This is a genomic window from Metabacillus sp. RB-C-LZQ-3-1 (assembly GCF_058315175.1).
Genome location: NZ_JBZFLI010000002.1, coordinates 288,357 through 345,384 on the forward strand (window position 1 = coordinate 288,357; position 57,028 = coordinate 345,384).

Consider the following 57,028-nt stretch of genomic DNA (forward strand, 5'->3'; position numbering starts at 1 on the left):
TTGTTGGTAGACTCATCGAAACAAATGTTGGAGGTTGCGAAAGCTAAAATTTCTCACACAGGAAATACCAACTCAAAAGTACTCTATTCAGATTTTACTCAAGAAACTCCTGAACTTAAGACGGACATAATTTTAATGTCACTAGTCCTTCTTCATATTCCGGATACTAAAAAAATTTTACAAGAACTGTTCAACATTTTAAATAATGATGGCAAGCTAATTATTATTGATTTTGACAAAAACGATAAAATAAATCATCCGAAAGTTCATAACGGTTTTTCACATGAAGAACTGAAAAAAATATTATCCGAAGTTGGATTTAAATCAATTGAAATTAAGACATTCTTTCATGGTAATCGTATTTTTATGAATCAGGATGCCTCAATGTTTATATCCAGTAGTATAAAGTGATTTCTTGTTTTTTATTTCTTAGTTCACATAATCTCTAATATAAGAACCATTCATATCAAAGGTTTTGATCTTTGACATTTTCAAATATCATTAATTGATTTTAAGAGTGGAAATCACATTTTAGTTATTCCAGAAAAGGGCGCTTTACTTGAACAAGCAGCAATGGGAATCTTCGATTGAAGTATAACTACTTTCCATGTTAAAACTGCAAAGGAACTTTCCAATAAAGCACCAAGTTTGGGAATAAAGTGAAGGAGATTATAGATGAAAATATCCAAAATAGAATGGCATTCAGAAGAAATTTTAGAGGCAGAAGTTGAAGTTTCTGATGGTGAACATAGGGTAAAGTGTTTTGCACATCCATTGCAATATGATGTAGGAAGTTCACTTAAGGAACCAATCTATTGTTATGATGTTACTCAAATAAGAAAAGTAGTAGAAAATAAATATAAAGTTGTCAAATTAGGTAATAATTTTAATTATCTATTAACAGGACAACTAATTGATAAAAATAATGAAATTGTAAAATTAGGAGAACTATTATTCGTATTAGACAGTAGTCTGATTCCAGGAGATATAAATGAAGGTGACTATGTGTCATTTACTTGCGAAAGGTTAGATATCATATAAATAAGTAAACTTATAATTATATTAAATGAATTACACTACTAAACCACGGCGAATGAATTTATCTTCGTGGTTTTTATATTTTATAGCAAAATAAATGTAATATATCGTCAACCAAAATTCATAATTATAAAAGATTTAATCCATTTTTTTTATTCCACCATCGTACCAGATTATGGAATAAGGGAAGGAATATTACAGAGTAAATCGAAGCTTTAAGTTATTCAATTAACAATGGGTTTTCCATATTTATAGATAGACGAAGTACAAAAGGCTAACTTGGGGAGGAGCTTATATGTTAAGGAGCAAACTTATTTCTGATTTAGCAAATAGAATATTGAGTTTAAGAATAAACCATCCCGTACGAGTGGGAGTTAGTGGAATAACAGCATCGGGAAAAACAACACTCGCTAATGAGCTTGCTGAGGAACTTGCATGCAGAAAAAAGAAGGTTATTAGAACAAGTATAGATAATTTTCATAACCCAAGAGACATTCGTTACAGGAAGGGGAAGGAATCAGCTATTGGCTATTACGAGGATGCCCATGATTACGAGTTCTTTAAGAAAAAGCTTTTAATTCCTCTAGGACCGAACGGAAACCTTCATTACCAAACCACCTCTTTAGATTTAGCAAAGGATGAGTATGTTGATACAGAAGTAAAAGTAGCAACCAAGGAAATGATTTTAATTGTAGATGGGACATTTTTATTCAAGCAGGATTTGTGTGACCTTTATGATTTTAAAATATTCGTTAATACTGACTTTGATTTAGCGAGAAAAAGAGGTGCAAAACGGGAAGAACAAGCTTTTGGAAGCTATGAAGAAGCCGAAGAAATGTTCATTAAAAGGTATCATGCAGCTTCGAAAATCTATTTAGAGCAACATTCACCTCAATTAAATGCGGATGTAGTCATTAAAAATAATGATTTAAGTAATCCAGATTTTGTTTAGAATTAAGTAACTTTTCTTCTTTGCTAAAAAAGGCGCAAATGGAAGAAAAATAAGCTAATTTGCATCCGTTTTTCAATTTTTCGTTATTCCATTAAAGGGCGCAATCCTGGAAAAGGATAAGCGCTCATTTTTCATTTTTTAATCGTTTAATAAATACAATACCTATTAATGCTGCAATAATTAAAGTGAATATTAGTATTCCAGCAGGATTCAACATTGACATACTAACTCCAACTCTCATTAACACCTTTCATTTAAGATAATTCTATAATATACAATTACTATGTTTCTCATAAAATTTATATGTAATTTATAAATTGGCTCAAATTTTTTGAACAGTGATCTTCAACCATAAAGCGCCTTTCTGGAATAAGGAGAGGTGCTTATTTCAATTTAAGCCAATAATTTTAGAAAAACAAGGATGACGGTTATGTTGAAATTAGGAAGATATTGTAAAGTATGTACTATAACGAACAGGCAGGTTCGTTGAAGTTGATTTAATATTAAATAATTGATTCTTATTGGGTGAGGAGTTCATTTTAATGAATAATATTCGAAAATAGAAGCTATATTTTTAGACCGTGATGGAACAATTGGTGGTGATGACACTGTACACTATCCAGGAACATTTGAATTATTTTTTCATTCTCAAGAATTAATAAGCAAATTAAAGAAAGATGGGATTAAAGTATTCTCATTTACCAATCAACCAGGAATATCTGAAGGAAAAGCAACTCCACAAGATTTTATTAACAAACATACCATATTTGGTTTCGATGATACTTTTATTTGTCCACATAGTCACAATGAAGACTGTATTTGTAGAAAGCCTAAAATAGGAATGCTTATCGAAGGTGCAGAAAAATATAAATTAAACCTAGCAGTAACGGCTGCATTTAGTTACATTACACTTTTTCTTTTAAAAGGAATAAAAATGCCTTAATGAATTAAAAATAACAAGAAAATAATTATAATATTCCTTTACAGGTATATTCCTAATGTGGTATATTCTTTTTGAGGAATACGAAAACACATGTTAGAACTCCAAAGTATAAGTTCATTTCTCGAGGAGTGTATGCAAGTTGGGAGGGTTATTGAGACTGAATACATGTTTCAGATTATTACCAAGAGTATAGTTATAATAAAATTCAGCTGTTTTATGGATAGGGGTAGGTTCTATATATGGATACGACAACATTGAGCGCTCTTGCCGAACCCAATCGTTTACAGATTGTTGAACTATTACGAGAAGGTCCCCTTACTGTTGGGGAAATTGCAGAACGTTTACAAATTCGTCAGCCACAAGCATCTAAACACCTCCGTGTTCTTAGTGAGGCCGGAATAGTTAAAGCACAAGCAGATGCGAATCGTCGTATTTACAAATTACGTTCTGAGCCATTTATCCAATTGGACTCATGGCTGGCATCTTATCGTCAAATTTGGGAAGAAAGATTTGACAACTTGGACGATTATTTAAAGGTAATGCAAAAAAAGATGGAAAATAAAAATAGTGAATGATGGAGGATTCATATGGTAGAAATAAATGCGAATAAACAGACCACCGTGGAAGTTAAGGGACCAGAACTAATTGTCAATCGAATTTTTAATGCACCGAGAGAAACTGTCTGGGAAGCGTGGACGGAACCAGAACACGTAGTAAACTGGTGGGGGCCAAAAGGTTTTTCAATAAGGACATCTGAAATTGATATAAGGCCAGGTGGTATCTGGAGATTCATTATGAAAGGACCGGATGGCGTTGATTATCCAAACAAGATCTCCTTTCGTGAAATTGTAAAGCCAGAGCGTCTTGTTTACACATCCAGTGATGATATCGAAGATGATCCAGGGCAATTCCAAACAATAGTTAGTTTTGTCGAGCAGGACAATAAAACAATCCTTACAATGCGATTGATCTTCCCTACTGAAGAAATTCGAGAAAAAGTGGTTAAAGAGTATGGAGCCATTGAAGGAGCAAACCAGACACTTGATCGCCTTGAAGAACAGTTGAGAATAATGGATAAATAATTTACAAGTTTGGCAGGTAAATGTAAATGTCAGGGTAAAAAGGATATTATCATACTTTCAAATTGCTTAAATCCAGACACTTCACAAGTAAAGGATATGGGATATACCGCAGATGGTATTATTAAAAATAATCTTTGGAGGAATTTATATGTCAACTAAAATGATCAAAAAAGTAGTGGATAACGTACTTGTTCTTGAACGTGAGTTTGATTCACCTAAGGAATTATTATTCAAAGCATTTTCGGAGTCAGAACATCTAAAGAAGTGGTGGGGACCGCGTGGTTGGGTTCTTACCGTATGTAACGTTGATTTTAGAGTAGGTGGAATCTGGCATTATTGTATGAAGTGTATTGATGAGAATCAAAGAGATTTTTTTGGATCTGAAGCTTGGGGTAAAGGGGTTTATCAAGAAATCATTCAGGATGAAAAGATCGTTTATATTGACTATTTTTCAGATGCTGAGGGTAATGAAAACGATGACATGCCTTCAACTCACATCACCTTATCATTTGAAGATTATGAAGGAAAGACAAGGCTTATTAATCGTGCAGTATATACTTCTGCAGAAGCACTAAAAACCGTCCTAGATATGGGAATGGAACAAGGAATTACTGAAACTTGGGATCGTCTAGAGGAGCATATTACCTCCATTAAATAATGGTTCATTCAACTAAACCTATACGGAAAAAGGCGATCCACCAATAATGGATTGCTTTTTTTCTGTTTAATTCCTCTAAAATATTTAAAAGTTAGCTTTAGAGATAATTTTCTTGTTCAAGTTTGTAAAGAATTGCACTTAAACTAAAGGCTGCGATTGTTCAAGAAGAATAATCGCTTTTTCTTATTGAGCTAACGGAGCAGTTTTCTTCAACAAGGATAGTGTTTTCATAGTAAAATATTGGTGATTCTTTAAGTGAGAAGAATGCTATTGGAGGGGAAAAAATTCCTAAGTTTGCAATGAAACGATGTTTTGCATTAAGACTATTAGTTTTTATGATTCTCATGGCATTTGTTATTTTTAATGGTTAAAAACAGAGAGTTTTATCACATTGTTGATAACACCTTTATTCTTCATAGGATAGCCTTGGTACAGTTATTTTAGAAAAGAACAAAAGTAAATTTGTTTAGGTCATCGTTTTTGTTTTATAGTTAATGAATAGCTTGCCTTTAATAAGGGTTGCTGCGGCAGCTTGAATGCTCTTTTCGTATCCAAATAAAAGGAAGTAAATTAAAGATCGTTGCTCTTCTATAATAGGTGGAGAAAGCTTTAATATGATATATGCTACAATATTAAAAAAGGTAAACTTTGGAGGGACACCACTGCAATACGACTTATAACGAAATTGAGTTCTTGATATATACCGTCAAGTACATATTAAAACAGTGCTTTAATAAAGGAGTTGTATAAAATGAATGAAAATAAAGGTACAGAAATAAAACGCTCTTTAAAAGCAGAAAACATTCTATCTCAGATCAATAGTAAAACTAAGCTAGGCGACTTACGAAAAATCGCGAAGGACATTAAAAAAGATCACGAACTAGCTATGGAACTATGGTCAACCGAAGAGTTTTTCCCTAGACTATTAGCAATCTTAATTATGGACAAAAAACTTCTTTTACAAGATGTGCTAAATAAGCTTGATAAGGATATACAGACTCATACTTTTGATGAGCGAAATAACTTAATGGATTGGTTAATGGCTAATCAGCTCACCAAAGACAAGAAGACAATTGCATTGATGGAGTCATGGGAAAATAGTCCTTCTGCTCTTCAAAGGCGAGAATTCTGGTATTATCAAGGGCGATTGAGATGGACTGGACAAACACCGTCTGATAACACCGAAGATTTGCTATCTGCATTAGAAGCTAATATTATGCAGGAAGAACCGGAAGTTCAATGGGCTATGAATTTCACCGCAGGCTGGATAGGCGTTTATGATGAAAAGAATCGTGCACGTTGTATTAAACTTGGAGAGAAAACGGGTCTTTACAAAGATGAAATAGTAGCAAAAGGATGTACTCCCAGCTATTTGCCGGAGTTCATTAAGATTGAAGTTAACAAACGACATAATAATTAGTTACCTCTGAAAGATTCATGAGGGTTTGATACAAAGAATAAAGGAATTCAAAGCCTCATATAAAAATTGTAATAGGCTTGGACCGCAAAATAAAAAAACAACACGTTATGGTAGCTAGTTAGTGAAATATGCAAGGAAGATGTAAAGGATTAACCCACTATCTCTTTTTGATCTGTAGGGTGCTTTTCTTTAAGAAGAACAGCTTTCCAGCTGTGCAGTACAACAATACTGTTCAGCAGGAAATTAAAAAAAAGACGATTTCCACAAAAATGGTGATCGTCCTTCTTCAACTAAAGGGTGCGATAGTGAAAAGGCAGAGGAGTATATCCGTTGCCTTTTACTATCCATTTTAAAAATATTTTCTGTAAAAGTCTCTTCTAACGCTTCCACTTAGCTGAGCATAAATTCTTGTTGTATCGCTTTTTTCGTGCCCCAGTAAACTTTGAATAACATCAATGCGAGCTCAGTTGTTCAATAGGTGTGTGGCATAGCTGTGGCGCAGTTGGTGTGGATGAATTTCTTTGTTGGTTCCTGACCGACTGGATATTCGCTTTATGACATACCTCATTTGTCCAATACTCATTCTGTGTGGCTTCCGTTCAGTAACGAATATAGCAGGGTCTTTATCTCTTTATCTTGCCGAAGGTCTAAGTATCGCTTAAGCCATATTTCACACCGTATATTAAAGTAGACCTCCCTTTCCTTATCACCCTTCCCAAGCACAATGGCGGAACGATTTGACCAATTAATACAATTTTTATCAAGAGATACAAAGGTGTTCACTGGATTTTGCCAAGTATTCTTTCACTCGCTCAGTCGTCAATGATTCAATATTCACATCGTTAAAGTATTGGATAAGTAGCTTAGACTGAAGTTTATATGCTTTTAATGTCTGAGGGGAGATCCTTCAATCCTTTTATCGGATTCATATAAATCCCAGGTCTTTGATAATAACAAAATAATCTTCTTCTTCGGTTATATTGGAGGAATTATTGCCTTAATTGTAGAAATGGAAACGTAAGTTATCGAACTATCGGAAGAATAGTTGAATAAGAAATAACAAGGAGTGAGTCGTAATGAGTTTGGCTTCCTACATTGGCTGTAATATAGAAATATCGAGTAATGATGAAGAATTTACAGAGGATTTTTTTTATATTGGCAGATGTTTTGTTGGTGAAGATGAACTGCAAAATGTAAAGAAATATCAATTTACTACACTGTATGTTTATGAAGTGTCTAGTCATTGGGGAATTAACATTTCGAAATATACGACTCCAGAAATCTGTGCCGAATCGGAAAAGAAGCTAATAGAACTATGTGAAATTATGGACAGTTACCTTGAAAAAGGAGATTTTTTTGAATTATATAGTTGTTGGGTAGGAGAAGAAACTGAAAGTCGAGAGGGTGAGATAACCCTCCAAATCAATAACTTTGATATTGACCAGATAGAAATAACTGAAAAAACGTTAGTTAGATTTGAAAAATGAAATTTTCTTATTTAACTACTAACGGGTAGCTTTACTTCAAAAAGAAGTTGGCCCTTTATGTAATTCCTCTAACGGGAGGTTAGTAAACAATAATTGTAAATGGTAATATAAAAAAGGGGGATAAACTTGACTTTTTTAAAACCATTAGATGTAATGATTCTTTTATCTTTTACATTACTATTTATTTATGACTATTTTCCTTATACTCTTCTTGCGTACAAGATTCCAAAAGAAGTTGTGATTCTGGTGTTTGTTGGATTATTTCTGTTTAGTTTCTTTTTTAAAAGATACAGAGACACAGATGGTGAAATGGTATTAAAATGGCAAATAGTCTCGACTGTCTATATCCTTTTCCTAATGGTGTTGTTAACTGCTTTAGGAGGGAAATCCGTTTCTGGAATATCATTTGATAATGGTTTCTTATGGATTGTATTCCTTTTTTCATTATTTGAAATGTATTTCAAATGGAAAAAAATAAAACGGTCAAAAACTGTGATTAGTGAAGAAACACACTTAACCTAACGGGGACGTTTCTATAATAGTAAACTCGTTTTTTTTATTACACTCACGAAGCAGGATTCTTGAAAAAGGAATTTCAAATCTCTTTGTAGAATAGGATTAAATGTGACAGAGTTTAGTTTAGTTGAGAAGAGAAAGGTGAGATGAGAATGGGACAAATAAAAATTTATGGAATTAAGGATAGATTAAATCCGATTAAAGAAACACTATCAAACGTTATTCATTCGTGTATGGTGGAAGCACTTGAATTTCCTTCGGATAAGAAATTTCATCGTTTTTTCCAAATGGACAAAGAAGATTTTTATTTTGCAAATGGAAGAACTGAAGCTTACACTGTTATTGAGATTAGTATGTTCGAAGGTCGAACGGTAGAAGTTAAAAAACAATTATTAAAGTTACTTTTTGAACGTATAAATAGTGAATTGAATATATCTCCTCAAGATGTTGAAATTACAATTTTTGAAACACCAAAACATAACTGGGGAATAAGAGGATTATCTGGAGATGAGTTAGCACTGAATTATAAAGTAAATATATGAGTAAAAGGGTGGTCAATTAGTGATTGCCTTTTTATTCAAGTAACGGGTGCAAGAGTTTAAGACCGATAGCTGCTACGGCAGCTTTTTTTGTCCACTAACGGAGCAGTTTTCTTCGATAACTGATCGTTTTTTCTATAGAAACAAGTTAATAAAAGAAGAACAAGAAGTAAAGATTTTTCTCCTTAGCCCATTTTTTAAACTTCTCCATTACTACAATATTGGCAGGACCATATCAGCCAACTCGTCGCATATAAGCAATACGATAGTTTGGAAATGTTTGGACTTTAAATTTCATTATTTTTTCTTCCTTTCTTATCTTATTTTGTTTGATACATTTCGAATGTAGCACGCTTTAAAAATTTATACATTTTAATTTTTAAAATTTATTAAAATTAAATGAATTATGGATGGTTCTTATTAAACTAACGGGTGCGATTGTTCAAGAAGAATAATCGCTTTTTTCTTATTCGACTAATTTGGCAGATAAGTTTAACAAGGACTGTTTGAGTTTCACATGGAGAGCGGTAATATTTGGTATAATCGAATTGGTGGTGAGGAAAAATGGAACCTAAATGGCTAGATTGGGCAAAACAGCTGCAAGCAATTTCACAGGCGGGATTAACTTATTCTAAAGATGTTTATGACTTGGAAAGATTTGAATTAATAAGAAATATAAGCGTTGAAATATTGTCGCAACATACAGATATGGATAAGACAGTTATAAGGGATTTGTTTGCAAATGAAACTGGTTATGGAACACCTAAAGTAGATATTAGGGCTGCTGTATTTAAGGATAATAAAATATTAATGGTCAGAGAAAAAACAGATGGTGATTGGTCGTTACCAGGCGGTTGGGCTGACATAGGACTAACTCCGAGTGAAGTTGCGGTCAAAGAAGTAAAAGAAGAATCAGGGTTTGATGTGAAAGCAATCAAATTATTAGGTGTACTTGATAAGAAGTGCCACCCACATCCTCCTTCTCCTTATCACGTTTATAAAATGTTTATCCAATGCGAAATAATTGGTGGACAACCAAAAAAAGGAATAGAAACGAGTGCAGTCGAGTTCTTTAATGAAAATGAACTACCACTGTTATCAATAGCAAGAAATACAGAATCGCAAATTCAATTGGCTTTTAAACATTTACATAACCCACAAGAACCTGTATATTTTGATTGATTTCTTAAATAGAGTCCATTTATTTCTTCAATTAACTAATTTGTGCTTTGTTTCAATAAGGAGCAAGGCATTTTTCTTCTTCGACTAGGTAAGCAGGTTTGTTTATGAAGAATAAATCAAAATATAGAAATATTATAGTTTAAAATGGATAATTTAATTTATTTGGTGGGATTTTATGAAACGTGATAATAAGGATAAAGAGAAAAGCAAAATAAAAACCGATGATGGTTGGAATAGAGCCTTTTATGGAAGTCCAACAATTGGTGGTTTTATTGTTATCGGAATAATAATCGCTTTTATTGTTTATGACGTCTCATTCAACTAAAGGGTGCTTTTCTTTAAGTAGGAGTGGCACTTCTTTTTTATTGAATTATAGAAGCAGGTTAATGGAACAATAAGGTGATTTCACATTATTAATAGAAAAGTAATTACAACACTATTTATTAAAGGGAAGTCTTATGAATATTATTGATTGGTTTAATAGTTAGTCTTAACTGCGAAATTTTTAAAATACTTATTCCTTGTGTCTCTAGATATTATGTCTAAAAGGAGAATTGTTAATTGCATTTTTTTGTGGAATATATGGAATCGACGTAAACTACAATTTCGGGGAGATTCAATAGTGGTTTATTATCGTAATGTTAAGAGGGTGAATGCGTTACTATAACACATGCGAGGTAGACTAGGATCTCCCCCTTTATTGAATCCTTTGTTGCCAGATTTAACGGAAAATGGATTATTGTGCTACCTAGTGTTTTCTATTGTTGATTTCCTCAACTATTAAATACAAAAGGTCTTCTAAGCTTTTTGATTCTTTACAAAAAAGATAACAATGCAACCTTTCTTGCATAACAGTCAACTCAAAGTCTGAGAAGCTTTTTAATATGTCTTTTACATCCATGTTCTCACCCCCTCTCATGGGGGAGACTATAAAATATTACTATATAAGTTTAAATTTGGTAATTAAGAGACATGGAAAAATGAGTAATTTCAAAACTTTACGATTAATCACATTAAATGGGGGACTAGGGGCTAGTTAAGGTTAGTTAATTATTACATTAGATCGTAGTTCGCATATTATCTGTAGGCAAATCTTATATTGTTGGATTTGAAAATAACAATAGATAAGCGTTTATTAAATTGCAAAATAGAAAAAGAGTTTGATATGTTACCTGTAATCACAGCGAAATTAACAGGTTCAGGTTAGTGGAAGAAGGATTAAGGTTCCCAATGATAAATTATAAATAAAAGGATATAGGAGGATTTAATAATGAATAAGGAAAAACAATTAATTATTCTTTAGGCGGTTTAATAAAATATATAGATAACTTAACGAGATTATTTAAATATAATTTTGTAATTTGCCCAATAGCTTTAATTAGTTTTTTTATGTCCTTATAAATCTACACTCTTTTGTTATTGAACAGTTTAGCGAAAGAAGGAATAAGTATTTTGCATAACGAATTATGAATAAGTAGTGATAGAAGATTCGAAAGGTGAAATTAATTAACGGAGGACAGAAATAATTGGAACCGATGAACCGATCTTCAATTGGAAGTGAGAGAATGAAAATGAGCATTCTGTTGGTCGAGGATGACAGAGAAATAAGTTATTTGGTAACAAGTCAATTGGAAAGGGAGAATTTTAGAGTATTCAATGCTTTTGATGGGGAAGAGGCTCTAGCTGTTTTTGAGAAAGAAGAAATCAATCTTGTCTTGCTTGATTTAATGCTTCCTAAGCTAAATGGGATGGATTTTTTAAAGCGGATAAGAGAAACGAGCTTAATTCCTATATTGATCATTTCGGCTAAAGTGAGCGATATTGATAAAGCATTAGGGCTTGGTTTTGGAGCAGACGATTATATTAGCAAACCATTTTCCATGATCGAACTTACAGCCAGAGTAAATGCGGCTATTCGGAGGGCAACACAATATCAACCTTCGGAGAGTCCATCTGTCCCAGATACACTCCAATATAAAGATCTAACTCTTCATTTACATACATTTTCTGCACAAATTAAGGGTAACTTCATCAAGCTGACATCCAAGGAATTTCATGTGTTAAAACTATTTATGACCAATCCAAACAGAGTTTTTACAAAAGAGCAAATCTACCAGTTAATTTGGGAAGATGACTATTACGGAAATGAAAATGTGATTAACGTACATATAAGAAGACTTCGTGAAAAAGTTGAAGAGGACCCGTCAAATCCAAAATATATTCAAACCATTTGGGGTATCGGATATAAATTGGGGGAGTAGGCTATGAGTCAAGTATTAATTGTTATTGTTATTGTTTTACTTATTTTAAATGGACTGCAATTTTTGTCTCGAAGGAAAGTAAATAGAGAATTAAATGAAATTCACAATAAATTGGCCAATATTATCGAGCATGGGACTTCCGAAAAATTGTTATTCCAAACAGCTCACCTTACAATTCAGCGGTTTCTTATTCAAATTAACAGACTATTAGATTATAATCAAAGAGTTATGGCAGATTATGCAAGAACAAAACTTAGCTTAAAGAAAATGCTATCTAATATGTCACATGATTTGAAAACTCCTCTAACCGTTATTTTAGGATATGTTGAAAAAGTGCAGTTAGATGAGAATATGACGGAGAAAGAGCGTAATGAGACCATTCTTCGACTACATCAGAAGATGTTAAGCGTAATCGCTTTATTAAATCAATTTTTCGATCTTGCTAAAATAGATTCGGTTGATTATTCAATTCCATTAAGTAGGATAGAAATAAATGAAATTTGCCGGAAAAATGTTTTGGAATTTTATGACTTACTTCAATTAAAAGGTATTGAGGTTGTAATCTCTATTCCCCAACAGCCTTATTACATCCTTGGAAACGAAGAAGCGCTAAATCGAATATTGAATAATTTAATCTCTAACTCCATTCGGTACGGAAGTAATGGAGGGATATTGGGTTTAACACTTCGAGAAGAAGGAGAAAATATCGCAATCGATATATGGGATAAAGGAAAGGGAATTGCCGAGTCGGATCAAGACCGTGTGTTTGAAAGGTTATATACGTTAGACGATGCGAGAAATCCTGAATTTCAAGGGAGCGGTTTAGGACTGAGCATTACGAAGAGACTCACAGAGGCTTTGAAGGGTTCTATTCATTTGAAGAGTAAGCCTTTCGAAAAAACAGTCTTTACCTGTGTTTTTAAACGAATTACATACTAATACTTTTTGCAAGAGGGGAATCCCATAGGGAACAGCCTCTCTTTTTTTAAAAACGTAAGAAACATGTAAGAAATAAGAAAGAAAAAAGATAAATTCGTTGTCTATGATAGAAGAAACAGTAAAAGGAGGACCAAATCATGGATTACGTAGTTCAAACGATTGGTTTGACGAAAAAAGTAAAGAAGAAGGAAATAATATCCGATATAGATCTTCATATTAAAAAAGGGGAAATTTACGGATTCCTTGGGCAGAACGGGGCTGGTAAAACCACGATCATGAAAATGTTAACTGGCTTGACGAATCCTACTAGGGGAGAAATCGTGTTATTTGGCCAAAGTCTTTCCGAGAGATCAAAGCACGTTTTAAAAAGAGTCGGAAGTATTATTGAATATCCAATTTTTTTCGAGCATTTAACAGCTATGGAGAACCTTAAATTGCATTGTGAATACCTTGGATTTTATGATAATAAAGGAATTCAATATGCTTTGGATATGGTTCATTTAAAAGGGATAGAGGACAAAATTGTGAAGGATTTTTCACTCGGAATGAAGCAACGACTTGGGCTAGCTCGAGCCATTATTACAAAACCAGAACTTATTATTTTAGATGAACCTACAAATGGACTCGACCCAATTGGGATAAAGGATATACGAGATTTAATTCAGATGCTTAACAAAGAGTACCGTATTACCTTTCTCCTTTCCAGTCATATTTTAGGTGAAATGGAACAGGTTGTAAACAGGATTGGAGTTATTCATCAAGGAAGGCTCTTAAATGAAGTTACTTTGGCAGATATTCGAAAGCAAAAAACAGATTATATTGAACTCGTATCAGCCGATGTAGAAAGGGCCATTTATTTACTTGAACATGAGTTGCAAATTACCAATATGAAAATAATTCAAGGAAACAGAATTCGAATTTATGATTTGAGGCATTCCCAGAGCACAATTTCCAAAATGCTTATCCTTCATGATATTGAAATTGAAGAAATTCAAAAACATACAAGTTCTTTAGAGGATTATTTCTATGCTCTAGTTAATGGAGGTGGAAAAGTTGGCTAAGTTGATGAAGCTGGAGTGGAGGAAATTAAGACAAAAGTCTGTTATGAGTGAATTAATCGTTTATTGGCTGATTCTTATGTTTTTGCCTGTGTTTTTTATAAAAATGATAAGTGCTGATTTTGGTCAGAGCATTGATGCATTATTTGCTCTAATCCTTTCGGTTCAAGTGGGATTTGTTCTATTCGGAGCTTCTCTCATCAATCAGGTTTTTATCGAAGAATTTAAGAATAAGACCATTTCTCTTTCCTACAGCTATCCAATCAATCGAAGAAAGCTGTTTTGGGTAAAGGTCCTATTCATCGCATTTTTAGTCTTTATAGCAACACTTGTCTCTTTTGGTTTGACGGTAGCGACAACCCTGTTGATTGATCAAATGTTTCCTTTTATAAATGTAACGGTGGAAGTTTCGGATACCGTGGGATTTGTTGGTGATATGATTGTTCGCTCAATTCTTGTTACTCTCATTAGTTTTATTCCGCTTTTTTACTTCGCTATTTGGAAAAGGGCAGTCGTACAAACCGTTATATGTGCTATTTTAGCCATGCAGCTTCCGAATTTTTCAACAGTCTTCAATCTTAGTCAGGATCTTGTGATAGCAGTACTTTCTGTATTGGGTGCAATTAGTATTTACTTTTCTATTAAATATGCTGAAAAATTGGGAGAAATTTAATCTGAGTAAACAGGTATTTATTCTTGATATAACCCTAATTCAAAAAAGGAACTTCAGGAAGTTTTAATTAGATTTTGTGAAGGATTGCACTTAAAATAACGGTTGCGTTAGTTGAATAATATTGTGGTTTGATCTTCAACAAACAAGCGCGATTGTTGAAAATCTAGTTTCACATTCTTACTATAAAAAACAAGTTGAACGATAGGCCAGTTGGATATATTATTAAACAGATTTAAAAACAGAGAGGGAGAAAACTCCCTATTATTATTAAAGGTTCAACTCCGTGTAAAATATCTATTAACACAACTAAATCTGATAAGATAAAACGTCTTAAATCCTTGGTCCGTGGACTAATATTTGAAGAGTTGCATAAGAAATTTCGCTTTAACATCTCGTTAATTTTGCAACCGTTAATCTTCGTCTGTGTGCCGATTACGGTGATGGCATTGGCGTCAATATTCTTTAGTGAGCCAGTTGCAATAACGATAGATTATTTTATATTACTCTTCACTTTTGGAATTGCAGCTATATAGAAAGTATACAGGAACAATATGGATGAGTATTATCTTCCATATTGTTTATCTTAAAGTGGCTAGATATATTTCCATGGGTGGCATGTATGACCCAGATTTCGCACTCTTAGAGTTTGATGAGACATTTGGAGGATTCATGACGCTATACTTGTCATTTCTGTTTATTATGGTATTTAGTGTGGTGGTGTTGTCAGTTTTATTATTAATTGATAAAAAATAAGGTATAAAAACTAAACATCTATTTCCAGTCATTTATTCACATTAAAAGTTTCAAAATACTAAATTTGACAAGGATGATAAGAAATATTGAATAATATCGATAAAAGAAATCGTTTAGGTGACGAACCTTTTAAATATCGAGTGACAAAAGATAATACAGTCTTTTTGGATTATCATGGTAGACAGGTAAAAATCTTAAAAGGAACAGAAGCAGAGAAATTTCTAAAGAGAATTAGAGTTGCGGATAATACAACGGAAGCACAATTAATAATGGCGAAGATAACTGGAAATTTCAAGAGGGGTAATGAACGAAAAACCGGAGGAAACCGATAATTAATTGGATTAGATTCAAGATACTATAACTTTCCGAATACAAGAAAGTAATATTAATGCGTTTTGATGCTCCAAAAGTAGAATTGACCAAGTTAAAATTAAGTAAGATACTTTTTTCATAAAAAACGTTGCGATGCTCTAAGGAGCATCGCATTTTGTTTTTGTGTTCAGACGTTTGTGAAGAAATGCACTTAAACTAAAGGGGTCGATCGTTCAAGAAAAATGATCGTGTTTTTCTTGTTTATTGTGCTAAAGTGCACCTATAGTTGAAGAAGAAACTGGTTATTTATGGTATGAAAGAGGTGCTATCAAGGGAGGAGAAATCACTTAAATGATAAGAAAGCCATCTATTATTGGATTAATTGCAGCAATATTATCAATTGCTTTATGGTTAATATTAAATTTTATTAATCCATACTTAAATGAAGCTAACATCGATATCAATTTAATCACTTTATTTATGCTAGTTTTTCCTACTTTTACAGCAATAATTTCCTTTTTTACATCAAGACAATTATTAATGTTAATTGCTTTCATATGGTCTTTACCATTAAGTATAAGAGAAATTATTAAGGAAGTTCTTAGCGAAAATAAAAATCTAAAAATTGTACTGGATATTCATAGAGGAAGTAGAGAACGTGACAAAACAACTATTGATATTAATGGTGAAAGTGTTTCTCGGGTATTTTTCGCGGTTTCACCTATTAGCAGAAAATATGAAGAAAATAGATTTATAGCACAACTATTTCATAATAAATTAGAAGAAAAGTACCCAGGGATTTCAAGTCGCATTTATACAACAGGTGAAGAAACAAAAAACACCTATAATCAAGATTTATTCGGAAATTCGCTTTTATTAGAAATAGGTGGCCCAGAAAATACCTTAGAAGAGGAATATAGAAGTGTTGAGATATTATCTGAGGTTATCGAGGATGTTTTAGATGAAATTGAGTAAGAGAAATGAAATAAAATAGGACAATATAATGCAATTTTAGTTCATCAATTAACGGATTTAATTGAACAAGCAGCACAAAGGGATCTTCGATTGAAGATACTTTTTTCATGCCGATAAAATAGCTGGATCTTGTTCAGCGATTAGATCATTGTTGAATAACATTGTGTGTGAATTTTTAAAAATTAGGAAAAGGTTGTGAAGAAATATTTAAGGATTAGTCATAGATTGATCTCCTTTCACTCTGAACATCGATTTACCCTGAAAAATGTTTGAACGCTTTCGGGAAAACTATAGTATAGTTGTTGGTTCAAAATCTGTTGACTTAATTAATTAATGCATGGTCGTATTATCCTGACCAAGCACCCAGTCGTGATAATACGACAATTTGTATCTCTCATTCAGATGAGTTAAACCAAGGTTATATAGAATTAGTGGATTTATGTGTTAATGCCCGACATCAGGTATCAATTGCTTCTCACGATGAAACTATATATAAACAGATTATAGAGCCTGGTTATTTACTTAATCCGATGTGAAGCAGAAATGTTATACGGAATTCGTCCTGAACTTTGTAAACAACTCAAAGAGAAGGGGATACCTGTTCGGATTTATTTACTCTATGGTATTGAACAGAAACTTTTTAGGAACTTTTTTCCACCTTGGTCGTAAATATAGTTATATATTCTTCTAGGATGTCATTTTAATACAATAAAATTAATAGAAAATTTATGCTCAAAAAGGAAGTAGTCCATATTTCTTTTAAACTAACTGGGGAAGATTATTTCTAATAAGTAGCCTCAAAGGTGTTTGATATTTGGTGTAAAACAAAGTTAAGGGGGCGGTTAAATTGAAAAAAATGCTCACAGTATTATTCGCAATGATAGTTTTAACAGCTTGTTCAGATGAAGAAGAACAATATGACTATACATTTAGTGGAGAAGGTGAATATTGGGAAGCTGAATATACTTTTAGTGGAACAGAAATCTGGAAAGAAAAAGATGGAAGAACAGCATACTCTAACGAAAATACTGATGAATTAGTATTAACATATAAAGGTTCTTTAAAAGAGCTTTCTTCGGTGAAATATCTTGAATTTTCTTTTGAAACATCTGTTGGAAGTGGTAGTAGTACAAGGGAATTCGATGAACCGCCCACAAAAGTTACATATAAGAATATGGGAAGAACGGTAAACGGAGCAAAAGTAAGGGACGATGAAGTAGTTAAAGTTAATGTTAAGTGGAATGACTATGAAGAGTCATTTGAATTGCATAATCTAAGTAAGTAATCTTATTGTACTTTCTTTATTCAAGTATCGCAGGGATTGATTAATAAAAGAGACAAGAAAGATTTAATGAGAAATGAGGTGCTACTATATGATAAGTGCTTCTACATGGTTTGACCCATTTGTTTTGGAAGTGCTCGAAATACCAATTGCTATCATTTTGGGAACCATTTAAGCGTAGATTACCAAAAGTATGGATAGGACCTTTAATCCATATAATAGTATCTCTTTTCTTTTATTTGTGGATTTGGCAATTTTTTATTCATCTGATTCATCACATTTTTTTGCTATACATATGAATCACTTAGAATCTTACATAATAGAAATATTTTTTATTGGAATTACTTGGGTATTATCATGGAGCTTGATAAAAGTCAGAAAGAAGATATAGAACTAACGAGCAGGTAGTTTGAAGAGAGTTCCTTATTATTTTAAACGGTGCTTTGCTAATTTCAACTGGTAAGTTGTTTATTTAATATAGTAAGTAAAAACGCTCAGAATAAATCTGAGCGTTGACGTAATAATATATTAACATAATTTACGTAAACCACCTTTTAGTTCAAAATGAGTGAATTTATTTAACTTCCACAATAATATTTCCAAACAGTTCTTTATCAACATAAGCATCTAATTCCCAGATGCCAGCAGTAGGAAATTCCATTGAACTTGGAGTATGAGCATCAATACCATTTAACTCTGAACCTAAAACTTTATCATCAAAAATAACTATTTCTTGTTTTGTATCTGTATTCGTACCAATTACTTTAAATGGTTTACCACTTAAATTTTCTCCCCATAAATACCACATATATTTATTAGGTTGATTTGCTACAATTGGCATTATTTCAATAGTTTCATCATCTGACCTCGAAGCGATTTGAAAAGCTAATTTCTCTTTTTCTCCCACTAAAATATATTCACCCTTTTTTCCTTCCTCCTCAAACGTAACAGGAATTGAAAAAGTAGAACTCACTTCTGTTTTTGAATTTTCTTCTTTAATGGTTTTATTAGATGAGCAAGCTGATAAAACCACTAACATTAAAACAGCTAACATCAAATATTTACTTTTTCTAAACATAGTAACCTCCCGTAAGTATAAGATTCCAACTCCCTTTTCTAAAAAATAAGTTCGCTTCGCATTAAATCAACACCTTAAATTGTTCAATTAAAGTGTAAGCAAATTCAAGATCCAGCTGCCAGTTTTGGAGGCTTTTTTCTGATGGTGCAGGTATAGTTCGCAAAAGGACATTAAAGAATGTCTTGGGGATTCATTCTAAAATTTGTCTCTACCTGTGAGAAAATAAAATGCGTGATAGTATGTGCATATGGATTAACATCCTCGATAAATTTCTCTGCATTAGCAAAAGTATCGAATTGCATTTTAAGCATATAACAGGCATTTCCTGCAATCCGATAACAAAATTCCACATTTGGAAATCCCTCAATAAACTTCTTAAAAGAGTTATAGTCCCCGTTTTTAATTGTGGCTTCTATTATACATTGGATTGGGAACCCTAATTTCTCATAATCGACTTCCAATGTGTACCTTTTGATTATTCCAAATGATTCCATTCTCCTTACGCGTTCTGTTACAGATGGAGAAGATAAATTAATTCTTCTTCCTAACTCACTCATCGATAATCTACTATTTTTTCTTAATTCATCTATTATTTTCTTATCGATTGAATCAACTTTCATTTTTTTAAGATATTCTCCTTTTTTCGTTTAATTATTAAAAAGTCAAGGTTAATTTAGTTTGGATTTTAATGTGATTTAACTAAATGATTCGATATCATACATATTACAAGGAGGTATTATTTATGGCAAGAATTATTGAATCTAAGAATGGGGAGACCCCTTTTCAAAAACTGTTAGGTCATAGCAGAGAGATATTGACTTGTTGGAATCAACTGGGTAGCGAGTTAGAAAAGGATGGGAGCCTTTCTGCTTATTTAAAAGAACAAGTAAGAAGAACATTAGCACAAAAAAACGGTTGTGAGTATTGTAAAGCAAAAGGAAAACCTGATCCAAAGTTATTTGATGAAAAAATATCTATTGCTGTAGGTTTTGCAGAGGTTTTTTTAAAGCAAAAAGGGGAAATATCAGATGCTCAATTTAAAGTGTTGAAAAAGTATTTCTCTGATGTTGAGATTAGTGAGCTTTGTGCTTTTATTACATTTACAACGGCTTCACAGTATTTTGGTGCCATAATGAAATTGGAACCTGTTGGTTCATAACTACATGATGTTGTATTGAAGGAGTACTTATTAAACAATAAGCATTTAGGAAAACTGTTTTATATGTTAAGTAAAAACCTTTATCTTTTTGATGCTCTGTAGCCTGCTGCTTCAGCTTCTTCTTCTGAACAAAACATTATTCCAGCTTTGCTCAGAAGAGAAAGCCCCACCTGGGACATGATATATACCAATTCGGTTTTCTTTGATATTACATGATGAATTTGAAGTTGTTTCATTTGTTGGTTCTTCCGATTGTTGAACAGGTTCAGCTGTCAGCATTAAACATCTTTTGAACCAATTTCTGATCCATTCATATCGTTTGACGGTTTTGTTTCCGTATTCTTCATGTTTAGTTGTTGACTCAGGAGTATTTATACCAATCAACCGGTGAGGATAATAGGACTATCCAGGGCATCATCTTCATTCACTGAAGACCATTTAATTAATTTTTATTCTGTTCCCGGTCCAGGTCCGTTAGAGTTCATTCGATTTTGTGTTGTAATTTCCCCTAACTTTTCTGCTTGATTATTTTCATCAGGTGGAATCATTCCAGATTTTTTTTCAAAATAAACAGCAATTCCACCTATTATAACCACAGGTATCAACATGTATATCCAAATCATACTAGAACCTCCATGAATAAAATATAATTAAATTATCATATGATTTATTTAACTTTTTTTACAATTGTTACTTAGATTAAATTTCCACGTTGTACTATAAAAATAGCGGTTTCCTAAATATTAACATAAGAGGAAGTTTATTTGGTCTGTTTTCAGATTCATTTTTTCCGGGGTTGCAAAATGTCTCGTTCGGTGCTGCTAATTGCAGCTTAAGGGTGAACAATACTTAATACTTTGTATCTTTAACAATGATTGCTGGGACAGAATTTTCAACTACTAATGAGCAGGATTGTTTAAGATGTTTAATACTTCCTTCATGTATAAAGATGAGTTAAAATGAATAATTATTACAAGAGGAGAGGGGAAACATGGAAATAAATTCTGCAATATCTTCTGATGCATCAGTAATTCACGATTTAATGATAAAGGCTTTTATGGAATATAAAGATGAAATACCTCCATCAAGTGCCTTAGAAGAAACGGTCCAGTCGGTTTCAAATGCTTTAAAAAAAGGGGAAAAAGCATTAATTGCTTTTGAAGAAAATAATCCAGTTGGTATGGTGCGATTTCAATTAAAAGACAAGAGTTTATATTTTTATCGTTTGTCAGTTATTCCTGAAAAACAAGGAAAAGGTATTGCAAAAAAGATATTAAAATCTTTAGAGGACTATGCAAATAAAGTTGATATCAATACTTTAATATGTAAAGTCCGTATGACTGTACCTAAGAATATACAGCTATATAGTTCCATTGGTTATGATGTTTATGATGAAGAAGTTATTCATAAACCAAACGGTATGAATATTAAAGTTGTTTCTATGAAAAAACTACTTTAACTAATTAAAGGTTGTGATTGTTTAAGAAGAATAATTTCTTTTTCTTATTGATCGGTCAGTTTAGTTAAAGAGGGAAACTTACCTTTTTCTAACGAAAATTATATAAGTACTCAAAATAAGGGAGATGATGTATAAAAATGTGTGGGAAGATGAGATTTAATTGAACAATTAATTCCTTATGTCATCTTATTTGGAGCTACGTGTTCCGGCTTGGTTGCTGGAGTGTTCTTCACATTTTCTTCATTTGATATGAAAGCACTTGCTCTGCTTCCGAATGAGGAGGGAGATGCTGCGATGCAGTCAATTAATGTAGTGGTACTAATCCGATCTTTTTTACCTCTATTTTTGGGAACAGCCTTAGTTACTATACTACTTATCACCCATTCTATTATTAATTGGTAAAGTGCAAATACCATTCTTTTATTTACTGGAAGTTTGCTTTATTTTGTTGGCAGCTTTCTAGTCAAGGTTTTATGCAATGTTCCTCTAAATGATGCCTTAGCTCGTGTAGATAGTAAAGAAGGAGAAAGTTTAACTTTATGGAAAGATTATCTGTCAAAATGGATGTTATGGAACCACATTCGAACATTAGCAAGTTTTGCAGCAATGGTATTATTTATTCTAGCGCTGTAATAAACTAACATATAGCATTAATCTAAAAAGGATTAGTGCTCTTTTTTGTTTGAACTAAAGGTCAGGATTGTTTAATAAGCAATATAGTCGGATATTGAAACATTTATTTGATAAATCCGTATAATTATTTAGGTCTTATAAAGTGGGGGTGTCATTTTGAAAACCAACGTTCAAACGTCTCAAAACGTTGAAATTGTAACTAAAAAAGACGTAAGTATGAGAAAATTACTAAATATAATAGGTATGTTCATTTTTGGTGGATTAGCTTTATCTAATGTCACAACTCCAAATTCTTCGAGTGAAGACACCATAGAATTTTTGCTATTTATTGTTGGAAGTGCAATTATCTATTACTTTTTAGTGAACATCTATTTCATAGGACAGATAGGTAGAAAGATTGTTTTTACGATTCTTATTCTTCTAGGTTGTTTTAGCATTTATATGGCTTGGTATCTTGCAACTAATTCAACACCACACTAATAACGAAATTGAATTATATATATTGTTCAAGAAAACGGGTAGCTTTGCTTCAAGGAAGGAGAAGTACCTTTTTTGTAGAATAAGGTTAATTCAATAACAATAGAATTATCAATGTAACAATTCTTTCTAGGAGGTCATAATGGAGTTTTATCAATTTAACAAAGACTGCGGTTATAAGATTTCAAAATTCAATTCGAATTTTATAATGTCCCGTATTATTCAAACAAATAAGAAAACTAACATTGGATGTATGCACTTATACAGAAATGGTATCGTAGGATATCATCAAGCAGTAGTGCCTCAACTTCTTTTAATTATGAACGGAGAGGGTTATGTCCGTAATGAAAAAGACCAATATATTAAAATTGAGTCTGGTGATGCTGTCTTTTGGGAAAAAGATGAGTGGCACGAAACAAAGACCGATGCAGGACTAACTGCTATTGTCATCGAAAGTGAAGAATTGACTCCTGCAACATTTATGCCGTTAAAGAAATAGGTTGTTATGAAACTGACGAGTAGCTTGAGTTAAAGATCAATGCCTGTCATTTGGGCAGGTTAGCTGAAGAAGAGCGCCAATTAATTTAGATAGTCGGGGGAGATTCGAATGAAACAAAATATTTATGATAATGATATTTTCTTCAAAAGTTATAGCTCTTTGCGAAAGACAGGAGTAACCTTTAACGATTTTGTTGAACAGCCAGCAATTAAATCAGCTATCTCAAGCTTTAACGGGAAGACAGTATTGGACTTGGGATGTGGTAATGGTCAGTTTTCTAAGTACTGTGCAGATAATGGTGCGTTAAAGGTTACAGCAGTAGACATTTCAATGAATATGATTGAACTAGCAAAAAATGAAAACAAACACGATAATATAGAATACATTTGTACACCGATAGAAGACTTGGAAATTAAAAATCAGAAATTTGATCTAATAATAAGCTCTCTTATGACTCATTATATAGAAGATTACACTAAATTAATTGAAAAAGTTGTGAGCTTATTAAATACAAACGGGGAGTTTATTTTCTCAACAGAACATCCTATTGTTACAGCTCGAAAAGAAATGAATAATTGGATTAAAGATAAGGACGGGAATAACTTACATTGGGGATTAGATAATTATCAAGAAGAAGGAAAGAGAGAGGAACATTGGTATATTGATGGTGTGGTTAAATACCATAGGACTATTTCGACTTTCATTAATACGCTTATCAATAGCGGACTTGTGTTAGAAAAGATTATTGAACCACAAGCTATTCCTATTGGATTGGAAAAAATGCCGCAATTAGTTAATGAGGAAAGGAGACCATCCATTATAGTTATTAAGGCAAGAAAATGATTGTTTTATTTGTGATTTCTTTCTATCAATATCACAAGTCAATTTAGTAGATTGTGAATTAATGTACTTGAAAACGAAAAGGTGCTTTACTTCAATATGAAGTAGAGCATTTTTTTATTGTACTACGGGGCTGGTTAGTTTAATAAGAAACAATGATTAATAAAGGTTTTTGCTTTTTAATAACGAAATATACAGTTACTAGAAATTCGTTGTAAGAGGTGGTATAAATGGAAGAATTAATGAGGTTAAATCCATTCGATGCAGCATATCAGTTTATTTTAAAGCATTTTCCTTACTGTCAAGGCGCTTTATTGGCTGGAAGTGTTGTTAGAGGTGAGGAAACAGATACCTCGGACCTTGATATTGTCGTATTTGATGAAAGGATAAACTCATCTTACAGAGAATCATTAATAGACTTTGGGTGGGCAATAGAGATTTTCGTTCATAATTTAACTTCCTACAAACAATTTTTCGAAATGGACTATAAAAATGCTAAGCCTTCTATGCAAAGAATGGTATTAGAAGGGATTATATTAAAAGATGAAGGAATTATAGATTCTATAAAAGAAGAAGCAAAAGAGATATTGGATAAGGGTCCTGAAAAATGGACAGAAGAAATAATTACGACAAAACGATATTTTATAACTGATGTACTGGATGATTTTATAGGTTGTAATAATCGAGCTGAAGCGATATTTATAGCTAATACATTAGCTGAACTAATTCAGGAATTTGAATTAAGGACCAATGGGCGTTGGATAGGTTCTTCAAAATGGATTATTCGGTCTTTGAAGCAATATGATGAAAACTTCACCGAACAATTCGTTGAAGCCTTTGATGATTTTTATAAAACGGGTAATAAAACCAAAGTAGTTCATTTAAGTGAGATGGTTTTAGAACCATATGGTGGGCGACTATTTGAAGGTTTTTCGTTAGGAAAGGAAACACCTTAACCCAAAAACATCTTATTAAGCTAAAGAGTGCGATACTTCAATAACGGAGTATCATTTACCAGATAATAGGAATCCTCATTATACTTTAACTATTAAACTTGGACATAGTTCGTTAGTAAAAACTATTGAATTTTGTTTAAGTAAGTTTACACCAGTAGTTGTAAAAAACAAAATTGCTGTTGTGAAAATGGAATTTTAAATGGCGAATGTGTGAGTAGTAGAACAATTTATGGGAAGGAAATATATTAAATTGCATCCTTTCTTATTTAACTAACTGATGGCGGTTGTTCAAGAAGAAGATTTCTAACTTTTAATATATTTAGGTAAGTGGTGTTTAATGTGTATGTTATTTTGGAATGGCATGCACACATTTTGTTGTTTTATCTGAATTTGCCCTTACCAAACTTGGCCATTTTGCATTTCCTATTAATATATTAACTAATAAAGGGGGGAAATAAAAATGCCATGTGTTCGTTCGGATTTATTTCAACCAGTTTGTTTAACAATTATCTACAACGTTTCCACTGGTGCACTTATCTCGTCAACTGTTGAGTGTGGAGAGTGTGATTTTGAAGCGGATTTCGATTTTGAAACTAAAAACCTAGAACTTAGAGTACCATTCATTGTTCAAGGTATTCTTACAATTAATGATAATTTTCAAGCAAGTTGTGTTACAAAGAATATAGCTCTTGCTTAATAACAGATATTTTTAAGGGGGAGGAAGAAATTCTACTTCTCCTTTCTAAACTTTTTTTCTTTAGTTTTTATTGTAACAGGAAGATTGCGAAGAAATATATTTAAAGTAACGGTGCAGGTTATTTGAAGAAGGATTTATATTATTTCCTCTGATAAATGAGAGGAACAAAATGAAGTTTATTAGACGGCTTTTGCCTTTAATTTTGGTAATTTTAGGGGCACTAAATTGTATGTTTTTCCCGAAAGACAGCGTTTTAACAATTGTTCTTTTATTCGTGAAATAATTTCTGCAATTATAAGTTTTTTTATAGTGCAGTTATCCAATGTAAGAGTTTATTTACACAGGCAAATATGTAAGTTAGTAATATATCGTACAAATAGATCCACTTGTAATTCATATATAAATTTATGAATTACAGGTGGTTTTCTGTTAATTAGAAATGGAAATCCCAATTTTATCTTTTTTATGAATATCTTCCGTTCCGGCATCTAATGCAGTCTTGTAATATGAACATTTATGATCGATAATTTCCATTGTTTTTTTTAGTTCTTCCATCTGTGCTTCTACACTAGCTTTTCTTTCCATAAACATGTCATATCTTTGTTGCAACGTGGAATCCCCAACAGTACACCAATCAATGAAATTTTTAATTTCCTTAATAGGCATTCCTGTGGATTTCAGACATTCAATTACCTTTAAAGCGCTGATATCGGACTCTTTAAACAAACGTGTTCCGTTGGCTGTCCGTTCTACAAAAGGCATAAGTCCCTCCTTGTCGTAGTAACGCAAGGTATATACGGTATGATTTAATTCTTTTGCAACTTCGCTGATAGTATACGTCTTCATTATTTATCCCCCTTTTTTTAAGGTATAGACCTCGAGTTAACTCTATTGTTGTGAATGGATTTTATCATGGTATATGTTGAATGTCAAAATCACTTTATTTAAAGAAAGTTGTTAGCTATAGGCAAGATCGATTAATAAAATGAAACCGGGATGATCAAAAAGAAAATAAATTTATCACTTGACCTAGAGTTTACTATAGGGATTAACATAGTTTTGAAAGAGAAGGCAGGGACAAAAATGAATGAAAGGGAGTTTAACCTAAGTATTTCATTTACCTATTACCAGCATATTCTCTTGAAATGTATAAATAAATAGGAGGTTTTATGAATGATAACCGCTAAAGCACGAGCTGTCGACGGTCCAGACAAACCTTTCCGGGCAGCTGAAATTAAACGACGTGATCTTGATTCGCATGATGTACTAATTGAAATTAAATATGCAGGTATATGCCATTCTGACATCCATACTGCTCACGGTGAATGGGGTCCCGTGAACTATCCACTCGTACCTGGACACGAGATTGCGGGAATTGTTACAGGTGTAGGAGCAGATGTCACAAAGTATAAGGTAGGCGACCGGGTAGGGGTTGGATGTATGGTTGATTCTTGTGGTGATTGTGAAAATTGTCGTAGAGGAGAAGAACAATACTGTCTAAAAGGAAATATCCCTACATACGCCGGTGTTGACAAATACGGTGAACCAACTCAAGGTGGTTATTCTACCCACATTGTTGTAACGGAGGATTTTGTAGTTAGAATTCCTGATAACATTGAGCTTGATGTCGCAGCACCATTACTTTGCGCAGGTATTACGACATATTCGCCACTAAACCATTGGAAGGCAGGTCCAGGTAAAAAGGTAGCGGTAGTTGGTTTGGGCGGTCTTGGTCATATGGCTGTCAAAATTGCACATGCCATGGGTGCAGAGGTTACTGTTTTGTCTCAATCATTGAAGAAAAAAGAAGATGGCTTACGATTCGGTGCCAGTAACTACTATGCAACAAGTGATTCTGAGACATTTACAAAACTTGCCGGTTCTTTTGACTTAATCATTAATACAGTAAGTGCAAGTATCGATATTAGTGCGTACCTCTCACTATTAACACTAGATGGTACATTAGTAAATGTTGGTGCTCCTGCAGAGCCATTGGCAGTAAATGTGTTCTCTCTTATTGGTCATCGTCGCTCATTTGCAGGTTCAATGATAGGAGGCATTCGTGAAACACAGGAAATGTTGGATTTCTGTGGAAAACATAATATTGTTCCTCAGATTGAAGTCATTTCAGCTGATGAAATTGAAGAAGCCTACAAACGCGTGTTAGCTTCAGACGTGAAATATCGATTTGTAATTGACATCAGCACTATGTGAGTTAGGTAAATGATAAGTTCTGATTTGTATTTTAGAGGATGTTCAAAGCCTGGCTTTTGGGACATCCTTTTTTAATTAGGATCAGAGGAAAATAGTCTTGGCAAAACTTAGGAATAAACTTTGCCTGATTTGCAGACAAGGAACTTTCGTGAAGATAGAAAATGGAGAAGTAGAAAGACCCGAAAATTATGAAAAATATCACCAGAATCTCTGCTTGAAATATACTGGAATCTACTAATACCTAAGAAGAGAGGTATTCATTTTTATGAGTTATTCTATTATCCGAATGCAAAAATTAAAATTCCCTGCCATACGAGAAATCCAAATTCACAACCAAAGAGAAAGGAGGAGTGAAACAGATCCCGTTATCGAGATAGAAAAATCTAATTTAAACGATGATCTATTAAATACGGAAAAAATTGATTATGTGGAAGCAGTGGAGAAGATTAAGCTAGGTGTCAAGTCAACGAAGAGAATACGAAATGATGCAGTCCGACTTTGTGAGTTTGTGATAACTTCTGATAATGATTTCTTTGAAAATCTAACAGAAAAAGAAGAAAAAAGATTTTTTGAAAATGGATTAAAGTATCTTCAAGTTAAGAACGGATCTGAAAATATCATCTATGCAACTATTCATAAAGATGAAAAATCCCCCCATATGCATGTTGGATTTATACCAATCACTGGAGATAATCGACTTGCTGCAAATAGTATATTTACTAGGCTTGAATTGGTTATGCTTCAGGATGACTTTATTTATTACATGAGTGAAGCAGGATTTAATTTGAAACGTGGTACTTTTAGCAAAGGAAAACGATTAGCAAAACCTGATTTTTAAATATGAAAATTAAATTTTTTTAAACTACCTTTTAAAATGAAATGTCCTAATTCCTTTTTGTTAGAGGGTTTAGGACGTTTTTTGTTTTCCGTAAACTTACGGATAGGGGAAAATATCCAAACTATAATAAAAATGCTTGGAATTAGCACACCTTTCTCAGCAATCGGAAAAGATCAGCTAGTTTTTTATCTGATTGACCTATTATTAGGAAAATTCTTAAGCGAATCTTTCTGGTTTTAATAAATATAGGCTAATAATTCATGATGATTGAACTTCTAGTTTAGTTATTAACTATTCCCAGTGGTGTGAAATGAAATTGCCCGACTTCTATAGTAGGCTGTTATTTCTTTAAAAAAGGTATAATACTCAAAGTAAGAAGTTTTGTCTAATAAAGAATAAAAGGATAACATTACAAAGTTATCCTTTTATTCTTTATTGTAATATTTTATTGTTCGATTAGATCGGTTACAGAAACAGTTTCCTTCTTATTAGGGTCATCAAGGGGATGAATAGTGGCGATCCCTTTTTGTTGATCCACATGTTCTATGTAAATTTGATTTCCATTATAAGTTACAGTGCCCATTACCGATGAAGATGATATTTCCTGTGCCCTTTGTGAGTCCATAATTTAGCTTCCTCCTTCTTTGATTAACATCATATATAATATTTACCCAAGTGGTACAATTTATGTGAAGGATTATTTACAGCTTACGTTCGTTAAGTAAGGTTAAATACCAGTATGGACTATCAATAAAATTAGTGTTTAATTACAACTCAATCACAAAGGTATAGTCATATTGCAAGTGATGAATTCATGAAAAAGCCGAAAGGAATTTAATAAAAACCAATCAGAGAAGAAGCAACTCAGTTCTGTTTTAGGTCCTGGTCTTTCAGCCTTAAGTCTTATCATTTTTGGTGGAACCAATTTTATTATACCGGCTTTGATTGCAATACTTGGGATACTCACCCTACTTAGAAAGCCATTGGAAGAAGTTGAGGTGAGTGCAGCATGACAATGAGTTTAACGAAGCAGATTTTGACCATTGTTATGATGATTTTAGGCACAATGCTTACAAGGTTTCTTCCATTCATTGTTTTCCCTTCAGGTAAACCCCCACCGAAATATATCCAGTATCTCGGGAAAGTATTACCGTCAGCGGTATTTGGACTATTGGTTATTTATTGTTTTAAGGATGTGGATGTAAGATTATTATCTGGAAATCATGGCATCCCTGAATTTCTAGGAGCATCTGTAGCTATTTTTCTTCATTTTTGGAAGAGAAATATGTTTCTTTCGATATCTGGGGGAACGATCGTATACATGGTATTGATTCAATTGTTTTTTTAAATACTTTAGTAATGACCTTGGGTGTTTACTGTATTCATGGAGAAGAAATTCCAAAAATTATAGAAAATATTTTATAATGAAGCAGGATTCTATTAAGTAGACTCCTACTTCTTTTTTAAACGTATCGTAAGAAATGCTTGTGACTATTATAATATATCTTTCAATTCAGTATCTGCATAAATGGATATAAAGACTACGGCTTTGCAATCCCCAATGTTTTTCACGAAGTGTGGAACACTGGCATTCCAACTAAAAGAATCCCCTTTCTCTACAATGAATGAATCCTCGCCTTGTTCAGCTAGAATTTTTCCTTCTAATACTAAATGGCATTCTTCACCTTCGTGTGCATGTGGATCTCCAATGGAAGCTCCTGGAGGGAATTCGACAATCATGGTTCTAAGTCCACCCTTAGAGGCTAAGTGTTCAATCTTTAAATTGTTAAAAGAGGAGGTTGCTCTTTTCTCTTTTCGAACAACACGCATATGTTGCTTCTTTTCTAACAATAAATAAGGCAAAGGAACTCCTAGAAACTCTGCGATTGTGCTTAGTGTATGAATAGAAGGAGAAGTATTGTTATTTTCAACATTGCTAATGAATCCTTTTGAAAGGCCTGTACCTTCACACATTTGGGCAATGGTTATTTTTTTTCTATTTCTAATAGCCCGAATTTTAGTACCAATATCCAGTTTAATCACCTCTAAAGTTTACTTTTAAGAAACATATTTATATATTAGCAAAAAAAAGATTGACATTCTATAGCTTTGGTTGTTATCTTTTATGTAAAGATTATTCATATAGAGATACTCTTTTCTGTGCTTATCTCTTATTTTTTTTGTCTGTTAGTTTCCTAATAGGAATTTTTTATTTTTATGAATAAACAAATGATATATCAACATTTGAAGAAAGAGGAGGATAACAATGCTGCCAACGTTATTTGTTGCACACGGCGCACCATTATTAGCTATTGAAAATAATGAGTATACTCAGTTTTTACACGTTTTAGGCAAAAATTTGCCAAAACCAAAAGCAATTGTATTATTTTCAGCCCACTGGGAATCCCCGACCCAAAAAGTGAGTGATGTAGATCAGTTTGAAACGATCTATGATTTTGGTGGATTCCCGGAAGCTTTATACCAGATGAAATATCCAGCAAAAGGAAATAGTGATATGACGAAGTAAATTGTCAATTTGTTTACTAAGGAAGAAGTTCCTTTTCAAATTGATACAACACGCGGATTAGATCACGGTGCTTGGATCGTTCTTAAAATGCTTTATCCAAATGCAGATATTCCTGTCATCTCAATGTCTGTAAACCCTCGTCTTACACCTGACGAACAATATACAATTGGAAAATCCTTATCAATATTAAGAGAACAGGATGTTTTAATCATTGCGAGTGGAGGCACGGTTCATAATCTGGGAGTTTTAAACGTGGCGAAGGATAATGGAACTGTTGATCAATGGGCCATTCAATTTGATAAGTGGATTGAAAAGCACTTAAGTACGTGGGATTTAAATTCCTTATTTCATTATGATTCACTAGCTCCTGCCGCTGAATTTGCCGTACCGCCGTATGGAAAAGAACACTTTATTCCTCTTTTTTATGCAATGGGTGCAGCAGATCAAGAAAAAAGCGCAACACTATTGCATCGCAGTTACCGTTATGGAAACCTTAGTCACAGTGTTTGGCAATTTGGAGAACTAAAGTAGAATATCGATCATTTACCATATAATTATTAACTTGGAGGTAAGTAAAATGGAAAATAAATTTGAAATTAGTGCATTTATTTTACGAGTAGTATTGGGGATTACATTTTTTGTTCATGGTTTCGTCAAATTCCAGGGCGGAATTGAGAACACGGTTGGATGGTTCAGCAGTATCGAATTACCAGGGTTTTTAGCTTATGTTGTTGCTTTAATAGAAGTTGTAGGAGGACTTGCGTTAGTACTAGGCTTATTTACAAGAATTGTCTCGATCTTAATCGCTTTAGTAATGGTAGGAGCTATCATTAAGGTAAAATTAGCTGCAGGATTTTTAGGAAATGGACAAATGGCTGGATACGAATTAGATGTTGCCTTTTTAGTAATGGCAGTATCCATTGCTATTACAGGTTCTAAAGCTTTTGCATTAGAGCAATTTATTTTTAAAGGGAGCAAGGCTGAAAATACAACAACGATAAAATGAGTCTTATAATAAAATCGTGATTAAATTGAGCATTACTTCAAATTTAGGGGGTAATGCTCTCTTTTTCATGAAGGAAATAAAAGAGGATTGTATGCAAACATAAAACAAAAGTTACGGCAGTTAGAAGGATATTTTTTTGAATTGATACTGAAACTATTTAAAAAGGAGTTTGACTTATGACACAAACAAAGTTCGATTCAAAGGTTCTTTCGATATTAGAAGATAAAATTCAATTAATTAAAACAGATAAAGGAGCAATTTATTTAGTTGGTCCAATTCGACTTCCGATTAACTTATATGGAGAGACGGTTGTATTTCAATGGTATTGTTGGTTAAATTGTGAAGAAGTAACAGAAAATTATGAGCGTATTATTGACAAATTATCCTCTGTTAACTTAGCTGAATTGCAGCAATCAAGTGTTTTAGTATATGGTGATTTTGAATACGAAGAAGATGCTATTATTAGATTTCACTCTATCTGTCATACTGGTGATATATTTGGAAGTAAGAGATGTGATTGTGGTTATCAATTAAAACAGTCTCTGAAAATCATTTCAGATCACGGTACAGGTGCACTTTTTTATCTGGCAAATCATGAAGGAAGAGGAATTGGCTTATTTAGTAAAGCAATGGCATATATTCTGCAAGAAAATGGTCTTGACACAGTTGAGGCGAATGAAGCACTTGGATTTGTAGATGATTCTAGAAATTATGGAGACGCAATTCTTGTACTAAAAGCAATAAGAAAAAAACCTGTAAAACTAATTACAAACAACCCAAATAAACTACAAGCATTAATAAATGCTGGTCTTGAAGTTTCAGGGAGAGAACCTATTTGGGGAGACGTCTCTGAATATAATGAGAAGTATTTGAAAACAAAAATAAGCAAGTCTGGACATATGGAAGGTGAGGAGACTTGCTGTAATGACTAATTCCGCCTTTCTGAAGATGATGAAGTTCAATATAATAAACTAGACTGTTTAAGTGAAGCGCCACAATTCCTTATTAATTAAGGGGTTGCGGCGTTTTTTATTCATCTTTTAAATATAATAAGGAATAGTTCGAACGTCATTTTAACTTGTCAAAAAGCTCAACAGCCCAGCTATTATTTTTCTGTACATAGGAAAAGATAAACCCATGTTTAAAAATCAGTAATATATGGAAAATAAAGAATGGAGGGATGAATATGAAGGTACTTATTATTGGTGGAGATGCAGCAGGAATGAGTGCGGCAATGCAAATTGTTCGAAACAGCACTGGACATGACATTACTGTTTTAGAAAAGGGTGGGGTGTATTCGTACGGACAATGTGGTCTGCCTTATGTGATTAGCGGGAAGATTGAGTCAACAGATAAGTTAATAGCCCGTACACAGTCCACTTTTAAAGAGAAATATGGTATTGATGCACGAGTATTTCATGAAGTCCAAAAGGTAGACACGGAAAATAAAATGGTAAGTGGAATGAATCTTAATAATCATGAAACGTTTAGCTTTCCGTATGACCGCCTTCTTATTGCAACCGGGGTAGGGTCGGTCATTCCAAAGTGGGAGGGTGTTAAACTTCCGGGTGTGTTTACATTAAAGACAATGCCTGATGCAAAGGCAATCATGGAATATCTTGAGAAAGACATAAAGAATGTGACGGTAATTGGCGGCGGGTACATAGGTCTTGAAATGGCGGAAAGTTTTGCTGAGCTTGGTAAGAAGGTCATGATCATTGAAAGAAATGAGCAATTAGCAAAAATATTTGATAAAGAAATGGCTGAACTTATCCATGAAGAAGCTGTGAAGCAAAACATTGTATTGAAAATGGGTGAATCTGTTGAAGCATTCGGTGGAAGTGAGTATGTTGAATATGTAAAAACCGATAAAGGGAAATATGATACAGACTTAGTATTAGTGGCTGTAGGTGTGAAGCCAAATACTGCATTTTTAGAAGGAACTGGAATCAAAACAAGTGTTAATGGTGCGATTCAAGTAAATGCCTATATGCAAACAAGCATTGAAGATATATATGCTGCAGGTGATTGTGCAACACAATATCACCGTGTTAAAGAAAAGGATGATCATATTCCATTAGGAACACATGCCAATAAGCAAGGCCAGATCGCCGGATTAAACATTGTTAATAATCATAAAACATTCAAAGGCGTTGTTGGGACCTCAATCATTAAATTTTTCGATTTAACCCTAGGAAGAACTGGAATATCAGAAACAGAGGCGAAAATGCTGAATATCCCATGCGGTTCAGTAACCATTACGTCAACAGATATCGCTGGTTATTATCCTAATGATAAAAAATTGACATTGAAACTTTTATATCATAAGGAGACATTTAAAGTTTTAGGCGGGCAAATTATAGGAGAAAATGGCGTAGATAAACGAATTGACGTACTAGCAACTGCATTATTTCACTCTATGACAACTAATGAACTGCTTGATTTAGATCTTGCTTACGCTCCCCCATATAATGGTGTATGGGATCCTATTCAGCAAGCAGCTAGAAGAGTAAAGTAATTATGTACTAATTTATGGGTTAACTTTACTAACGTAAGGCGAATTTCATTATCAATTTTATTTTATTTTTCGTATTGTGATTTAAATTAAAGCTTGATCAAAAGTCTTGTATTGATATACAGGATTTTTTTGTACCGCAATCGGGGCCATTTTCTGGAATAAAGCAATTCCTTTGCTGGACTTGATTACTCCTTTAAAGGATTAAATTAAGCATAAACGATAAAAAACAAAAACGCCAAACCTTTTATAAGGGGTTGGCGTTTTTACGTGCTTCCTAAAGTTGTCAACAATATCATAAAATACACTATATATTCAAAGCTGGTTTAATATATTGGATAATTTATAAAGATAGAATATCCCTTTAAGCTGTTTTTGGTTACGTTTATTTAGATGTTTTTGAATATGATTGATTACTTTTTTTACTTCTTCAAGATCATATTGGTTTAATTCTTTAATCTCCTTTTTTATTTGAATAACCTCATAGGAATAAACTGCATTCTGAGTTATTTTCATTAATAAAGCTTTTATGAGTTGGAATGTGTCGAATAGGCGATAGTTATTTAGTTCTCCTCTTTTGGACGTAATAAATCCCTCTTTTTCCCAATATCGAAGAGTTGATGGAGGTATATTTGTCTGAAGGGACAATTCTCCAGTCGTCATAGAGTGTTCATGATTCAAGTTATCCAGGTGTTTATTCACTCGCTCAATCATAATTTTGTCTTCATAATTTGCTACTTGCGCATGATTTATTATCCAAAGAGCAGCATCTAGTTCTTTTTGTTGCAACTTTTTTAGAGCAGCTGAGGTTATGTCCATTCCAAACCCAGGAGACATAGCTGCAATACACTCAAAATAGGCTACATGTTCCTCTGTATATATTCTATAACCAGCGGTTGACCGTTTAGGTTTCGGTACAATTCCTCTTTCTTCATAGCTTCTTAACGTGCTAGTACTTATACTTAATTTTTTTGCAATATCGATAGGTCTTATTTTTTTCAATGAGCACACTCCTATCTTTGATAACTGTACTATAATGTAAAGTTTATCATATTAAGTATTGTGAATTCAGACGTTTTTTTAAAAAACTTTAGAATTGGCTTTAATGTTGTATGCTTGATTTGTACGATGAAAAATATGGAGGGATTCATATGACAACAGTAAATATTCAACCCCAGATGACCATCTATGAGTTAGGAGAAGTACTTTTCACTTATATAAAAGATCACTGGAAGGACGTACTGAACGAGAATATCAAAGAGCTTAAACAGTTATTTCCGGAATATGAAGATGCAACATACGGCATGTATTTAGATAAACTTCTTCCGCCAATCTGGAAACTAATAAAAGAAAATGGGTTTCGATCTACAGAAAAAACGAAAGAAGATGACTTTGTTATTGGAGGGTGTCTACATTTTAGAAATTCAATGGAAAAGGCTAAATGGGGCACACCTCATCATGAAAAACGAGTTTTTTGGATTGTGATTGAAAATCAACATAAAGATAAGATAGGTACTCTACTGTTTGAGCTATCCCATTCACATATTGAGTTTAACTTGCCGGCGCCGCCAAGGTTCCTTCCTTTAGAAGAAATGAAACGAGAAGAAATCATTAAAAAAATTATTCAATTAGAAGAGAACGTGTCATGATCAAATAGACCACTTAGCTATTTAGTTAAGTGGCCTATATAAAAAGCTTCCAATTATTCTCTATCGAAATACTAAAACATTTTCGAAAAAGAAAAGGAGGAACTACATGATTGTAAAGATCGAAGAATACGAACTTCTTGACATAGGTTCAGGCCCTTATGGAATAACCACAGGAAAAGATGGTGCGCTATGGTTTACACAACATAAAGCCAATCAGATTGGTCGAATGACTGTTACCGGCGAAGTCACTCATTTCGATGTTCCTACACCCAATGCAGGTGTAATGTCTTTAATCTCCACAATCCAGGGTGATGTATGGTTCACGGAAAATAAAGCTAATCAAATTGGAAAACTGACAGTAACAGGTGAAATCATCGAATATGTTCTACCATGCCCAGATTCAGCACCTTTTGGAATAACTCAAGGACACAATGGAGACATTTGGTTTACGGAAATGAACGGAAATAGAATAGGACGAATTTTACCGTCAGGAGAAATGATTGAGTATGATTTACCGAATCCTGGTTCCTATCCTTCTTTTATTGTTGCCGGGCCTGATGGTGCCATTTGGTTTACTGAGAATCAGAGTAATCAAATTGGTCGGATTACAATGCTTGGAGAAGTAACGAATTACCTTTTGCCTACAAAACATGCTGGCCCTGTAGGTATTACATGTGGTCCTGACAACGCCCTCTGGTTCGTAGAAATGAACGGAAATAAAATCGGCAGAATTACTCCCTCTGGAACAATAAGTGAATATACCATCCCTACTGCAAATGCTCGCCCACACGCAATAGTAACAGGCCCTGATCGTGCTTTATGGTTCACTGAATGGGGAAGTAATCAAATTGGTCGAATTACAATGAAAGGTGAAATTACAGAATATTCAATCCCCACGCAAAATGCAGAGCCACATGGAATTGTATTAGGATCAGACGGTGCCATTTGGTTCGCTGAGGAATGCAATAAGATCGGTCGGCTAAGTTTATTATAAAACTCTGAAAGGAAGTGGATCTCTATGGAATCAAATAAGCAACATGGGCCAAATCCTAAAGCTAAATATCCGATTGAAGGAAATCATGTTGTGCAATTTATTAAAAATACAATTACTAGACCAAACATTATAGTGGGTGAATACTCATATTACGATGCAAGAAATGGTGAATCCTTTGAAGATCAAGTGTTGTATCACTACGAGTTCTTCGGGGACAGACTTATTATAGGGAAATTTTGTGCAATAGCACCCGGTGTAACGTTTATTATGAATGGCGCTAATCATAGAATGGATGGATTTTCAACCTACCCGTTTAATATATTCGGACTCGGTTGGGAGAAATATACGCCAACGTTAGATCAGTTGCCTTTTAAAGGTGATACCATAATTGGCAATGATGTTTGGATTGGATACTGTCATTATGCCTGGAATAAAAATAGGGAGCGGTGCAATTATAGCAGCTAAATCGGTTATTACACAAGATGTGGAACCTTACACTATCGTAGGAGGAAATCCTGCAAAGAAACTAAAAGATCGTTTCTCAAAAGAAATTATTAACGAATTGCTAGAATTTAAATGGTGGGATTTAGATATTGAAATTATTTCTGCTCATATTGATGTGATAGTTAATGGAGATATAGAGAATCTAAGAAATTTAAAAAATAATATATAACAGAGTAACAACTTCCGAGAATCCTGCTCAAAAAACTGAAATATATAAAATGCTGTAATTAATTATCAAATTAAAGGCGCGCTCACTTTCACGTACTTTTTATTAATAAATTGCGGTAAAGATATAAGGATCGTACCTATTAGTGAAGCAAATAGGTACGATCCTTTATTTTCTATTCACTCAAAATAGTTTAAAAAAGAATTTAAAATAAATATAAAAGTTACTGGATTAATCTTATTATTTTAGTAATTCCGGTATCGTAACAAATTCATATCCTTGTGCTCGCAAGTTGTCAATCATGATAGGAAGCGCCTCTATCATTCCATCTAATTTCCGTTGATCTTTAAAGTTGTGAAGCAAAACAATTCCCCCAGGTACAGCTCTCACATTTACCCTTGATAAAATGACATTTGCGTTAGCCCCACTCCAATCATAGGAATCAATAGTCCATGAAATGGAACGGTACCCCAAACCATTTAAGGTATTTATCTGATTATCATTTATAGCGCCGTAAGGAGGTCTGAATAGGTTTGTTTTAACTCCTGTAACTTTTTCAATTTCGTCAGAAGTGGATTGCACAGTTTGAATTAGTTGTGAATCTGTTAAAGTTCTAATATCAGGGTGATTCCATGTATGATTTCCAATAGCATGTCCTTCTGAGTGGATCTGCTTCAGCAAATCTGGATATGCTCTTACTTGCTGTCCCATAACAAAGAAGGTTGCTTTGACATTTTTGTCTCTTAGGATGTTTAAAATTTGTGGTGTATAAACGTCCTCTGGACCATCATCAAAGGTTAGAGCGATTACTTTTTTGTTGCTTGGCCCCATATAAATTATTCCGTTATAAGTTTTTTCTGGAATGTTTAAAACCTGACCTGGATAAATCATATTTAGATCCTTTATTTGCGGGTTTGCCGCTTTTAATTGGACAGTAGAAATACCTAGTTTAACGGAGATTTTATAAAAGGTATCACCCCAAACGACGGTGTACTTACTTGCTTGGGGGATATCTAGTTTTTGTCCAACGCTTAACAACGTAGAAGTCAATCTGTTATGGTTAACTAGATTTTCGACAGTCATATTATTTTTTGTTGCAATTTTCCAAAGAGTATCTCCTGATTGCACGGTATAGGCTGCAGCATGTGCAAAGTTTCCAAATGAAAGAATGGAAAATAATAATATAGTAAGAAAGCTGAAAACTTTTTTCATCTTGGGATCTCACATCCTTATAATATAATAACTCTGTCATTATAAGGCTTACCGTCTCCGTGTGATATCCTCAAAATTTTGGAAAATTAATAATTTGATAGGAAGTCAAAATTGGAGCTGTTTTACCTTTAAGGGGGGATTAGGGGAAAAGGGTGTATATTCAAATTTGGGCATGAAAAAGGCTGCTCATTATGTATGTAAATACAAAATCAGCAGCGAAATTGTTTAAGACTTTATAAATATTTCCTAATAATAGTTTATGAATGCTACAATATTTTTCTGATACTAAAGTTGTCTTCAAGCAAGAGCCAATTTTGAGGATAAGGGTATCCTAGAACCCAATAACTAATTCCGCGTAGACCGTATTCTTTTATAGTATCAAACTTCGCTTGGGCGCTGCGTGCATCTTCAAACCAAACTTCATGGCTGCGACCTTGACTATCAGTGTAGCGGAAAAATGGGGACTGAGAAACCTGGTCATACTGGATAGCAACTCCATATTGAACGGCCCTGCGGATTGCTTCTTGCTGACTGAACGTTTCCGCCTCTTGTCCTTGGACATGTGGAAGTAGCCAGTCACGTGCATAAATCTGGAAGCCAAAAAAGATTTTGTTTCTAGGGATAACGGATACGGCATAATCAAGAACCCTTCTAATTTGATTAAGAGGCGAAATTGCCTGGGGCGGTCCAAGCCTGTAGCCCCATTCATAGGTCATTAATACAACAAAGTCAACGATTCTTCCGTGTGCAGGGTAATCGTGGGCTTCATATAATAATCCCATTTGTTCACCACTTGTTTTTGGGGCAAGTGCTGATGAGACAAAATAACCTTCGGGATGTAATCGGTCAACTGTACGCTGCAAAAATTGATTATATAACTCGCGGTCAGCTGGATACACATTTTCAAAATCAACATTTAATCCTCGGTATCCTTTTTCTCTCATAATGTTCAAAATATTTGTTAAGAGTCTGTCTTGAATATCAGTATTTGAAAGTATAGTTCGTGCAAGCTGTGATCCGGGATCCCTATACGTAAAGTTTGTAATACACATCATCGGCGCAACCCTCTCAGTTAAGGAAGCTTGAATAATCGGTGTATCATTAATCGACTCTAAACTGCCGTCTGCTTTCATAATATAAGCAAATGGAGATGAATAAGTTAAATATCTTCCTACATCCCGAACTTCTCTTGCTCCAACATCCCCTGTATTGATTGTATAAGCGTTAACGTCGATTACAGGTTTTCTAAACGGGATGGTAAGAACGGTGCCAGCATAGATGACGTTAGGATTTTGAATTTGATTTGTTGTCACAATTTCTTGAACGGAAGTACTGTAACGTTGGGCAATTTGCCATAGGCTTTCACCAGGTTGAACAATATGTGTTCTAGCCGGTATAACTAAAATCATTCCGGGATAAATTTGGGATGGATCACTAATCTGATTTGCCTGCACAATCGCCTGTATAGTTATTCCATATCGTTGGGAGATCTGCCACAACGTCTCTCCAGACCTTACCGTATGCGTACGATAAGCTGTAGGAATGACAAGGGCGAGTCCGACTACTAATTTATTTGGATCCTCCAACTGATTTGCGGCTACTATTTGGTTAATCGTGACGCCGTATTGCTGTGAAATCCTCCATAACGAATCTCCCCGTTGTACCACATGGATTTGCATCAAGATCCCTCCTAAGAGTATTCATCTCTTCACTATATTCTTAGGAAAAAGGGTTTAATCATATATTCAATGATTAGTAGTCAAAACGTTTTGAAAACCCGATGAAATGGGTATGCTAATTCCCTAAAGGAGTGTATATTCATTTTATAAAAATGAGTCTGTTAGGATAATATAAGTAATGTTCCTGTATTGAGAATGTTATTGGGGGATAAATTGAGTTGAAATTAATACAGATGAAAATGATGATATAGTGGTGAGTATATTTTTAGGTCAAGAGGAACTAATGTAATTAATTATTAGAATAGATATTAATTGTGTGTCAGCCCATGTTATAATGAAAAACTTAGGATAATTACGACTTTAGCTCATAATTGAACGGATGCCAAGAATAGCCTCCGCCTAAAGATAAAATATGGAGGTGCTATTGAATGAATAAACGATGGACAATTAGTAAAATTAAAGAATTTGTTGAGAAAAATTCGGAAAGTAAGTTGCTGACAACGGAATATCATGGTTTTTCTCAAAAGTTATTATTTAAATGTGCATGTGGTAGCAATTTTGAAAAAACATTTACGAAATTTAAAAATAATAACCAACGTAAATGTGATGTGTGTCAACCGCCAAAAGCATCACGGTAATCATATAAAAAATTAGGGAAATTCCGATTATAAAATAATATTTACTATTTAACAACAGGGCAAAATTCTATAACCACAAGTGCTTTTTAATTGAAGACATTTCTTGTTTAAGTAACAGAAAATAAAAAGAAGATGCTAGCCAATTCACCAGCGTCTTCTTTAATAATTTGATATGTATCTAAGATCCTTCTATACCGAAAAGCAAATATCAAACAAATCCTCGCTAACTGGGGAACATATCCCTTTTATGCTTTTACCTTTTGAGTGCTAAGAATATAACTTATTGCTGCTGAACCTGCACAAACAAATGGAAGCATGTAATATCCCCAATTATTGATGACATATCCTCCAATCAAAGAACCGAGTGTAATCCCAATATAAAGGGCGGTATTATTCCAAGCCATCACCATACCCCGTACTTTCGGATATTCAGCAGAAAGTCGAGCTTGGTAGGATGTAAAACCACAATATCCAACAAATGCCCACATAAAAAGTAATAAATAAAGCCAGCTGTCTGACGAAAAGAAAGTACCAATAGCAATTAGATTTAATGTAAGTAAAATGAGAGTTACCTTTGAAACAATGTTTTCCCCTAATTTATTGGTCAATTGCCCACTTGTTAGACTCCCTAAAACCGCACCTACCCCATAAAAAGTAATAGCTAATGCGATTTCAGATTCAGAAAATTTATTTTCGAAATAAAGTGCAGCTCCTAGATATACATAAAGTGTATACATTGAAATTCCCCAGATAGTCGTTACACTTATAGAGCCTAGTATTCTAAAAAGATTTCCTTGCATGAGATTTCTACCCGAATGATTTTGGTGAATCGAACTCCATGTTTTGTAATTTGCAACGGCTAAAGCAGCCCCAACAACTGCCATTACAAAAAATACAGAACGCCAATTAACAAGCTGCTCTAATAATGTTCCTAGAGGAGCTCCTAGCCATAGAGCCATTAAATGACCTGAAACGACGATAGAAAGCCATACACCTCGACGGTTAGGAGGTGCTATGTCTCCAATAATTGCGTAAATTAATGGAGTAATTGAGGCAACTGATAATCCGGCTAAAACACGACTAATGATTAACCACAAATAGGAAGGAGATAAACCAGTTATTACATTTGAAAAAGTGAAAAGAAATAAGCCGCATGTGATAAATAAGCCTTTTTTCTTATTATCGGACAGCCATCCAAAAAAGGGAGCAGAAATAGCATAAGTTAATGCAAAAGCTGTTACCATCCATCCTGCCATTGTAGAGGAAATCCCAAACTCATGAGAAATAAAAGGCAATAATGGAGAAACGACAAACAAATCGGTTCCCATAATAAATAGTGTGATCCAGCCCACAACCAAACGAGCTCTAGCTGTTTGATACATTAGAGGACCTCCATAAGAAAAACATTTTCTATATGTTATTCATTTAAAGTAAGAAATAGGTTTTATATGGTTTATAAATAGTAAAGAGGACAATCATTTTACAAAAAAGGCCACTTATATGAAGTGCCCGCCAAAAGTCAGGTTTCACTCAAACTTTTGGCGGGCAGTACAATGTGTGACCTTTTATTATTATCGTAACTGCTTATATCTGTTTTTACCATATTGCCTCTACCCATTCAGGATGGTCTATAAATGGATTACGGTTATGTTGATATTGCTGATAAATAACTTCATTGCGATTTCGTTCAAACTCATCGACAGGGTCCTGTTGGTGCCATTGTAACAAAGTCGATAGCTTTCCATGGAGTGGTGCATAGCCGTTATTTACTGTTTCACTTACCTCTAAATCTAACTCCCCATTGTCCCCTTCATAGCGTACAGCCATATAAAAAATCATTCTTGCAACGTCACCTTTTACTTCATCACGTGGTTCCCAAGAATCACTATCAGCATACGTATCAGGAGCTTCCTTTTGTGCTGTCCCTCCATTATCAAAGTCTTTATTGCCCCTAGAACTATTAACTGTCACATCGGTTGGCCGTAAATGGTGAAGATCTGTTCCTGCACCCATTGTTGTTCCAAAGTCTCCATGTGATTTTGCCCAAACGTGTTCACGATTCCATGAGTCGATTGAAGTTCCATTTGAAGTTTTACTTTGGGAACGGCCAGTATAGAGGAGGATGACATTATTATGGTTATTTGGGTCTTCATCCGTGTTCCTTAATGCTTCCCATACATTTGAATAGGAGATTTCCGTATGATCATCGATGATATTATGTAAGGCCGTTTTTAACCTGGTACCAGTTTTACCGATCGCATTTTCATAATAATTACCTGTTATGTCTTCTGGTGTATCACTTGAGCTTACTACCACCATTAGTGATGTGTTTTTCAATCCCGGATGAGAATAATAGGCTGTTAATTGACCTGTCACCCTTATTTTTTTCCCCATTAAATCAGGATTCGTTTTCAACCCAAACTGTGAACGAAATTGTGAGGGTATTTGAACAAATAACATGTTTGATGTATTAGTTTCACTACTATTATCTGCTAGGGCTAAAGCATAATCATCTGGAAAGTTACTTTTTACTACTGTTGATGAAGAAATTGGTTTTCCTACTACATACCCTTCGACAGTTTGTACAGAGTTATTCTGTGTCTGAATAGCCTGGCTAACCGTTAAAGAGCTCACTGCTTTCAATGAACCAAATGAAAGTAGCGAAACGAATAAAACAAAGAAAAGAGCTACAAGGTAACAATACTTCCCAACCCATTTCATAAAAAAGATCCTCCCATTTTATATGTTTATACGAATTCAAAATATCATCGTATTGTAAAGGGTATTATTTAAAATTGTTAAAATATCATTTACAAACAAGAAACAGGAGGAAATTCATATCTTTGTAGGGAAAAAATTGAAACTTTATAGGTATTCTAAGTATTAGAATATAGACATTTTTACTAGTTACTCAACTAATTAACTGGTTTGTTGGCTGTCTAACTTACGAAAAAGAAAACTAGTCCAAATCTTGATTAGTAGTAACTGATGTTCAACAAATAGATTCCTTGTAGAAGATTATTCTAAATAGTTATTGGATCTTTCTGGTGAAAATACAAAAAGGTTTTAGAGGTAGACTTTGACAAATTAGTAAAAAACAATTCAAACAAGATAAAATATCAATTATAATTTAATAAAATTTGAGTTGCTGGAATTATTTTTGGAGGTTTATGTATGAAATATGATGTAATCATAATTGGTGCAGGTTCAATGGGAATGGCAGCAGGTTATTACTTGGCTAAAAGTGGGAAAAAAACTTTATTATTAGATTCCTTTAACCCACCACATAATAAGGGGAGTCATCACGGAGAAACGAGAATCATTCGATATGCTTATGCTGAGGGAGAGGAATATCTCCCGTTCATTCTTAAAGCACAGGAATTATGGAATGATTTAGAAAAGACTAGTGGTAAGCAATTATTTATACAAACGGGAGTACTTAGTGTTGGTGATGAAGAGTCTGATTTTATCAAAAACACAATCTCAAGTGCTGAAAAGTATTCGTTGCCCCTTCATGTTATGGATTTAAATGAAATTCAAAATAACTGGTCTGGAATTACTTTACCCAACAATTTTACCGGCTGTTTTGAACCTACGTCCGGTGTACTAAAATGTGAGGAAAGCATCAAAGCATACAAGGAACTTGCTGAACAGCACGGAGCATCTATCCTTTCCAATAGTAGGGTGAGAGAAATTTCCATTCTTAATGATAGAGTAACAATCAAAACAGACGAAAGGACGTTTTACTCAGATGCATTGGTTGTTTCTGCAGGGGCATGGTCAGGGGACCTACTTTCAATGTTGGACTTGGATATTCCTCTTACACCAGTGAGAAAGACATTTGCTTGGTTTAATGCTCAAGAAACGATCTATAATCATAATCTCTTTCCTGCCTTTGCATTTGAGACAACAAAAGGACTTTATTACGGCTTTCCAAGTATTGATCGTTCTGGCTTGAAGATAGGTCGCCATGATGGTGGAGATCAAATAAATCCAGATGAATCAATAAAGGGATTTGGTGAATTAGCAGAGGATGAGGGTGATCTGATACAATTTTTAAATCAATATATGCCAGATGCTGGGCAATTAAAATATGGTAAAACCTGTATGTATACCCTTACCCCCGATGAGAAATTCGTTATTGATCTGCACCCTAAGTATACCAACGTTGCCATTGCAGCAGGATTCTCTGGACATGGATTCAAATTTAGCAGTGCGGTTGGACAAGCATTGAGTAACTTGATTATTTCAGGTAAGAATGACATAGATATTTCTCAGTTTTCAATCAATAGATTTAAAAGGGAGTAAGTAAGGTAAGATCATGAAAATATATAAATTAAGGAATAATTTTAAAGGGTTTAAAAAGGGAACATATTTCTATTTGATTGCTGAATCTGAATTTATAGGTGTCAAAGATTTTGTTCTAAGAACTAAAGACTTGGCAATCAGGATATCAATTAATGAACGGGAGCTGCAAAATAATTTTACATTATTGAGAGACGGATGAATGGTGGAGGATGCTTTCCTTAATAAGGTTTATCAACTTAAGGGGCAGTTGTTGTACCTAGAATAAATTGAGTTATCCGAGTTGCCGTTTCTTTAGATTTGTAGAAAATCTAAGTTGTTAAAGGTTAAAGAATAGAATGATGATAAAAGAAGTTGCTGACCCCACCAAGATTGGTAGGGTTTTTTTGCCCTAATATCTCTTTAGAGTGAAAGCAGGATTGTGAGTCTGTCTTATTTTTTAAGTAATAGCTAAGCAGCAAACTGAAGGGTTATTTTAACTATGTAAGTTAGAGCTTATAACATTCTGCACTTGTAGACCCTTTTTTAGTGTTTGTCTTAAATTATTGTAAATGAGCACATAAATTTGAGAAAATAAAATAACAGGGTGCCAGAGTGAATACTACTGCTTTGGTAATCCTGGAGGATAATAATATGGTGGGGATTTTATCCACCCTCTTTTTCGCATTAAGTCCTTTAAAGATGTACCAAATTTCATTTTCTCTAACATACATTGAGTAAATAAAGCACCTATATCATTTCTTATACTTTGACTTGCTGCAGAAGCGCAAGTAGTAATAGCAGTAACCGTTTTAATACTTAGACCATTCATAAGCTCATCGTCCGTAAGTTTAACACCTAATGGAACTCCATTAGGATCAGAATCTGGACGTTGCTCGCTAGTTGGTGGTAAAAGAACACCTTCCTTTTTCATAAAGTCTTTAAACCTCTTCCCTTGAGTATCACACTGATTTAAGCTTTCTTTTAAAATTTTTATCACATCATCATCTGTTGTAGTATTAAGTCCTATTTGAATATATACTGTTGCTTCTTCCATTAAAGCTGAATAGAGCCAGCAACTCATAACTTCTCCCACATGTAATGGATTTTTTGGTTCAATATCCAAATTTATTTGTAAAAAATCTTTTACAGCTTCAAAAATAGTGGTCACAAGTCATTCTCCTATCTATCCTAAATTTGCATTTTTTAGTTTTTACGAAAAAAAATAATATATTCTCTAGTTCGTTGATGAAGTAAATGAAAAAAGGACTTTAAGTTGAAGAACTTTTTCTCCGGTATTTTGGAGAAGATTACATTGTTTTGTTAACCTGATTAATCATACACATTATTTTTGTTAGATTATCCAAAGCTTCCTGAAATTGGGATATTGTGGTAATGTTAAGTTGATGACGACAAAGGAAAATACAATGCAATCTTTATAAAAGGCAAACTAAGGAGGAGTTAAAAGTTTGCGGTGGTTTTTTGCGATTCAATTCATTATATTTGGAGCTTTATTTTTTTCATTAACCATTGATCAAATGGGAATTTTAGGTCATTTAATGATGAAAATAATAGGTGTGGGAAGCTTTTTTGTTGCTGGTTTCATTGTTAAGGGCAAGAAAGAAAAAGTCATGTTGTGATGAAGTAAAGAGGAGTACAGGTAGAGTATGAACCATTTATTTTCTTATTAAGCAAACGGAATTAAGTAGAAAAGAGATTAGAAAATAAACTGATAAATTTTTTCTTGCTTTAAAAAATGAGAGGAGTGAGCTAATGGAAAATAACAGTGCAATAAAAATGTACGATTACCATGTTTGGGCTAACCAACAAGTGTTCGAACACTTAAAACAACTTGATGAAAGTGTTTTTAAAAAGACAATTAAAAGTGTTTTCTCATCGATTTCAGAGGTTCTAATTCACATTTATGCAACAGACATTACCTGGTTGGAGACGATGAAGGGTAGCAGCTTCCATGATACAGTCAAAAAAGTGGAGAGCCGAAAGTCAGAAGCATCAGGAGTGACGATAGATGAACTTGAAGTGTTATATGATGTTCTTTCAAAGGAATTTTACGGTTTTTTTGCCGAACAGCAAGATCCAGAACAAATCGTCATTACTGAGCACCCAAATTATGGTCGTTGTGAATTCATCCTTGCTGATCTCATTCATCATGTAGTGAATCATGGAACATACCATCGAGGCAATGTGACAGCGATGCTGAGACAACAAGGTGAACGGGGTGTATCCACGGATTATGTATTTTTTCTCTTTAAATGATAACGTTTCGTATTTATCCAGTAAAGGCCGCTATTAGTGATGATCTTGTATCCTGTACGACTATTAAATGTTTGGAATTTTTAAGAAGGATAATTAAACCATAATCAAGTTGGATATTATAGTGTAACATATTTTTATCATGATAGAGAAGGAGGAAATTCCCTATTATTCTTAGAATTAAACTTCGTGTAAAATACGTATAAACACAAGTAAATCTTAATTAGTAAAACGTCTTAAACCCTGGAAAGTACAAGGATGAGACGTTTTTGGTTATATCTGGAACTAACGAAAAGTGTTAATAACACGTCTTTAAATTATAAAAACCTCGCATTTTGAGGATGCTATAAGATCGCTCGAGGTCAGTCTGACAGCTCAGGAAATTTAAGATCTTGTAACAGCAGCGAAATAGAATTGTGTTGCAGTCAGAGGAGCTTTGGAAAAAACAATGGATTAAGGTGAAATGAATCTTCCCATAAAAAACCCTGAGTTCTGTATAGGTATGGACTCAGGGTCTTAGTCTTTAGAACCTTGATGGATTACTCAGAATTTCTATCTAATAATGACCCCGTTTGTTCAGCTATGACACTTGCTGGTAAAGGCATTCTATTCTTGAATCACCATTCCACTGCCCCAACGTCCGCTGGGCCAAAAAATTGAAGAATAACTTCTTTATCTAATCCGAATTTTTGTCAAACTGATATTTCTACTTCAATTTTAAACTCTTCGATGACTAAATCAAGAAAACGACTATAAAAATATGGTATGAGAAATTCATTTGGAATAATACAATTGGCTTGAGAACAGGGTTAAAGATAGACCTAAATAAAGTCTTTCTCAGCAATTAAGATATCCTAAGCGACTTTTGATTCTTTAGATTTTGAGTGAGTTTCTTTACTCAACGCTAATAAAAAAATCATTATAATGATACAACTTGTTCCAACCCATTGGAAAATTCCAAAGGGTTCTTTTAACCAAAAGACGGTAGTTAAAACAGCCGCTAATGGCTCTATGCTTCCCAGAAGGCTTGATTCTTTAGGCAGTAGACTTTGCAAACTTTCGATATAAAACCAAAAGGCAATCATAGTCCCGAAAATGATAACGAAGACTAAGGATAAATAGACTTCTAGTGTTAAGCTTTTAAAGTCTATTTGCCATGGTGGATGGACAAAACTTAATGCTAAACCTCCAATAATCATAGCCCAGCCAACAATGACAAGTGAATCGTATTGTTTCAATAAAGGAACGGCATATAACGTATAAAAGGCTAAAGCTATTCCGGATAAAACACCCCATATGATTGCAAGTGTTGGCACAGATAATTGAGAGATGGAGCCGTTTGTTAGTAAGAAGAAGCAACCAACTAAGGCCAACGAAACAGACATCAAATCTCTTCGAGTTAGAGCAGCTTGTTTGCGTAAAACCAAATATACGATAATCATTAAAGGAGCTAAATATTGTAATAGTGTTGCAACAGCTGCATTACCATGTTTAATGGAAGCCATATATGTGTATTGAACTGCAAGCATACCGAGTAGCCCGAAGATAATCAATTGAATAGCTGTCCTTCTCGTTTTCCAAACACCAATTATCTGGGAACGACCCTTTCCAAAAAATTGAACCATCAAGAGTAAAAAACCAGCTATGAGTAATCGGGTCGTTACGAGCCAGTCTACATCGATTTCATGTTGAAAAAGCTTTTTTGAAACTGTACCGCCAATTCCCCAAAAAGTTGCACCTGCTATAACAAGAAATATCCCTTTTCTTCTATTCATCATTGATACTCCACCTTAAAATATAAACATATTGTTATAATATTTTTATGATAACGAAAAAACACTTGAAATAATATCTAAATAGAATGAAAAAATATAAGAATATTGAGGTGGTATTATGCAAATAAAAGATTTTATGGTTGATCAGAGTTTAAAAGAGTTAACCGAGCATCGCACAGTTGTACTACCAATTGCATGTTATGAAACAACGATAAATCAGAATATACATGGTTATATACCACTTCATTGGCATGAAGAATTTCAATTTGTTCTTGTAGTAAAAGGAGTAGCAATTTTTCAAATAAACGAGGAAAGAATGACTGTTCGAGAAGGTGAGGGGCTATTTATTAATAGTGGCCGCCTGCACATGGCAAGAGATAGGAATGATTCGGATTGTGTCTATATTTGTTTGAATGTTTCTCCAAGCTTTGTTTTATCACAGGAACTTTATATAAACTTTGTTAATCCTTATATTCAGGCGACTAATATACCTTATATTTTCTTAATTCCAGCAGAGAACTGGGCGAAAAATGTTTTAGATTCTATTAAAAAAATCAATCAGCTTATTAAACAGAAATCGCCATATTTTGAAATTGACATCAGTTTACATTTAGTGTTAATTTGGAAAAACTTAATAATAAATGGTGTTCAATTAGAGTACGAGCAGACTGAAATGGTAAAGAGTCAAAGAATGAAGCAAATGCTAAAATGGATCCATCTACATTATGCTGAAAAAATTCATTTAGAAGATATTGCACGAGCTGGTCAATTAAGCCGATCAGAATGCTGTCGATATTTTAAACGAATGTTAAAGAAAACACCTTTGAATTATGTAACCGATTATCGAATTCAAAAAAGTTTAACTTTGTTACAACAATCAGAATTTAATGTCACAGAGGTTGCCTATCAAGTAGGATTTAACAGCACAAGTTATTTCATCGAAAAATTCCGAAAGTCGATGAATATGACACCTTTAGCATATAAAAAATATATAAATTCTTTCACTTGAACAAATGGCTTTGCTTCAATACGATCTACCGCATTACGTGCAATGTTAAAAAGATATTACTAATGTTAAAATACAGGAGTAATATTTACTCAAAATTAAAATTTTTCTAACTGGGAAAAATTTAATTTATATCTACAAGATATACTCCTGTATAAAGCGCTATTCTTATAGAAAACCGTCCGAGTGTCAGACCTAAAATTCAGCTTTAGTTGTTAATGGGTTTTTATTCGCAAGGATAATATGTGCTGCTTTTTGACCTGATACAACTGCACCTTCCATTGTTGCAAAATACGGCTGCATAGTATAATCTCCGGCAAGTACAAGCCCTTCTATTGGTGTATTTTGTTCCGGGCGCATCCAATTATATCCCGGTTCTAATGAATGAAAATCGTAATGGTGATTAATTTGTCTATAATCTACAATATTTTCTGAAAGATCTATTCCCAAATTTCTTGCATCCTCTAGTATGGTTTGCAACGTCTCCTTAGGTGTCATTTTTAAAAACTTTTCGGGGGTAGACAAAATAATCGATAATCTCCCTGGTACATGACGAAATGTAGTTCGAGATTGTTCAGAAAAACTTGCCATAGACGTTTTGGGTCCAAATGTTGTGATATCTTTTGGTAACGAAGGCTTTTTAAGATCAAGTTGGAATGTAGCAGCAGGCATCACCGGAAGTTGTAACATAGGTTGAAACCATGGATGTTTTCCAAACTTTGGATCTAATAATTGTTTAGCTGAGTGCAAAGTTGTTGCTACTACGGTATGTTTTCCTTTGAAAATCTGTCCATTTTCCACTTTTACACCAGTTACTTTATTGTTTTCATCTAAAAGCAATTCCTTTACTTTATGGTTTGTCTTTACCATTCCTCCTCTTTTTTCAATTTCATTAGCCATAGGTTGACACATAACTTCTGTCATTCCGCCGAGAAAGGCTCCGATACGCATTTTATAGAACTTAGGAATACCAGGTGCGAAGAGGCCAAAGAAAACATAGGCAGAATACCGTTCGGGTGGCAAAAAGTATAGACCAGTACTAAGCGGGACTAGTACATAATGAAAAGCGTCTTCACTTACTCCGTACTTTCTCGCGTATTCTCGAAGATTGTATGTATCTAATTTCTTTGGATTTGTAAGGTAATCTTTAAATCCATTAAGAAAAAAAGGTATTAAGGACAGCTTATCACGTGGGGAAACCACTTCATTGTTCCCTAATAGCCCTTTTATTGTTTTCAATGGACCGAAGAGGGGGGCAAGGCCAATTGTTACTAATTTTTCTTTATGTTTCACACGAATTTCAATCTTTTCCTCCCATGTGAAAATATCATTTAACTTAATACCTGCTTTCCTTAATACTTTTGGCATAGCGGAATAAAAGCCAATATAGCGATGGAAACCGGACTCTACCTGCATTCCATTATCTTTATAAGAAGATGTTCTTCCGCCTACAACTGGCTCGGCTTCTAAAAGGAGTACTCTCTTTCCTTCGACAACTAATTCTAAACCACATGTTAATCCTGCCAATCCGGATCCAACAATTACCGTATCAAACTGCTCCAAGTGGAACACTCCAGTCATTTTTTTGTCTTATTTTGACCTTTAATGTGACACTTTATTAGTAAATTGGCTTTTAAAGCAATTTTAACCTTTGCATTCTATTAGATATATTAGATAATATAAAACTTGGTTATCATTGTATTTACCTAAAAATAAATATTACTATAAACAAACAATACCTGCATAATTATGCTCAGATTGTCGTAAGAAACGATGGATTCTAACGATTAAGATCTAACATTTTAATGGTTTTTCTTGTGTTTTTTTAAACGACTTTACTAACAAAAAAAGAACAAATAACCAAAAAGAGTTGTCATATTTATTGAAAAAGCACGTAGAGCTCAAATTGTGGAATATGCAATAGAAACAATTGCTGTAGTAGGATATGCCCAAGCATCTTTAGAACAAATTGCTAACGTGCAAAATTAAGTAAGGGGGTTATTTCTTATCACTTTTCAAATAAGGTGGAACTTCTTGAGCAGGTAGTGATTGAATATAATATGGCTTGGGAGTCATTTATTCGCCCGCAAATTGAGGCTCAAAGTTCTTCAAAAGACATGCTTAGAACTTATTTTGAATCAAATTTGAAATTCATTGATAGAAACCGTTAGCATGTATTTGTTGTAAATGAAATCGTTTCTAATAAAAGAACAGATGATGGTAAACTTCGATTTGCAGCAGAACATGATGAAACGATTTTACTTCCAATTGAAAATATTCTTTTTGGGGGTATGGGAGAAGGCGTTTTTCGTGAGTTTACAACACAATCAGCAAGGGTAATGGCGTTAACCGTAAGGCATGCTATTGATGGGTTTACAATTGAAATAATGAGAAAGCTTCATATAGATTTTAAGGAATATATTCAAGAACTTATGACAATCTTCGAAAAGTCAACTAGCAAGTAATGTGTGTCCATATAGGGGGAAAATACAATGATCTTTTATGAGGTAATTTGTTATAGTTGTAAAATAAAGTACAGAGTATACGAAGGAACCCTTCAATATAAACAGTACAAGAAAAATAGGAATACAATTTTTTTTTGTGAAGATTGCAATCATAAAATACGCTTAGACGCAATAAAAAATTTCTTTAGATAATGTCGAAGAATGTCATATTGAATAATCTTCTGGATAATTATTTTCTGTTCCGATTTTTAGAAAATATTAACACTCACTAGACTAATTCTCTACTGCTGAGGAAAGACTAATCAAAACTTCTCTATGGTGAGGGATTTAGGTTGGACAAAGACATTTTTCATAATATTGATAGAGCGCAATATTTACATACAAAAGCTTTCAATCAAATATATGCCGTTTGGCAAGAGGAAATACTTTTCACCTGGAGATGGTGGTTAGGATTGGCGCTTGGCGTAATTCCTTGGATGTGGTGGTGCTTTTTTTTTCGTAAAAAGGATAGTACGGGAAGATTACTTTATGCAGGATATTTTGTAATGACAATCTCACTTTCCTTAGATGCAATAGGTGATCAAATTGGATTATGGGAATACAGGTTTGAAATAGTCCCTTTAATGCCAGGATTTATTCCTTGGGATGTATCTCTAATGCCAATTGTAATAATATCACTAATACAAACGAAACCGCATATAAATCCAATTTACAAGGCGCTATTATTTGCAGTGACTACTGCTTTCATAGGAGAGGAATTAGCTGTACAATTAGGATTTTATAAAATGTTACTTTGGAAGCATGCGTATGGTATTCCTATTTATTTTGTCATTTACTTGATAGCTCATAAATTAGCAAATAGTAAAAATGTTGCATCACTTAAATAAGTAATGAGTATAATTTATTCATCAACATCCTAGACATCTGGCGCATTTCATATAAATGAGGTGTGCCTTTTTGGTGTGGATTTTTGAAAATGATGAATTGATTTGGACTTAATGTTTTTATTGGAATTCATGATGTCATCTGACTCAATAGAAAACCAACTATTTATGAAATGTGTATGGTATATTAGTCGAAAAAGGAACTAAATCATAGATATGCAACTTATACTTTTATGTTTATTAAACAATATAGAAAGGAGGAGTATCCATTGGGCATTGAAACGAAAGAAATTTTAGCAAAGAAAATTCTTAGTGAAGCAAAAGGATATTTAGATGTTGGGTTCACCCACTCCTTAAATCCATATAGTGGTTGTACGTTTTCGTGCAAGTATTGTTATGTAAGAGAAATGCCTATACAGAGATTTAAAGACATACCATGGGGAGAATGGTTGGACATAAAAATCAATGCTGGAGAAAATTTCAAAAACGAAATGATGAAACTTCGTAAAAAAGAAAAAACAGTAAATATTTTTATGTCATCAGCGACTGACCCATACCAACCTATTGAACGAAAAACAGGAATTACAAGGGCGATATTGGAGGAAATGCTGGAAAATCCCCCTGATCTTCTTCAAATCCAAACAAGAAGTCCACTCATCACAAGAGATATTGATTTGTTACAGCAGTTGACTGAAACATGTAAAGTTCTAGTATCAATGACCATTGAAACTGATAGAGAGGATATAAAACAAATATTTTCTCCATATGCCCCCGGAGTGAAAATAAGATTAAAAGCTTTAAAGGAAGTGCATGATGCTGGAATACCTACTCAGGCTTCAATTTCCCCTGTATTGCCGTTTACTCCAGATTTCCCAAAAGCTTTGGAAGGGATTGTAGACCATATATGGATCGATACTTTAAGTATTGGTGATGGTTCAATGGGGAAGCGATCAAAAAGGTTAGGAATGCCAGATCTATTTGAAGAACACGGACTATCAAAGTGGTATCAACATGACTTACATGAGAGGGTGAAAAAATATTTTCATAAATATTTTCCGAGTGACATGATAAGAGTTTCTAAGGATGAAGCTTTTCCGAGATGAAGAAAATATAGAGATCGTTATACATACAATAAGTTGGTTTATATTTCCTTATAGTTTCTCTTCCACAATTAGGCCGGATTGAGTAGAACAATTAATAGAAGCAAGAAGGGAGAATAGAGTGGAAGATAAACCTGCAGAATATGTTGCGATTGAAATTAAAACACCCTCATTGGTAGGCATCATCATGTGGTGGATCAGGAAGGGGCTTCATTATAGTTCAGATTATATTTCGGATCAAATATATTTAATGTACAGAGGGGAATGATTCGAAATCATTCATCCATATTAATGACTAGAAGTATAGATCTTTTGATTACCTAATAAGGATGGAAACTAGTACAATCACGTATAATTGTACTAGTTTGTGAAAAGGAATACTTATACTAACGGGTACGATTGTTCAGGAAGGGTAATTGTTTTTTTCTTAATGAACAAACGAAGCAGTTTAGTGGAAGAAGGATTTTCTAAAAAATATAATACCCTACCGAGTTGGAAGGGCATTTTTAGTTATTTTTGTTTTGCAATCTCTGATCTATTAGGTGCAAGTGGAGGTTGTTCTAACCATTTGTTTTTAACCATAATATCAAACCATTTTTTTGTAACCATAAGATTTTGTAAAATGGTTGACTCATAAGTGGTCACTAGGTCTGTTCTCATGGATGATGCAAGACCACCTCCATGATAATTTTGTGCAGCTTGAAACAAAAATCCCATATGATACATCAATAATTTATCGGAAAATGGAGAATCAGTTGAAATGCAAACTTCTGTTTCCAAAGATTTCGGAACTGGTAGGTTATCTGCTTGCATTATCTTTGCGAAAGCTTTTATTTGTCCATCAGCAGTTTTCTGAGAATCGGTTAAAAATTTTCTAACTTCTTTCGATTGTGCCACCTGACTGAAAGCAATGGAAAGAGTTTTTGCCATAATACTTTTTTTGAGGTTTAAAGATATACTAATAATTTCAATTGCTGAAAGTGTTCTACCCTTCCCAAAATAACCATCTTTGAAATCTTTGCTTGTAATATATTCTGGACGTTCATAAGCATAATATAACGGGTCTCTTTGGAAAAGTCCTTTTTCAAGCAATAATTCAATAGTTTGATGATACAACTTTTTAGCATCGTTATCGCACGTGTCGTAAAACTCCCTTAAATCTTTTCTTACAGAAATACCTAATGATATGCTATGTCCTAATAATCCATGTATAGTCATGATGTTTAAATAATTCAGGCAGAATCCATCTGTAAACAATCTCTGTTTTCCTAAAAACAGGTCGGTTTCATTAAATCCAATTGGTGCAGGAAATCCTTCATTCTCAATAAAAGTCTTAATTTGTTTCTTTTGTCGTTCGAATGTCTTTATAGCATCATTAAAAACGGCTTTTATTTCTTCATCCTCAATAATTGAGTACATATATCTATTTA

Annotated in this window: 62 protein-coding genes and 5 pseudogenes (2 of these 67 only partly in view); 49 read left to right on the top strand and 18 right to left on the bottom strand. The window is 33.7% G+C overall.

Annotation, left to right across the window (positions count from 1 at the left end; genetic code table 11):
- The 8 genes from AC4GZ8_RS04770 to AC4GZ8_RS04805 all read left to right on the top strand — a co-directional run.
- On the top strand, positions 1 to 411 hold the 3' portion of the coding sequence (locus AC4GZ8_RS04770) for a class I SAM-dependent methyltransferase (RefSeq protein WP_491080663.1). The gene continues 186 nt to the left of window position 1, outside the view; the window shows 411 of its 597 coding nt (coding positions 187-597); its start codon lies off the left edge, out of view; the stop codon is at positions 409 to 411.
- Positions 412 to 675: 264 nt separating this feature from the next.
- A complete protein-coding gene (locus tag AC4GZ8_RS04775; protein WP_491080664.1) occupies positions 676 to 1,041 on the top strand; it encodes a UCP019853 family protein in 366 nt (121 codons plus the stop codon).
- Positions 1,042 to 1,333: 292 nt separating this feature from the next.
- On the top strand, positions 1,334 to 1,990 hold the full coding sequence (locus tag AC4GZ8_RS04780; protein ID WP_491080665.1) for a hypothetical protein: 657 nt from the start codon (positions 1,334 to 1,336) through the stop codon (positions 1,988 to 1,990).
- Between the two features lie 568 nt (positions 1,991 to 2,558).
- On the top strand, positions 2,559 to 2,933 hold the full coding sequence (locus tag AC4GZ8_RS04785; RefSeq protein ID WP_491080863.1) for an HAD-IIIA family hydrolase: 375 nt from the start codon (positions 2,559 to 2,561) through the stop codon (positions 2,931 to 2,933).
- Between the two features lie 239 nt (positions 2,934 to 3,172).
- Positions 3,173 to 3,508: an ArsR/SmtB family transcription factor gene (locus AC4GZ8_RS04790; protein ID WP_491080666.1), complete on the top strand. Its 336-nt coding sequence runs from the start codon at positions 3,173 to 3,175 to the stop codon at positions 3,506 to 3,508.
- Positions 3,509 to 3,520: 12 nt separating this feature from the next.
- Positions 3,521 to 4,015, top strand: a complete 495-nt coding sequence (locus tag AC4GZ8_RS04795) for an SRPBCC family protein (RefSeq protein WP_491080667.1) — start codon at positions 3,521 to 3,523, stop codon at positions 4,013 to 4,015.
- A 148-nt stretch (positions 4,016 to 4,163) separates the two neighbouring features.
- Positions 4,164 to 4,673, top strand: a complete 510-nt coding sequence (locus tag AC4GZ8_RS04800) for an SRPBCC domain-containing protein (RefSeq protein ID WP_491080668.1) — start codon at positions 4,164 to 4,166, stop codon at positions 4,671 to 4,673.
- Between the two features lie 751 nt (positions 4,674 to 5,424).
- Positions 5,425 to 6,093: a DNA alkylation repair protein gene (locus AC4GZ8_RS04805; protein WP_491080669.1), complete on the top strand. Its 669-nt coding sequence runs from the start codon at positions 5,425 to 5,427 to the stop codon at positions 6,091 to 6,093.
- 349 nt (positions 6,094 to 6,442) lie between these two features.
- On the opposite strand, the pseudogene AC4GZ8_RS04810 reads toward AC4GZ8_RS04805, so the two are convergent.
- Positions 6,443 to 7,050: pseudogene (locus tag AC4GZ8_RS04810) on the bottom strand (tyrosine-type recombinase/integrase).
- A gap of 119 nt (positions 7,051 to 7,169) precedes the next feature.
- Between AC4GZ8_RS04810 and AC4GZ8_RS04815 the strand changes: the two are divergent.
- From AC4GZ8_RS04815 to AC4GZ8_RS04835, 5 genes are all read left to right on the top strand, one after another.
- The gene (locus AC4GZ8_RS04815) at positions 7,170 to 7,580 is read left to right on the top strand and encodes a hypothetical protein (RefSeq protein WP_491080670.1); all 411 of its coding nucleotides are present in this window, start codon (positions 7,170 to 7,172) and stop codon (positions 7,578 to 7,580) included.
- A 126-nt stretch (positions 7,581 to 7,706) separates the two neighbouring features.
- On the top strand, positions 7,707 to 8,102 hold the full coding sequence (locus tag AC4GZ8_RS04820; protein ID WP_491080671.1) for a hypothetical protein: 396 nt from the start codon (positions 7,707 to 7,709) through the stop codon (positions 8,100 to 8,102).
- 146 nt (positions 8,103 to 8,248) lie between these two features.
- Positions 8,249 to 8,638: a tautomerase family protein gene (locus AC4GZ8_RS04825; RefSeq protein ID WP_491080672.1), complete on the top strand. Its 390-nt coding sequence runs from the start codon at positions 8,249 to 8,251 to the stop codon at positions 8,636 to 8,638.
- 561 nt (positions 8,639 to 9,199) lie between these two features.
- Positions 9,200 to 9,817 (top strand): NUDIX hydrolase, encoded by a 618-nt coding sequence (locus tag AC4GZ8_RS04830; RefSeq protein WP_491080673.1) that lies wholly within the window; start codon positions 9,200 to 9,202, stop codon positions 9,815 to 9,817.
- Between the two features lie 175 nt (positions 9,818 to 9,992).
- Positions 9,993 to 10,142 (top strand): hypothetical protein, encoded by a 150-nt coding sequence (locus tag AC4GZ8_RS04835; RefSeq protein WP_491080674.1) that lies wholly within the window; start codon positions 9,993 to 9,995, stop codon positions 10,140 to 10,142.
- 423 nt (positions 10,143 to 10,565) lie between these two features.
- Here AC4GZ8_RS04835 and AC4GZ8_RS04840 read toward each other — a convergent pair whose 3' ends face one another.
- A complete protein-coding gene (locus tag AC4GZ8_RS04840; protein ID WP_491080675.1) occupies positions 10,566 to 10,718 on the bottom strand; it encodes a hypothetical protein in 153 nt (50 codons plus the stop codon).
- Positions 10,719 to 11,382: 664 nt separating this feature from the next.
- On the opposite strand from AC4GZ8_RS04840, the gene AC4GZ8_RS04845 reads away from it, so the two are divergent.
- The 7 genes from AC4GZ8_RS04845 (at position 11,383) to AC4GZ8_RS04875 (ending at position 18,073) form a co-directional block, all read left to right on the top strand.
- Positions 11,383 to 12,078 (top strand): response regulator transcription factor, encoded by a 696-nt coding sequence (locus AC4GZ8_RS04845; RefSeq protein WP_491080864.1) that lies wholly within the window; start codon positions 11,383 to 11,385, stop codon positions 12,076 to 12,078.
- 3 nt (positions 12,079 to 12,081) lie between these two features.
- On the top strand, positions 12,082 to 13,017 hold the full coding sequence (locus AC4GZ8_RS04850; protein ID WP_491080676.1) for a sensor histidine kinase: 936 nt from the start codon (positions 12,082 to 12,084) through the stop codon (positions 13,015 to 13,017).
- Between the two features lie 137 nt (positions 13,018 to 13,154).
- On the top strand, positions 13,155 to 14,078 hold the full coding sequence (locus AC4GZ8_RS04855; protein ID WP_491080677.1) for an ATP-binding cassette domain-containing protein: 924 nt from the start codon (positions 13,155 to 13,157) through the stop codon (positions 14,076 to 14,078).
- Entirely contained in the window at positions 14,062 to 14,748 is a 687-nt protein-coding gene (locus AC4GZ8_RS04860) for an ABC transporter permease (protein ID WP_491080865.1), read from the top strand. Before AC4GZ8_RS04855 ends, AC4GZ8_RS04860 begins: the two co-directional genes overlap by 17 nt.
- 839 nt (positions 14,749 to 15,587) lie before the next feature.
- Positions 15,588 to 15,833: a hypothetical protein gene (locus tag AC4GZ8_RS04865; protein ID WP_491080678.1), complete on the top strand. Its 246-nt coding sequence runs from the start codon at positions 15,588 to 15,590 to the stop codon at positions 15,831 to 15,833.
- Positions 15,834 to 16,164: 331 nt separating this feature from the next.
- The gene (gene spoIIP, locus AC4GZ8_RS04870; protein ID WP_491080679.1) at positions 16,165 to 16,788 is read left to right on the top strand and encodes a stage II sporulation protein P; all 624 of its coding nucleotides are present in this window, start codon (positions 16,165 to 16,167) and stop codon (positions 16,786 to 16,788) included.
- An 856-nt stretch (positions 16,789 to 17,644) separates the two neighbouring features.
- Positions 17,645 to 18,073, top strand: a complete 429-nt coding sequence (locus AC4GZ8_RS04875; RefSeq protein ID WP_491080866.1) for a hypothetical protein — start codon at positions 17,645 to 17,647, stop codon at positions 18,071 to 18,073.
- Between the two features lie 571 nt (positions 18,074 to 18,644).
- On the opposite strand, the gene AC4GZ8_RS04880 is transcribed toward AC4GZ8_RS04875, so the two are convergent.
- Both AC4GZ8_RS04880 and AC4GZ8_RS04885 read right to left on the bottom strand, forming a co-directional pair.
- Positions 18,645 to 19,148 carry a DUF4871 domain-containing protein gene (locus tag AC4GZ8_RS04880; RefSeq protein WP_491080680.1) on the bottom strand — a complete coding sequence of 168 codons (504 nt, stop codon included), beginning with the start codon at positions 19,146 to 19,148 and terminating at the stop codon, positions 18,645 to 18,647.
- Positions 19,149 to 19,318: 170 nt separating this feature from the next.
- Positions 19,319 to 19,768 carry an Lrp/AsnC family transcriptional regulator gene (locus AC4GZ8_RS04885; RefSeq protein WP_491080681.1) on the bottom strand — a complete coding sequence of 150 codons (450 nt, stop codon included), beginning with the start codon at positions 19,766 to 19,768 and terminating at the stop codon, positions 19,319 to 19,321.
- A 122-nt stretch (positions 19,769 to 19,890) separates the two neighbouring features.
- Here AC4GZ8_RS04885 and AC4GZ8_RS04890 point away from each other — a divergent pair, with 122 nt between their 5' ends.
- Positions 19,891 to 20,307, top strand: a complete 417-nt coding sequence (locus tag AC4GZ8_RS04890) for a carboxymuconolactone decarboxylase family protein (RefSeq protein WP_491080682.1) — start codon at positions 19,891 to 19,893, stop codon at positions 20,305 to 20,307.
- A gap of 80 nt (positions 20,308 to 20,387) precedes the next feature.
- Here the strand turns inward: AC4GZ8_RS04890 and AC4GZ8_RS04895 are convergent, their stop codons facing one another.
- Together AC4GZ8_RS04895 and AC4GZ8_RS04900 are read right to left on the bottom strand one after the other, a co-directional pair.
- Complete coding sequence (locus AC4GZ8_RS04895) at positions 20,388 to 20,543, bottom strand: sunset domain-containing protein (RefSeq protein WP_491080683.1); 156 nt, start codon at positions 20,541 to 20,543, stop codon at positions 20,388 to 20,390.
- Between the two features lie 213 nt (positions 20,544 to 20,756).
- On the bottom strand, positions 20,757 to 20,930 hold the full coding sequence (locus AC4GZ8_RS04900) for a hypothetical protein (RefSeq protein WP_491080684.1): 174 nt from the start codon (positions 20,928 to 20,930) through the stop codon (positions 20,757 to 20,759).
- A 368-nt stretch (positions 20,931 to 21,298) separates the two neighbouring features.
- Here AC4GZ8_RS04900 and AC4GZ8_RS04905 point away from each other — a divergent pair, with 368 nt between their 5' ends.
- From AC4GZ8_RS04905 to AC4GZ8_RS04935, 7 genes are all read left to right on the top strand, one after another.
- Positions 21,299 to 21,766 carry a GNAT family N-acetyltransferase gene (locus tag AC4GZ8_RS04905; RefSeq protein ID WP_491080685.1) on the top strand — a complete coding sequence of 156 codons (468 nt, stop codon included), beginning with the start codon at positions 21,299 to 21,301 and terminating at the stop codon, positions 21,764 to 21,766.
- 414 nt (positions 21,767 to 22,180) lie between these two features.
- On the top strand, positions 22,181 to 22,399 hold the full coding sequence (locus tag AC4GZ8_RS04910; protein WP_491080867.1) for an anthrone oxygenase family protein: 219 nt from the start codon (positions 22,181 to 22,183) through the stop codon (positions 22,397 to 22,399).
- Positions 22,400 to 22,555: 156 nt separating this feature from the next.
- Positions 22,556 to 22,879, top strand: coding sequence for a hypothetical protein (locus AC4GZ8_RS04915; protein ID WP_491080686.1), 324 nt, complete (start codon positions 22,556 to 22,558; stop codon positions 22,877 to 22,879).
- Between the two features lie 139 nt (positions 22,880 to 23,018).
- Positions 23,019 to 23,375, top strand: coding sequence for a cupin (locus tag AC4GZ8_RS04920; protein ID WP_491080687.1), 357 nt, complete (start codon positions 23,019 to 23,021; stop codon positions 23,373 to 23,375).
- Between the two features lie 108 nt (positions 23,376 to 23,483).
- Positions 23,484 to 24,218, top strand: a complete 735-nt coding sequence (locus AC4GZ8_RS04925; protein WP_491080688.1) for a class I SAM-dependent methyltransferase — start codon at positions 23,484 to 23,486, stop codon at positions 24,216 to 24,218.
- A 227-nt stretch (positions 24,219 to 24,445) separates the two neighbouring features.
- Positions 24,446 to 25,171: a nucleotidyltransferase domain-containing protein gene (locus AC4GZ8_RS04930; protein ID WP_491080689.1), complete on the top strand. Its 726-nt coding sequence runs from the start codon at positions 24,446 to 24,448 to the stop codon at positions 25,169 to 25,171.
- 460 nt (positions 25,172 to 25,631) lie between these two features.
- Entirely contained in the window at positions 25,632 to 25,868 is a 237-nt protein-coding gene (locus AC4GZ8_RS04935) for a hypothetical protein (RefSeq protein WP_491080690.1), read from the top strand.
- 429 nt (positions 25,869 to 26,297) lie between these two features.
- Here the strand turns inward: AC4GZ8_RS04935 and AC4GZ8_RS04940 are convergent, their stop codons facing one another.
- Positions 26,298 to 26,714, bottom strand: a complete 417-nt coding sequence (locus AC4GZ8_RS04940) for a MerR family transcriptional regulator (RefSeq protein ID WP_491080691.1) — start codon at positions 26,712 to 26,714, stop codon at positions 26,298 to 26,300.
- A 327-nt stretch (positions 26,715 to 27,041) separates the two neighbouring features.
- On the opposite strand from AC4GZ8_RS04940, the gene AC4GZ8_RS04945 reads away from it, so the two are divergent.
- Together AC4GZ8_RS04945 and mobV are read left to right on the top strand one after the other, a co-directional pair.
- On the top strand, positions 27,042 to 28,082 hold the full coding sequence (locus AC4GZ8_RS04945) for an NAD(P)-dependent alcohol dehydrogenase (protein ID WP_491080692.1): 1,041 nt from the start codon (positions 27,042 to 27,044) through the stop codon (positions 28,080 to 28,082).
- Positions 28,083 to 28,347: 265 nt separating this feature from the next.
- Positions 28,348 to 28,920, top strand: coding sequence for a MobV family relaxase (gene mobV, locus AC4GZ8_RS04950; RefSeq protein ID WP_491080693.1), 573 nt, complete (start codon positions 28,348 to 28,350; stop codon positions 28,918 to 28,920).
- 445 nt (positions 28,921 to 29,365) lie between these two features.
- Here mobV and AC4GZ8_RS04955 read toward each other — a convergent pair whose 3' ends face one another.
- Complete coding sequence (locus AC4GZ8_RS04955; RefSeq protein ID WP_491080694.1) at positions 29,366 to 29,545, bottom strand: small acid-soluble spore protein H; 180 nt, start codon at positions 29,543 to 29,545, stop codon at positions 29,366 to 29,368.
- Between the two features lie 226 nt (positions 29,546 to 29,771).
- Between AC4GZ8_RS04955 and AC4GZ8_RS04960 the strand changes: the two are divergent.
- A pseudogene (locus tag AC4GZ8_RS04960) lies at positions 29,772 to 29,933 on the top strand (branched-chain amino acid transporter AzlC); the annotation flags it as partial.
- Entirely contained in the window at positions 29,930 to 30,268 is a 339-nt protein-coding gene (locus tag AC4GZ8_RS04965; RefSeq protein ID WP_491080695.1) for a branched-chain amino acid transporter permease, read from the top strand. The pseudogene AC4GZ8_RS04960 and the gene AC4GZ8_RS04965, both read left to right, overlap by 4 nt.
- Before the next feature lie 146 nt (positions 30,269 to 30,414).
- Here AC4GZ8_RS04965 and AC4GZ8_RS04970 read toward each other — a convergent pair whose 3' ends face one another.
- Positions 30,415 to 30,954 carry a helix-turn-helix domain-containing protein gene (locus tag AC4GZ8_RS04970; RefSeq protein ID WP_491080868.1) on the bottom strand — a complete coding sequence of 180 codons (540 nt, stop codon included), beginning with the start codon at positions 30,952 to 30,954 and terminating at the stop codon, positions 30,415 to 30,417.
- A 232-nt stretch (positions 30,955 to 31,186) separates the two neighbouring features.
- Between AC4GZ8_RS04970 and AC4GZ8_RS04975 the strand changes: the two are divergent.
- From AC4GZ8_RS04975 to AC4GZ8_RS04990, 4 genes and pseudogenes are all read left to right on the top strand, one after another.
- Positions 31,187 to 31,978 (top strand): annotated as a pseudogene (locus AC4GZ8_RS04975) (dioxygenase family protein).
- Positions 31,979 to 32,024: 46 nt separating this feature from the next.
- Complete coding sequence (locus AC4GZ8_RS04980) at positions 32,025 to 32,453, top strand: DoxX family protein (RefSeq protein ID WP_491080696.1); 429 nt, start codon at positions 32,025 to 32,027, stop codon at positions 32,451 to 32,453.
- 176 nt (positions 32,454 to 32,629) lie between these two features.
- Positions 32,630 to 33,385, top strand: a complete 756-nt coding sequence (locus AC4GZ8_RS04985) for a GTP cyclohydrolase II (RefSeq protein ID WP_491080697.1) — start codon at positions 32,630 to 32,632, stop codon at positions 33,383 to 33,385.
- A 254-nt stretch (positions 33,386 to 33,639) separates the two neighbouring features.
- Entirely contained in the window at positions 33,640 to 34,971 is a 1,332-nt protein-coding gene (locus AC4GZ8_RS04990) for a CoA-disulfide reductase (protein WP_491080698.1), read from the top strand.
- Positions 34,972 to 35,283: 312 nt separating this feature from the next.
- On the opposite strand, the gene AC4GZ8_RS04995 is transcribed toward AC4GZ8_RS04990, so the two are convergent.
- Positions 35,284 to 35,970, bottom strand: coding sequence for a MerR family DNA-binding transcriptional regulator (locus tag AC4GZ8_RS04995; RefSeq protein WP_491080699.1), 687 nt, complete (start codon positions 35,968 to 35,970; stop codon positions 35,284 to 35,286).
- Between the two features lie 149 nt (positions 35,971 to 36,119).
- On the opposite strand from AC4GZ8_RS04995, the gene AC4GZ8_RS05000 reads away from it, so the two are divergent.
- From AC4GZ8_RS05000 to AC4GZ8_RS05010, 3 genes and pseudogenes are all read left to right on the top strand, one after another.
- Positions 36,120 to 36,617 (top strand): DUF6022 family protein, encoded by a 498-nt coding sequence (locus tag AC4GZ8_RS05000; RefSeq protein WP_491080700.1) that lies wholly within the window; start codon positions 36,120 to 36,122, stop codon positions 36,615 to 36,617.
- 106 nt (positions 36,618 to 36,723) lie between these two features.
- The gene (locus AC4GZ8_RS05005; RefSeq protein ID WP_491080701.1) at positions 36,724 to 37,611 is read left to right on the top strand and encodes a Vgb family protein; all 888 of its coding nucleotides are present in this window, start codon (positions 36,724 to 36,726) and stop codon (positions 37,609 to 37,611) included.
- Positions 37,612 to 37,635: 24 nt separating this feature from the next.
- A pseudogene (locus AC4GZ8_RS05010) lies at positions 37,636 to 38,284 on the top strand (Vat family streptogramin A O-acetyltransferase).
- A gap of 237 nt (positions 38,285 to 38,521) precedes the next feature.
- On the opposite strand, the gene AC4GZ8_RS05015 reads toward AC4GZ8_RS05010, so the two are convergent.
- The gene (locus tag AC4GZ8_RS05015; protein ID WP_491080702.1) at positions 38,522 to 39,493 is read right to left on the bottom strand and encodes a polysaccharide deacetylase family protein; all 972 of its coding nucleotides are present in this window, start codon (positions 39,491 to 39,493) and stop codon (positions 38,522 to 38,524) included.
- Between the two features lie 266 nt (positions 39,494 to 39,759).
- A complete protein-coding gene (locus AC4GZ8_RS05020) occupies positions 39,760 to 41,172 on the bottom strand; it encodes a LysM peptidoglycan-binding domain-containing protein (protein WP_491080703.1) in 1,413 nt (470 codons plus the stop codon).
- A gap of 428 nt (positions 41,173 to 41,600) precedes the next feature.
- Between AC4GZ8_RS05020 and AC4GZ8_RS05025 the strand changes: the two genes are divergently transcribed.
- Positions 41,601 to 41,810, top strand: a complete 210-nt coding sequence (locus AC4GZ8_RS05025) for a hypothetical protein (RefSeq protein ID WP_491080704.1) — start codon at positions 41,601 to 41,603, stop codon at positions 41,808 to 41,810.
- A gap of 245 nt (positions 41,811 to 42,055) precedes the next feature.
- On the opposite strand, the gene AC4GZ8_RS05030 is transcribed toward AC4GZ8_RS05025, so the two are convergent.
- Positions 42,056 to 43,192, bottom strand: coding sequence for an MFS transporter (locus AC4GZ8_RS05030; RefSeq protein ID WP_491080705.1), 1,137 nt, complete (start codon positions 43,190 to 43,192; stop codon positions 42,056 to 42,058).
- Between the two features lie 214 nt (positions 43,193 to 43,406).
- Complete coding sequence (locus AC4GZ8_RS05035) at positions 43,407 to 44,531, bottom strand: endonuclease (protein ID WP_491080706.1); 1,125 nt, start codon at positions 44,529 to 44,531, stop codon at positions 43,407 to 43,409.
- Positions 44,532 to 44,984: 453 nt separating this feature from the next.
- On the opposite strand from AC4GZ8_RS05035, the gene solA reads away from it, so the two are divergent.
- Positions 44,985 to 46,118, top strand: a complete 1,134-nt coding sequence (gene solA / locus AC4GZ8_RS05040) for an N-methyl-L-tryptophan oxidase (RefSeq protein WP_491080707.1) — start codon at positions 44,985 to 44,987, stop codon at positions 46,116 to 46,118.
- Between the two features lie 598 nt (positions 46,119 to 46,716).
- Here solA and AC4GZ8_RS05045 read toward each other — a convergent pair.
- The gene (locus tag AC4GZ8_RS05045) at positions 46,717 to 47,265 is read right to left on the bottom strand and encodes a DUF3231 family protein (protein ID WP_491080708.1); all 549 of its coding nucleotides are present in this window, start codon (positions 47,263 to 47,265) and stop codon (positions 46,717 to 46,719) included.
- 298 nt (positions 47,266 to 47,563) lie between these two features.
- On the opposite strand from AC4GZ8_RS05045, the gene AC4GZ8_RS05050 reads away from it, so the two are divergent.
- Both AC4GZ8_RS05050 and AC4GZ8_RS05055 read left to right on the top strand, forming a co-directional pair.
- Entirely contained in the window at positions 47,564 to 47,734 is a 171-nt protein-coding gene (locus tag AC4GZ8_RS05050; protein WP_491080709.1) for a hypothetical protein, read from the top strand.
- A gap of 133 nt (positions 47,735 to 47,867) precedes the next feature.
- Positions 47,868 to 48,371 carry a DinB family protein gene (locus AC4GZ8_RS05055; protein WP_491080710.1) on the top strand — a complete coding sequence of 168 codons (504 nt, stop codon included), beginning with the start codon at positions 47,868 to 47,870 and terminating at the stop codon, positions 48,369 to 48,371.
- 851 nt (positions 48,372 to 49,222) lie between these two features.
- Here AC4GZ8_RS05055 and AC4GZ8_RS05060 read toward each other — a convergent pair.
- A complete protein-coding gene (locus AC4GZ8_RS05060) occupies positions 49,223 to 50,143 on the bottom strand; it encodes an EamA family transporter (protein ID WP_491080711.1) in 921 nt (306 codons plus the stop codon).
- Positions 50,144 to 50,267: 124 nt separating this feature from the next.
- Between AC4GZ8_RS05060 and AC4GZ8_RS05065 the strand changes: the two genes are divergently transcribed.
- Positions 50,268 to 51,152, top strand: coding sequence for an AraC family transcriptional regulator (locus tag AC4GZ8_RS05065; protein WP_491080869.1), 885 nt, complete (start codon positions 50,268 to 50,270; stop codon positions 51,150 to 51,152).
- 192 nt (positions 51,153 to 51,344) lie between these two features.
- On the opposite strand, the gene AC4GZ8_RS05070 is transcribed toward AC4GZ8_RS05065, so the two are convergent.
- Positions 51,345 to 52,712 carry a hydroxysqualene dehydroxylase gene (locus tag AC4GZ8_RS05070; RefSeq protein WP_491080712.1) on the bottom strand — a complete coding sequence of 456 codons (1,368 nt, stop codon included), beginning with the start codon at positions 52,710 to 52,712 and terminating at the stop codon, positions 51,345 to 51,347.
- A gap of 728 nt (positions 52,713 to 53,440) precedes the next feature.
- Here AC4GZ8_RS05070 and AC4GZ8_RS05075 point away from each other — a divergent pair.
- The 5 genes and pseudogenes from AC4GZ8_RS05075 to AC4GZ8_RS05095 form a co-directional block, all read left to right on the top strand.
- Positions 53,441 to 53,614 carry a hypothetical protein gene (locus AC4GZ8_RS05075; RefSeq protein WP_491080713.1) on the top strand — a complete coding sequence of 58 codons (174 nt, stop codon included), beginning with the start codon at positions 53,441 to 53,443 and terminating at the stop codon, positions 53,612 to 53,614.
- A 27-nt stretch (positions 53,615 to 53,641) separates the two neighbouring features.
- The gene (locus AC4GZ8_RS05080) at positions 53,642 to 53,806 is read left to right on the top strand and encodes a DUF2197 domain-containing protein (protein ID WP_491080714.1); all 165 of its coding nucleotides are present in this window, start codon (positions 53,642 to 53,644) and stop codon (positions 53,804 to 53,806) included.
- A 140-nt stretch (positions 53,807 to 53,946) separates the two neighbouring features.
- The gene (locus tag AC4GZ8_RS05085) at positions 53,947 to 54,501 is read left to right on the top strand and encodes a CBO0543 family protein (protein WP_491080715.1); all 555 of its coding nucleotides are present in this window, start codon (positions 53,947 to 53,949) and stop codon (positions 54,499 to 54,501) included.
- 266 nt (positions 54,502 to 54,767) lie between these two features.
- Positions 54,768 to 55,601, top strand: coding sequence for an SPL family radical SAM protein (locus tag AC4GZ8_RS05090; RefSeq protein WP_491080716.1), 834 nt, complete (start codon positions 54,768 to 54,770; stop codon positions 55,599 to 55,601).
- An 82-nt stretch (positions 55,602 to 55,683) separates the two neighbouring features.
- Positions 55,684 to 55,866: pseudogene (locus tag AC4GZ8_RS05095) on the top strand (TetR-like C-terminal domain-containing protein); the annotation flags it as partial.
- A gap of 242 nt (positions 55,867 to 56,108) precedes the next feature.
- On the opposite strand, the gene AC4GZ8_RS05100 reads toward AC4GZ8_RS05095, so the two are convergent.
- On the bottom strand, positions 56,109 to 57,028 hold the 3' portion of the coding sequence (locus AC4GZ8_RS05100) for a DUF3231 family protein (protein WP_491080717.1). It continues 85 nt past the right edge of the window; only the last 920 of its 1,005 coding nucleotides appear in the window; the start codon falls outside the window, past its right edge; the stop codon is at positions 56,109 to 56,111.

Excerpts from the sequence above, each read along its gene's own strand:
- AC4GZ8_RS04815 (WP_491080670.1), top strand. The coding sequence starts at position 7,170 with ATGAGTTTGGCTTCCTACATTGGCTGTAATATAGAAATATCGAGTAAT.
- AC4GZ8_RS04840 (WP_491080675.1), bottom strand. The coding sequence starts at position 10,718 with ATGGATGTAAAAGACATATTAAAAAGCTTCTCAGACTTTGAGTTGACT.
- AC4GZ8_RS05025 (WP_491080704.1), top strand. The coding sequence starts at position 41,601 with ATGAATAAACGATGGACAATTAGTAAAATTAAAGAATTTGTTGAGAAA.
- AC4GZ8_RS05005 (WP_491080701.1), top strand. The coding sequence starts at position 36,724 with ATGATTGTAAAGATCGAAGAATACGAACTTCTTGACATAGGTTCAGGC.
- AC4GZ8_RS04855 (WP_491080677.1), top strand. The coding sequence starts at position 13,155 with ATGGATTACGTAGTTCAAACGATTGGTTTGACGAAAAAAGTAAAGAAG.
- AC4GZ8_RS05080 (WP_491080714.1), top strand. The coding sequence starts at position 53,642 with ATGATCTTTTATGAGGTAATTTGTTATAGTTGTAAAATAAAGTACAGA.
- spoIIP (WP_491080679.1), top strand. The coding sequence starts at position 16,165 with ATGATAAGAAAGCCATCTATTATTGGATTAATTGCAGCAATATTATCA.
- AC4GZ8_RS04885 (WP_491080681.1), bottom strand. The coding sequence starts at position 19,768 with ATGAAAGTTGATTCAATCGATAAGAAAATAATAGATGAATTAAGAAAA.
- AC4GZ8_RS04800 (WP_491080668.1), top strand. The coding sequence starts at position 4,164 with ATGTCAACTAAAATGATCAAAAAAGTAGTGGATAACGTACTTGTTCTT.
- AC4GZ8_RS04775 (WP_491080664.1), top strand. The coding sequence starts at position 676 with ATGAAAATATCCAAAATAGAATGGCATTCAGAAGAAATTTTAGAGGCA.
- AC4GZ8_RS04835 (WP_491080674.1), top strand. The coding sequence starts at position 9,993 with ATGAAACGTGATAATAAGGATAAAGAGAAAAGCAAAATAAAAACCGAT.
- AC4GZ8_RS04945 (WP_491080692.1), top strand. The coding sequence starts at position 27,042 with ATGATAACCGCTAAAGCACGAGCTGTCGACGGTCCAGACAAACCTTTC.
- AC4GZ8_RS04780 (WP_491080665.1), top strand. The coding sequence starts at position 1,334 with ATGTTAAGGAGCAAACTTATTTCTGATTTAGCAAATAGAATATTGAGT.
- AC4GZ8_RS04900 (WP_491080684.1), bottom strand. The coding sequence starts at position 20,930 with ATGATTTGGATATACATGTTGATACCTGTGGTTATAATAGGTGGAATT.
- AC4GZ8_RS04925 (WP_491080688.1), top strand. The coding sequence starts at position 23,484 with ATGAAACAAAATATTTATGATAATGATATTTTCTTCAAAAGTTATAGC.
- AC4GZ8_RS04920 (WP_491080687.1), top strand. The coding sequence starts at position 23,019 with ATGGAGTTTTATCAATTTAACAAAGACTGCGGTTATAAGATTTCAAAA.
- AC4GZ8_RS05000 (WP_491080700.1), top strand. The coding sequence starts at position 36,120 with ATGACAACAGTAAATATTCAACCCCAGATGACCATCTATGAGTTAGGA.
- AC4GZ8_RS04935 (WP_491080690.1), top strand. The coding sequence starts at position 25,632 with ATGCCATGTGTTCGTTCGGATTTATTTCAACCAGTTTGTTTAACAATT.
- AC4GZ8_RS04955 (WP_491080694.1), bottom strand. The coding sequence starts at position 29,545 with ATGGACTCACAAAGGGCACAGGAAATATCATCTTCATCGGTAATGGGC.
- AC4GZ8_RS05075 (WP_491080713.1), top strand. The coding sequence starts at position 53,441 with ATGGGAGAAGGCGTTTTTCGTGAGTTTACAACACAATCAGCAAGGGTA.
- AC4GZ8_RS04845 (WP_491080864.1), top strand. The coding sequence starts at position 11,383 with ATGAAAATGAGCATTCTGTTGGTCGAGGATGACAGAGAAATAAGTTAT.
- AC4GZ8_RS04980 (WP_491080696.1), top strand. The coding sequence starts at position 32,025 with ATGGAAAATAAATTTGAAATTAGTGCATTTATTTTACGAGTAGTATTG.
- AC4GZ8_RS04880 (WP_491080680.1), bottom strand. The coding sequence starts at position 19,148 with ATGTTTAGAAAAAGTAAATATTTGATGTTAGCTGTTTTAATGTTAGTG.
- AC4GZ8_RS05030 (WP_491080705.1), bottom strand. The coding sequence starts at position 43,192 with ATGTATCAAACAGCTAGAGCTCGTTTGGTTGTGGGCTGGATCACACTA.
- AC4GZ8_RS04990 (WP_491080698.1), top strand. The coding sequence starts at position 33,640 with ATGAAGGTACTTATTATTGGTGGAGATGCAGCAGGAATGAGTGCGGCA.
- AC4GZ8_RS05055 (WP_491080710.1), top strand. The coding sequence starts at position 47,868 with ATGGAAAATAACAGTGCAATAAAAATGTACGATTACCATGTTTGGGCT.
- AC4GZ8_RS04890 (WP_491080682.1), top strand. The coding sequence starts at position 19,891 with ATGGCAAGAATTATTGAATCTAAGAATGGGGAGACCCCTTTTCAAAAA.
- AC4GZ8_RS04965 (WP_491080695.1), top strand. The coding sequence starts at position 29,930 with ATGACAATGAGTTTAACGAAGCAGATTTTGACCATTGTTATGATGATT.
- AC4GZ8_RS04795 (WP_491080667.1), top strand. The coding sequence starts at position 3,521 with ATGGTAGAAATAAATGCGAATAAACAGACCACCGTGGAAGTTAAGGGA.
- AC4GZ8_RS05015 (WP_491080702.1), bottom strand. The coding sequence starts at position 39,493 with ATGAAAAAAGTTTTCAGCTTTCTTACTATATTATTATTTTCCATTCTT.
- AC4GZ8_RS05060 (WP_491080711.1), bottom strand. The coding sequence starts at position 50,143 with ATGAATAGAAGAAAAGGGATATTTCTTGTTATAGCAGGTGCAACTTTT.
- AC4GZ8_RS04930 (WP_491080689.1), top strand. The coding sequence starts at position 24,446 with ATGGAAGAATTAATGAGGTTAAATCCATTCGATGCAGCATATCAGTTT.
- AC4GZ8_RS04905 (WP_491080685.1), top strand. The coding sequence starts at position 21,299 with ATGGAAATAAATTCTGCAATATCTTCTGATGCATCAGTAATTCACGAT.
- AC4GZ8_RS04805 (WP_491080669.1), top strand. The coding sequence starts at position 5,425 with ATGAATGAAAATAAAGGTACAGAAATAAAACGCTCTTTAAAAGCAGAA.
- AC4GZ8_RS04940 (WP_491080691.1), bottom strand. The coding sequence starts at position 26,714 with ATGAAGACGTATACTATCAGCGAAGTTGCAAAAGAATTAAATCATACC.
- mobV (WP_491080693.1), top strand. The coding sequence starts at position 28,348 with ATGAGTTATTCTATTATCCGAATGCAAAAATTAAAATTCCCTGCCATA.
- AC4GZ8_RS04985 (WP_491080697.1), top strand. The coding sequence starts at position 32,630 with ATGACACAAACAAAGTTCGATTCAAAGGTTCTTTCGATATTAGAAGAT.
- AC4GZ8_RS04825 (WP_491080672.1), top strand. The coding sequence starts at position 8,249 with ATGGGACAAATAAAAATTTATGGAATTAAGGATAGATTAAATCCGATT.
- AC4GZ8_RS05035 (WP_491080706.1), bottom strand. The coding sequence starts at position 44,531 with ATGAAATGGGTTGGGAAGTATTGTTACCTTGTAGCTCTTTTCTTTGTT.
- AC4GZ8_RS04790 (WP_491080666.1), top strand. The coding sequence starts at position 3,173 with ATGGATACGACAACATTGAGCGCTCTTGCCGAACCCAATCGTTTACAG.
- AC4GZ8_RS04850 (WP_491080676.1), top strand. The coding sequence starts at position 12,082 with ATGAGTCAAGTATTAATTGTTATTGTTATTGTTTTACTTATTTTAAAT.
- AC4GZ8_RS05020 (WP_491080703.1), bottom strand. The coding sequence starts at position 41,172 with ATGCAAATCCATGTGGTACAACGGGGAGATTCGTTATGGAGGATTTCA.
- AC4GZ8_RS04875 (WP_491080866.1), top strand. The coding sequence starts at position 17,645 with ATGCTCACAGTATTATTCGCAATGATAGTTTTAACAGCTTGTTCAGAT.
- AC4GZ8_RS04895 (WP_491080683.1), bottom strand. The coding sequence starts at position 20,543 with ATGAAACAACTTCAAATTCATCATGTAATATCAAAGAAAACCGAATTG.
- solA (WP_491080707.1), top strand. The coding sequence starts at position 44,985 with ATGAAATATGATGTAATCATAATTGGTGCAGGTTCAATGGGAATGGCA.
- AC4GZ8_RS04830 (WP_491080673.1), top strand. The coding sequence starts at position 9,200 with ATGGAACCTAAATGGCTAGATTGGGCAAAACAGCTGCAAGCAATTTCA.